General features: G+C 41.5%; 44 protein-coding genes and 1 pseudogene. 19 read left to right on the forward strand and 26 right to left on the reverse strand.

The genetic code is table 11. The annotated features are described in order from the left end of the window. Positions 1-313: 313 nt before the first annotated feature. The 4 genes from AC1DO4_RS25195 to AC1DO4_RS25210 are packed head-to-tail and all read right to left on the reverse strand — an operon-like array spanning position 314 to position 2,187. A complete protein-coding gene (locus AC1DO4_RS25195; RefSeq protein WP_477420456.1) occupies positions 314-784 on the reverse strand; it encodes an SRPBCC family protein in 471 nt (156 codons plus the stop codon). An 18-nt stretch (positions 785-802) separates the two neighbouring features. After that, on the reverse strand, positions 803-1,423 hold the full coding sequence (locus AC1DO4_RS25200; RefSeq protein WP_477420458.1) for an SRPBCC family protein: 621 nt from the start codon (positions 1,421-1,423) through the stop codon (positions 803-805). A gap of 7 nt (positions 1,424-1,430) precedes the next feature. Continuing rightward, entirely contained in the window at positions 1,431-1,754 is a 324-nt protein-coding gene (locus tag AC1DO4_RS25205) for an ArsR/SmtB family transcription factor (RefSeq protein WP_477420460.1), read from the reverse strand. After that, positions 1,735-2,187, reverse strand: coding sequence for an SRPBCC family protein (locus AC1DO4_RS25210; protein WP_477420462.1), 453 nt, complete (start codon positions 2,185-2,187; stop codon positions 1,735-1,737). The genes AC1DO4_RS25205 and AC1DO4_RS25210 overlap by 20 nt, the downstream gene beginning before the upstream one ends. Positions 2,188-2,262: 75 nt before the next feature. Between AC1DO4_RS25210 and AC1DO4_RS25215 the strand changes: the two genes are divergently transcribed. Then, the gene (locus AC1DO4_RS25215; RefSeq protein WP_477420464.1) at positions 2,263-2,436 is read left to right on the forward strand and encodes an ArsR/SmtB family transcription factor; all 174 of its coding nucleotides are present in this window, start codon (positions 2,263-2,265) and stop codon (positions 2,434-2,436) included. A 6-nt stretch (positions 2,437-2,442) separates the two neighbouring features. Here the strand turns inward: AC1DO4_RS25215 and AC1DO4_RS25220 are convergent, their stop codons facing one another. The 6 genes from AC1DO4_RS25220 to AC1DO4_RS25245 form a co-directional block, all read right to left on the reverse strand. Continuing rightward, complete coding sequence (locus tag AC1DO4_RS25220) at positions 2,443-3,357, reverse strand: slipin family protein (protein ID WP_477420466.1); 915 nt, start codon at positions 3,355-3,357, stop codon at positions 2,443-2,445. A gap of 134 nt (positions 3,358-3,491) precedes the next feature. Beyond that, positions 3,492-4,043 (reverse strand): hypothetical protein, encoded by a 552-nt coding sequence (locus AC1DO4_RS25225; protein WP_477420468.1) that lies wholly within the window; start codon positions 4,041-4,043, stop codon positions 3,492-3,494. Further along, positions 4,036-4,707, reverse strand: a complete 672-nt coding sequence (locus AC1DO4_RS25230) for a hypothetical protein (protein ID WP_477409023.1) — start codon at positions 4,705-4,707, stop codon at positions 4,036-4,038. The genes AC1DO4_RS25225 and AC1DO4_RS25230 overlap by 8 nt, the downstream gene beginning before the upstream one ends. A gap of 297 nt (positions 4,708-5,004) precedes the next feature. Next, a complete protein-coding gene (locus AC1DO4_RS25235; RefSeq protein ID WP_477420470.1) occupies positions 5,005-5,508 on the reverse strand; it encodes a hypothetical protein in 504 nt (167 codons plus the stop codon). A gap of 94 nt (positions 5,509-5,602) precedes the next feature. Beyond that, positions 5,603-7,402: an AsmA family protein gene (locus tag AC1DO4_RS25240; RefSeq protein ID WP_477420472.1), complete on the reverse strand. Its 1,800-nt coding sequence runs from the start codon at positions 7,400-7,402 to the stop codon at positions 5,603-5,605. 188 nt (positions 7,403-7,590) lie between these two features. Then, complete coding sequence (locus tag AC1DO4_RS25245; RefSeq protein WP_477408123.1) at positions 7,591-7,782, reverse strand: cold-shock protein; 192 nt, start codon at positions 7,780-7,782, stop codon at positions 7,591-7,593. 221 nt (positions 7,783-8,003) lie between these two features. On the opposite strand from AC1DO4_RS25245, the gene AC1DO4_RS25250 reads away from it, so the two are divergent. Both AC1DO4_RS25250 and AC1DO4_RS25255 read left to right on the forward strand, forming a co-directional pair. Further along, positions 8,004-8,459, forward strand: a complete 456-nt coding sequence (locus AC1DO4_RS25250; protein ID WP_477420474.1) for a GNAT family N-acetyltransferase — start codon at positions 8,004-8,006, stop codon at positions 8,457-8,459. Between the two features lie 24 nt (positions 8,460-8,483). Next, on the forward strand, positions 8,484-9,284 hold the full coding sequence (locus AC1DO4_RS25255; RefSeq protein ID WP_477420476.1) for a GNAT family N-acetyltransferase: 801 nt from the start codon (positions 8,484-8,486) through the stop codon (positions 9,282-9,284). Positions 9,285-9,376: 92 nt separating this feature from the next. Here AC1DO4_RS25255 and AC1DO4_RS25260 read toward each other — a convergent pair whose 3' ends face one another. From AC1DO4_RS25260 to AC1DO4_RS25270, 3 genes are all read right to left on the reverse strand, one after another. Then, positions 9,377-10,207 (reverse strand): energy transducer TonB, encoded by an 831-nt coding sequence (locus tag AC1DO4_RS25260; protein WP_477420478.1) that lies wholly within the window; start codon positions 10,205-10,207, stop codon positions 9,377-9,379. Positions 10,208-10,424: 217 nt separating this feature from the next. Beyond that, on the reverse strand, positions 10,425-11,246 hold the full coding sequence (locus AC1DO4_RS25265; RefSeq protein ID WP_477420479.1) for an energy transducer TonB: 822 nt from the start codon (positions 11,244-11,246) through the stop codon (positions 10,425-10,427). A gap of 281 nt (positions 11,247-11,527) precedes the next feature. Beyond that, positions 11,528-12,370 carry an energy transducer TonB gene (locus AC1DO4_RS25270; RefSeq protein WP_477420481.1) on the reverse strand — a complete coding sequence of 281 codons (843 nt, stop codon included), beginning with the start codon at positions 12,368-12,370 and terminating at the stop codon, positions 11,528-11,530. A 295-nt stretch (positions 12,371-12,665) separates the two neighbouring features. Between AC1DO4_RS25270 and AC1DO4_RS25275 the strand changes: the two genes are divergently transcribed. Then, positions 12,666-13,022 (forward strand): hypothetical protein, encoded by a 357-nt coding sequence (locus AC1DO4_RS25275; RefSeq protein WP_477420482.1) that lies wholly within the window; start codon positions 12,666-12,668, stop codon positions 13,020-13,022. 197 nt (positions 13,023-13,219) lie between these two features. Next, entirely contained in the window at positions 13,220-14,527 is a 1,308-nt protein-coding gene (locus AC1DO4_RS25280; protein WP_477420484.1) for an ammonium transporter, read from the forward strand. A 347-nt stretch (positions 14,528-14,874) separates the two neighbouring features. Here the strand turns inward: AC1DO4_RS25280 and AC1DO4_RS25285 are convergent, their stop codons facing one another. The 3 genes from AC1DO4_RS25285 to AC1DO4_RS25295 all read right to left on the reverse strand — a co-directional run bounded on the left by AC1DO4_RS25285 (position 14,875) and on the right by AC1DO4_RS25295 (position 18,457). Further along, the gene (locus AC1DO4_RS25285; RefSeq protein ID WP_477420486.1) at positions 14,875-15,468 is read right to left on the reverse strand and encodes a DUF4468 domain-containing protein; all 594 of its coding nucleotides are present in this window, start codon (positions 15,466-15,468) and stop codon (positions 14,875-14,877) included. Positions 15,469-15,604: 136 nt separating this feature from the next. Then, the gene (locus AC1DO4_RS25290) at positions 15,605-16,651 is read right to left on the reverse strand and encodes a porin (protein ID WP_477420487.1); all 1,047 of its coding nucleotides are present in this window, start codon (positions 16,649-16,651) and stop codon (positions 15,605-15,607) included. A gap of 183 nt (positions 16,652-16,834) precedes the next feature. Then, a complete protein-coding gene (locus AC1DO4_RS25295) occupies positions 16,835-18,457 on the reverse strand; it encodes an ammonium transporter (RefSeq protein ID WP_477420489.1) in 1,623 nt (540 codons plus the stop codon). A gap of 603 nt (positions 18,458-19,060) precedes the next feature. Here AC1DO4_RS25295 and AC1DO4_RS25300 point away from each other — a divergent pair. After that, entirely contained in the window at positions 19,061-21,235 is a 2,175-nt protein-coding gene (locus tag AC1DO4_RS25300; RefSeq protein ID WP_477420491.1) for a glutamine synthetase III family protein, read from the forward strand. Positions 21,236-21,360: 125 nt separating this feature from the next. Here AC1DO4_RS25300 and AC1DO4_RS25305 read toward each other — a convergent pair whose 3' ends face one another. The 3 genes from AC1DO4_RS25305 to AC1DO4_RS25315 form a co-directional block, all read right to left on the reverse strand. After that, positions 21,361-22,803, reverse strand: a complete 1,443-nt coding sequence (locus tag AC1DO4_RS25305) for an alpha/beta fold hydrolase (RefSeq protein WP_477420493.1) — start codon at positions 22,801-22,803, stop codon at positions 21,361-21,363. 65 nt (positions 22,804-22,868) lie between these two features. Next, entirely contained in the window at positions 22,869-23,678 is an 810-nt protein-coding gene (locus AC1DO4_RS25310) for an AraC family transcriptional regulator (protein WP_477420494.1), read from the reverse strand. 209 nt (positions 23,679-23,887) lie between these two features. Further along, positions 23,888-25,663 carry a chloride channel protein gene (locus AC1DO4_RS25315; protein ID WP_477420496.1) on the reverse strand — a complete coding sequence of 592 codons (1,776 nt, stop codon included), beginning with the start codon at positions 25,661-25,663 and terminating at the stop codon, positions 23,888-23,890. 270 nt (positions 25,664-25,933) lie between these two features. Between AC1DO4_RS25315 and AC1DO4_RS25320 the strand changes: the two genes are divergently transcribed. Further along, positions 25,934-27,112, forward strand: a complete 1,179-nt coding sequence (locus AC1DO4_RS25320; RefSeq protein WP_477420497.1) for an AIR synthase related protein — start codon at positions 25,934-25,936, stop codon at positions 27,110-27,112. 179 nt (positions 27,113-27,291) lie between these two features. On the opposite strand, the gene AC1DO4_RS25325 is transcribed toward AC1DO4_RS25320, so the two are convergent. Then, positions 27,292-30,627, reverse strand: coding sequence for a TonB-dependent receptor (locus AC1DO4_RS25325; RefSeq protein WP_477420499.1), 3,336 nt, complete (start codon positions 30,625-30,627; stop codon positions 27,292-27,294). A gap of 371 nt (positions 30,628-30,998) precedes the next feature. Between AC1DO4_RS25325 and lpdA the strand changes: the two genes are divergently transcribed. Beyond that, positions 30,999-32,390 carry a dihydrolipoyl dehydrogenase gene (gene lpdA / locus AC1DO4_RS25330; protein WP_477420501.1) on the forward strand — a complete coding sequence of 464 codons (1,392 nt, stop codon included), beginning with the start codon at positions 30,999-31,001 and terminating at the stop codon, positions 32,388-32,390. A 156-nt stretch (positions 32,391-32,546) separates the two neighbouring features. Then, the gene (locus tag AC1DO4_RS25335) at positions 32,547-33,386 is read left to right on the forward strand and encodes an MBL fold metallo-hydrolase (RefSeq protein ID WP_477420503.1); all 840 of its coding nucleotides are present in this window, start codon (positions 32,547-32,549) and stop codon (positions 33,384-33,386) included. An 81-nt stretch (positions 33,387-33,467) separates the two neighbouring features. Here AC1DO4_RS25335 and AC1DO4_RS25340 read toward each other — a convergent pair whose 3' ends face one another. Then, positions 33,468-33,671, reverse strand: a complete 204-nt coding sequence (locus tag AC1DO4_RS25340; protein WP_477420505.1) for a helix-turn-helix domain-containing protein — start codon at positions 33,669-33,671, stop codon at positions 33,468-33,470. A 2-nt stretch (positions 33,672-33,673) separates the two neighbouring features. Continuing rightward, entirely contained in the window at positions 33,674-33,856 is a 183-nt protein-coding gene (locus AC1DO4_RS25345; RefSeq protein WP_477420506.1) for a hypothetical protein, read from the reverse strand. Between the two features lie 224 nt (positions 33,857-34,080). Between AC1DO4_RS25345 and AC1DO4_RS25350 the strand changes: the two genes are divergently transcribed. From AC1DO4_RS25350 to smc, 7 genes are all read left to right on the forward strand, one after another. Next, positions 34,081-34,941 (forward strand): sigma-70 family RNA polymerase sigma factor, encoded by an 861-nt coding sequence (locus AC1DO4_RS25350; RefSeq protein ID WP_295719838.1) that lies wholly within the window; start codon positions 34,081-34,083, stop codon positions 34,939-34,941. Positions 34,942-35,767: 826 nt separating this feature from the next. Further along, on the forward strand, positions 35,768-36,070 hold the full coding sequence (locus AC1DO4_RS25355) for a hypothetical protein (RefSeq protein ID WP_477420508.1): 303 nt from the start codon (positions 35,768-35,770) through the stop codon (positions 36,068-36,070). 3 nt (positions 36,071-36,073) lie between these two features. After that, positions 36,074-36,739: an ATP-binding cassette domain-containing protein gene (locus AC1DO4_RS25360; protein ID WP_477420510.1), complete on the forward strand. Its 666-nt coding sequence runs from the start codon at positions 36,074-36,076 to the stop codon at positions 36,737-36,739. Between the two features lie 85 nt (positions 36,740-36,824). Beyond that, positions 36,825-37,781 carry an aspartyl protease family protein gene (locus tag AC1DO4_RS25365; protein ID WP_477420512.1) on the forward strand — a complete coding sequence of 319 codons (957 nt, stop codon included), beginning with the start codon at positions 36,825-36,827 and terminating at the stop codon, positions 37,779-37,781. 1 nt (position 37,782) lies between these two features. Further along, positions 37,783-39,219 (forward strand): hypothetical protein, encoded by a 1,437-nt coding sequence (locus AC1DO4_RS25370; protein ID WP_477420514.1) that lies wholly within the window; start codon positions 37,783-37,785, stop codon positions 39,217-39,219. Between the two features lie 143 nt (positions 39,220-39,362). Continuing rightward, positions 39,363-40,154: a PhzF family phenazine biosynthesis protein gene (locus tag AC1DO4_RS25375; protein WP_477420516.1), complete on the forward strand. Its 792-nt coding sequence runs from the start codon at positions 39,363-39,365 to the stop codon at positions 40,152-40,154. A gap of 285 nt (positions 40,155-40,439) precedes the next feature. Continuing rightward, positions 40,440-43,979 (forward strand): chromosome segregation protein SMC, encoded by a 3,540-nt coding sequence (smc, locus tag AC1DO4_RS25380; RefSeq protein WP_477420517.1) that lies wholly within the window; start codon positions 40,440-40,442, stop codon positions 43,977-43,979. A 161-nt stretch (positions 43,980-44,140) separates the two neighbouring features. Here the strand turns inward: smc and AC1DO4_RS25385 are convergent, their stop codons facing one another. The 4 genes from AC1DO4_RS25385 to AC1DO4_RS25400 all read right to left on the reverse strand — a co-directional run bounded on the left by AC1DO4_RS25385 (position 44,141) and on the right by AC1DO4_RS25400 (position 47,273). Beyond that, positions 44,141-45,649, reverse strand: coding sequence for a S41 family peptidase (locus tag AC1DO4_RS25385; protein WP_477420519.1), 1,509 nt, complete (start codon positions 45,647-45,649; stop codon positions 44,141-44,143). A gap of 62 nt (positions 45,650-45,711) precedes the next feature. After that, positions 45,712-46,320 carry an HAD family hydrolase gene (locus AC1DO4_RS25390; RefSeq protein ID WP_477420520.1) on the reverse strand — a complete coding sequence of 203 codons (609 nt, stop codon included), beginning with the start codon at positions 46,318-46,320 and terminating at the stop codon, positions 45,712-45,714. Then, entirely contained in the window at positions 46,310-46,618 is a 309-nt protein-coding gene (locus AC1DO4_RS25395) for a hypothetical protein (protein ID WP_477420522.1), read from the reverse strand. Before AC1DO4_RS25395 ends, AC1DO4_RS25390 begins: the two co-directional genes overlap by 11 nt. A 1-nt stretch (position 46,619) precedes the next feature. Next, entirely contained in the window at positions 46,620-47,273 is a 654-nt protein-coding gene (locus tag AC1DO4_RS25400; protein ID WP_477420524.1) for an ABC transporter ATP-binding protein, read from the reverse strand. Between the two features lie 178 nt (positions 47,274-47,451). On the opposite strand from AC1DO4_RS25400, the gene AC1DO4_RS25405 reads away from it, so the two are divergent. The 3 genes and pseudogenes from AC1DO4_RS25405 to AC1DO4_RS25415 all read left to right on the forward strand — a co-directional run. Beyond that, a complete protein-coding gene (locus tag AC1DO4_RS25405) occupies positions 47,452-50,556 on the forward strand; it encodes a sensor histidine kinase (protein WP_477420526.1) in 3,105 nt (1,034 codons plus the stop codon). 330 nt (positions 50,557-50,886) lie between these two features. Beyond that, positions 50,887-52,083 (forward strand): annotated as a pseudogene (gene sucC, locus AC1DO4_RS25410) (ADP-forming succinate--CoA ligase subunit beta); the annotation flags it as partial. 382 nt (positions 52,084-52,465) lie between these two features. After that, positions 52,466-52,652, forward strand: a 187-nt coding sequence (locus tag AC1DO4_RS25415) for a hypothetical protein (protein WP_477420528.1), incomplete at its 3' end; no start/stop codon positions are given.

The following is a 52,652-nucleotide window of genomic DNA, read 5'->3' on the forward strand; positions in this document are numbered from 1 at the left end:
TAGTTGGGGATTGCTTCGTCGTTCCTCCTCGCAATGACGATTTTTCATATTGATGGTCAGCAACTTACAGTCACGTCATTATAAGGCACGAAGCAATCACCACCTTACAGAGTAGCTTTGCAAATCCGATCTGCATAGTTTGGGATTGCTTCGTACCTCGCAATGACGGTCTGTTTTTTTTTATTTTTAGACAGACTCTAAGTATAAAACTTCTGTCCCTCAGGGTCTCCTCAAAAAGGAACCCGGATGCAAGCGGGGCACATTGCCACACGCGTGCCAGCAGTGGGATGGTAATACCGCGTTGGATACTTTACTAAACTTCGGTTTTTACTATTACATCGGCCTTTAGATGCGGTTGGCCCTTACCTGTAGTGATCAGATTGAGCAAGCTATGCTCCAGAAAATAATTCCAGCCTTTGAAGCAGTCTTGGTAACATTCGCTTTCAGGAACTAAACCCACATGGGTGAAATGCACCTGCGTTTTGCCTTCTTTTTTTGCGATCTCAAAGCAGATCTGGGTGCCGGTCCATTCGGTTTTATCTTCCAGGAAACTGAGGTAACTTTCGGTAACCAACCAAACAACCTTTTCGCCCGGGATCACCTCGGTTAATTTTTGTTTGGAATAGTGCATGTCTGCAAAGCGGACCTCAAATTCATCATTCAGTTTTTCGGAATAACCTTTAAAATCCTCCGACCACCAGGCGCGGATATCATTAATGGCATTAAATACTTCTTCCGGACTTTGGTTTACCAATAAGGTAGTTGTAAAATCGTGTGTTTTCATGTTTGTTTTATTGAGATGTTAATGTTTGATTTTCCACTTATCTGCCAGTTCGGCATTGAAACCGTCCTTGTCTTTCGGGTTAGGTTTTCCCTTTCCGGTAGTAATTAAACTGTAAAGGCTATTGGTAATATAGTTGCCCCAGGCATCGTAGCAAACTTTGTAGCACTCATACTCGGGCACCAGGCCTTCGTGTGTGAATTTTACTTTTGTTTTACCACTTTCTGAAGTAATATCGAAAATGAGTTTAGTGCCTATCCATTCCGTCTTATCTTTTGTAAAGCTGAACTGATTATCCAAAACCTCGTACACCAATTTTTTATCCGGGATCATTTCTATGAGTTTCATTTTACAGATATGCACGTCTTTGTAGTGATAGACGAACACCTCGCCCGGTTTATCTGTCGGGCCTTCTATTTCTTCAGACCACCAGCCGCGAAAGTTTTTGATCGCTTCGAAAGCTGTCTTTGGATCCTGCTCCACTAAAATGGAGGCGGTGTAATTTTTCTTTTCCATATGATGCTGTTTTAAATGGATCACTTTAACCGGATCTTTTATTTCTGTCAATTGCATTGGGCTATTGTTCCGGTTCGGGAACAATAATGCCGCGAGCAGGATCGTGGTGAAATTTGATGTGATCATATTGTTTTTAGTTTGGTAATTTGCTGTTTAATAAAGTTTCTAATTTCTTCAGTTTCGATGCCCAGAATTCATCAAAGTAGTTCAGCCAGGCATGCAGCTCTTCGAAGCCGTCCTTTTTCAGTGTACAGTACCGTTCTCTGCCCATATCCTGTATGGAAATAAAGCCGGCGGTTTCCAGTATTTTAACGTGTTTGGAAACAGCAGGGCGGCTCATGTCGAAATTATCTGCCAGGCTGTTAATGGTCAGGCTGTGCTCCGAGAGCAGCATCAGCATCTTCCTCCTGCTGGGATCTCCGATCACCTGGAAAGTATCAAGCGTTGGTATGGCCATGTGGCGCGGCGTTTAAAAGTTTATCGATGTTCTGGAATTTTTCCAACCAGCCGTGCATCAGGGCGTGGTACATGTCAAGGTTTTCTGCTTTGTCGAAACCGCGGTGGTCCAGGAATACTTCGGTACCGTTGTCTTTGGGTTCAAGTTGCCAGGTAACCACGGATTCCAGCGTGATGCTGCCCTGGCCGGGGCCGCAGTTCCAGGAATAGCTTAATGTTTTTAAAGGGTCTATCTCCAGCACCTTACAATAAAAGATGCCGTCAAAATTCAGGTTGGCCTTTCCGCCTGTCCGGAATTGAAATTCGTGCCCTACAACAGGCTGAAAATCATTTTTCATGAGCCACTGCCCCATGAGTTCGGAATTTGTCAGGTATTCCCAAATCGTCGCAACGGGATGGGCGAAGAAATACTGGTGTTTGATAATTTTTGCCATAATAGGTAACTTTAAGGTTACCCAAATGTATAGGTAACTTCTGAGTTACGCAAATTTATTTTAATTTTTATTCCGGTGAGCCGCCCTGCGGTATCACTGCACCTCAAAGTGCTGAAAGACGCCAAACTGATTACCCTGAAAACCGTAGGCAACAACAATATGTATGAGCTGAACCGGGAAGGTATCCCCGCGATGCGGAATTACCTGGATAAATTTTGGGAAGAAGCCTGGGGGGCATGGGTGAGTTAACTGCCTTTATTTTTTAGCGCTACCTTTGTCTTTGTTTGCTTTTTCCTGGCCTATCCCCATAGTCAGTGCCGTTAACCCTGCCATACTGCCAAGTTGCATGGTATCAATTGCCGAACTGGGTACAATTACTATAGTGGAGTTTTGTTTCAAACCTTCGTAGAGCATATTCATCGCCCTTAAATGCAATGCCACCGGGTTGTTTGCGTAGGTTAAGGCTGCTTCTCCAAACTTTTCGGCCACCTGTTTCTCAGAGTCTCCCAAAATTACCCTGGCCTGCCGTTCTCTTTCTGCCTGTGCCTGCATAGACATGGCGTTCTCCAGTGCGCCGGGGATCAAAACGTCTTTGATCTCCACAGAGTTGACATTGATACCCCATGGCTCGGTACGTTCATCAATAATCTTTTGCAGTATGCCGCTAATTTTCTCCCTTCCTTCAAGCATGTCTGATAACATGGTTTTTCCGATAACATCGCGCAATGCGGTTTGCGAGGCCCAACTAATTGCACCCATATAATCCGCTACTTCGAGGGCAGCTTTTTTCGGGTCCAGCACCTTCCAAAATAATACGGCATCCACATCAACCGGTACGGTGTCTTTGGTAAGGGTTTTTTCGGCCTTAAACGATGTGGTAATCACCCGGGTATCAATCCAGTATGGTATGGTATCCAGAATGGGGATAATGAAAAACAACCCTGGCCCCCTGAGCGATTGAAAACGACCCAGGCGCAATACTACGGCCCTTTCCCAGGGATTGGCAATCTTGATAGCAAGAGAAATTAGCAATGCAACCACAAAGGCGCTTACCACAATGATGCTGCTTGTTGCAATATTCGAAGCATCATATGCCATCCTTGCCGATACAATGCCGATACCAAGAATTAAAAAAAATATGATTACAGGAAACGAATTTTGACTTCTCATATCAAACCACCTCCTAACTGGTTGATATATTGTATAATAAAGTTAATCAAATTGTGCCGCTGATTAGTAATGGTAATCACATATTTTCCGCCCTCTCAGGGTCTCCTTGAAAAGAGACCCTGAGGGGACAAACATTATTCCCTATCAATCTCGCTAACCCGTATCGAAAGGATCCCAAATGCAAAGGTGAGCGACACGAAAACCAGTTGATATACAAATAAAAACAGCAGCATGCTATAGGTTAACATGGCCGATGATGACGCCTGGATAACCGTACGCACATCATCGCGGCCCCATTCTTTAATTAAGTTGGCTTTACTGCCTGTTTCCTGCAGCCCCTGCTTAAGTTCGCCCTGGGGCCATACCGGGAAAAACAAGGGCTTCGAGTCTTTATAGCCCACAACATATTGATTAAAAAGGAACAGGTAAAGAAACAATGTAAGCCCAAATGTTACTATTGAAACAATAGCCAAACGATTAATGGTTTTTATGGAAAGGGAGTTGAAAAAGCCGGAGTTGAACCTCAATATTAAAAGTGTAAATACTCCAAATGACTCTATAATGCCGCAAAACAGGTATTTTGAGCTATCGGGCGGTACCCCTATATTGCTTAAAAGCACCCCCAAACCAGGAATGGTTGCAAACACTCCCGAACCGGTTTTTAAAATAGTTTTCCAGCTATTCATTTTGAAAATCTGCGCTCACTTTTTGGGTTGGTTCTATATCCATGGGCCTGGTATAATGCGTACGGGTAAGAAATTTTTTACCCAATTTAAATACCACGGTATAAACGGTTTCATCAATGGTTACGGCCGTGTTTGTTTGATCACTATCAACCATGTAATCGCTTAACAACTCGATATGTTCTTTCCAGGCGGTGTTTTCAAATTTGCTTTTCCAAATTCTGCGCGGTATTAAATATACGCTGGCTTTTTGCGGCTGCGATTGAAGCGTTAGTTTTATCCTCATATTAATACCGCCATATTTAGCAACCTGCATCTCGCGGCCCCACCAAACAGCCCAGCAGGTGAGCATTTTATGCTGATCATAAATTTTTCGGGGAATGCGTACCTTAATTAAAAAACCGGCAGAATCCTTGTCAATCACCCTTACTAAATCATGATACCAGTTTATTTCGGGGGTATTATACGTAAGGGCAAAGCCTTCAAGCCTGCCTGTAGCTTTTATTTTGGTAGTAGGATTTACGTGTAAAAAGGCCGTTATAACCGAGTCTGTTTTAAGTGTGGTATCAGGATCATTAACCCATTTAGTATAAATTGAATCCAGTTGCCTGGCATAAAACCGAAGACTATCAGCTTGCGAAAAGCCCTTTAAGCTACACGTGAGCATAAAGACCAAAAGTATAGCAGCTTTTTTTAAAACACATCGAAAAGTCATACTAATAGGCTTAAGGGGCGCAGACTGTTTAATATTTTAATTACGGGGCAATTAAAATACCGGCTATTTATAATTGGTTGAATATTAAACTAATATAACTCATAAAAAGGATACTTGCAACCCGTTTTTTGATGTCGTCTCCACAGGGTCGCTCCCCGGGGCTACGATGTGTATACATCTTTTAAATTCTATCGATATTTAAAAATAATTGCCATTTCTAACGGACCCGAGTGTAATGCCCTATATTGTTTATTGACTTAATAATGCGCGCTCAAGTTTCCGTATGTTTCTGTCGACCAAATTAATATTAAGGTCCTCATAATGATCTTCGCGGTATTGGAGTAACAGGTTATAACTCTTTTCGCCGCCGTCAATAAGCTTACCTATATATTTTAATGCTCCTGCTTTGGCATGCTCCATGGTCTTTATCTGTGATAATGACCCATAATACATATGATCGTCATCTGCCAGCGAAAACGCCGGCCGTATTGCAGAATGTACACCGCATGCAGCTTTTATTTTTAAATAAGTTGATTTAAACGACTTAAAATCATTGGTGAAAACTTCTTTTACAGCAGTGTCATCCTTAAACACTTTATAAAATTTAAAACATGGTTTTTTTTCCTTTTCCTGGGATAAACCGCTACTAACTTCTGGAGCGGGTAAAGTAGTCTCCTCTATAATTGTTTGGGGCGCAAAAAAGGCAAGGTCCTCTTCGCATATAACTTCGGATAAAACAGGTAGTGTTTGCATACTTTATGGGTTGATGCCGCAAAGGTGCCGTATGTAGCTTGCCCATAAAATGATGCCCGTCATGCGCATACCCGGTAAGCGTCACTTTTCACATTTACGATTTAACCTTTTCCCTAAACTTTTTATCTTCTTTTTCTTTGTTCTCCCTGGCTTTTTTTAATGCTTCTGCCTGCTCCTTTCGTTCCTTTTGGGTGATGGGTTGGTTTTTAGTTTTTTCGTCGGCCTTGCCTATGCCTGCACAGCCTTTGATGCCGTTAAGCAGGGCAAGCCATATGGTTTTAAAGAAGGGGAAATTTTTAGGGCGTATAAATGCCACCTCGGCTACACGGGGGATTAGCTTACCTTCATCCGGGTTATCATTTTTTAGTATCACCGCGTTGGCCAGCAGCGATATTAACGATCGTTTGGCATAACCTTTTTCTTCATCGCGTTTCAGCACTTCTACCCCCAGGTTATGATACAAAAAGGTTACTTTACCTGTGGATGTTTTTTGGTTGCCGCGAATATCAAAGTCGAGGCTTTTAACCGTACCCGATGTAAACCTCACCATTCCCAGCGGCATTACCGCCGGGTTGGCGGTCCGTATATCCATAGCGCCCAGGTGCCCTTTGTAACTGTAGCTGTAAGCCGCATCGGCAAGGTTAAAGCTAAAGGTAAGGTTAAGCTTTCCCTTCCTCATAAACATGGTGCTTAGGTTAACTGTACATAAGGGTTGTTTTTGCAGTATCGCCTTATTATTGGTGATGTTAAGGAACCTGCCGGTAACGTTTTCAAACCTTACGGTACCGATTTTGCCCGATTTGTTTTTTTTGAACTCAGTTGAGCTTACATCAATGTTTTTAATATCCAGCGTATCTACCTGCAGCCCGGTTTTAAGCTGGCGGATAGCCCAGTTGGGGAAGGTGACCAGCCTGTCGGTTGTTTTAAGCGGTCCATTGGGATTGCTAAATACCCCAAAAGCTCCCTTATAAATGCTCATCCGGGAAACATACAGGTTTTGCTGCCTGCGATAGCTGCGGTAATCAAAATGATGAAAGGTAATTGCATCCAGGTGCAGGTTAAAGCGGCTGCCTTTGCTTTTGGCAAAAAAAGTTTTCGCATCCAGCGGCTGCATATCAACCCCGGCAATATCCAGCCGGGCACTGCGTGTTGATAGCTTTACCGACCTGATTTTATAGGTATACAGCCCACCCGCCGATTTGCCTGTATAATGCTTCAGTTCGGTCACTATATCACGGCAATACAAGGTGCGGGATGTATCCGTTTGCGAGGCAGAATCTATCAGCAGGTCGGTAGCCTGCAGGTCTATCTCTTTCAGCACAGATACCGATGGCTTTGGGCCGGATTTGTCACGATACGTAAAATTGACATTATCCAGTTGGATCTTACCTACATGAATAAGCCGGAAGCTTTTGGAGATTTTTTGATAAAGGGTGCGCTTATCCTGCCGTTTTTTTTCGTGCGGCTTATCGGCATACTTGCTGATATATACTTCAGGGTTGCTGAAACGGATCAGCCCGACCTCTACTTTCTTCCGCAACCATACCGACAGCGGGTGGGCATTGGAAACTTCCAGGCGTTTTACCTTAAGTTCCAGTAAATTGTTGGGGGCACGCCCGCTTTGCAGCAAGCGGTGGTATACAGCGGTATCGGGACTAAAAGTGATATCATACAACACGGCGCTGCCGCTAAACACGTGTAATTCGGCTTTACTGAAATTTACGTGGTACAGGCTGTCCGTCCCTTTAAGCACCGTTTCCTTTAATTTTGCCGAAAGCCTTGCCCTTAAAAAGCTATTTAAAAACAATACCACCAGCAATGCAATGAAGGCCAGCACTGCTAAACTGATTAATGTTATTTTTTGCCACCTGTGTTTTAAAACTGAAACTGCCATATGATCTGCCTCGGGTTAAGCGACCTGYGCGGCGGCTTTTAAACATGAGTAACAACCAAACAGCGAATTTGTTAACCTTTTAAATCGCTATTCGCGGCAGAATCTTCAACAACATTACAGTAGCAGCCGGGCATAAAAAAAGCCCTCTCCCAAAAGGAGAAGGCTTCACGAATGATTATAATAGAGTATTAAACTATTTTTACATTTACGGCATTAGGACCTTTGCGGCCTTCTTCTACGTTATAACTAACTGAATTATTCTCGCGAATGTTGTCAATTAAACCTGAAGAGTGTACGAAGATTTCGCTTCCACCATTATCTGGTGTAATAAATCCGAAACCTTTTTCGTCATTAAAAAATTTTACTGTTCCTTGTTGCATTATATTATATTTAATAAGCCGCAAAGGTACGTATAATTTAGGACATTTTTACTATTGGTAAATTTATTTAAGTTTTTGTTAAATAAATACTTTCAAGGTCCCTCTGCAAAGGGGCTCCTTGAAGAAATGTCCTTTCCATCTTTCGTCCTTTGTCTGAAAGGCCTTGTTCCTTTGTCCAAAAGCCCTTGCTCCTTGCTCCAACTTGTACTATTTTTACCTCAATGAAAAACATCCGCCTTGCCAGAACTACCAGCGACAACCTCGATTTCAGGATATTGACTAACGAGCTGGACGCTGATCTTCGTGACCGCAATGGCGACGTTATGAACCTATACGACGAGCATAATGCGATAGATAAAATTGACACGGTGGTAATCGCCTATTTAAACAACCAACCGGCAGGCTGCGGATGTTTTAAATCGTTCGATACCGAAGCGGTGGAAATTAAAAGAATGTTTGTACGCCAAAATGCACGCGGAAACGGCATCAGTACCACGATATTAAAAGAGCTGGAAAACTGGGCGCTTGAATCAGGCTATCGGTATGCCGTACTGGAAACCGGCAGCAAGCAGCTGGAAGCGCTTAGCTTGTACCCAAAAACGGGTTATGTACGTACCCCTAACTATGGTGTGTATGTTAATTTACCCGATAGCATTTGTTTCAGGAAAGCTTTGTAAATATTGATGCTTTTTAACGGGAAGATGGAAGTACAAACCCTAAATCATAATGACGTAAACCTGCTTCATACCTTACAACCAGATGGGTGGCCGGATATTACGCCCAACTTCTGCTTTTACACAGCATCACCTTTCTGCTTCCCTATAAAAATTATTATCGACGGTAAAATTGCCGGCATTGGTGCTGCAATTATTCATCATGAAATAGCCTGGCTCGGCCATATAATTGTCCACGCAGAACAAAGAGGTAAAGGAATTGGCAGCTATATTACCGAAACCCTGGTTGATATTGCAAAACAACATAATTGTCAAACTATTAATTTAATTGCAACTGACCTTGGAGCACCCGTTTACGAAAAAGCAGGCTTTACCACAGAAACCGAATACCTGTTTTTCAAAGACATTCATTTAGGAAAACAACCCTCATTTTCGCCCCATATTAAACCATACGAAAAGGCATTAAGAGAACAAATTGCCGAAACAGATCGCTTAACTTCACAGGAAGACCGGATGTTTTTCTTTGAAGAACACCTTACAAGCGGATTGCTGTATTGCAGCAATAATATTGTTGAGGGTTTTTATTTACCCACCCTTGGCGAAGGTTTGATAATTGCGAACACCGCACCGGCAGGAATTGAACTCCTGAAATTACATCTTAATACCAACGATAAAGTTGCATTCCCGAAAGACAATTTACACGCTGCTACATTTTTGCGTGAAAAAGGATTTAAAGAATTCCGCACCGCCAAACGAATGCGGTTAGGTAAAAGCAGTAACGTAATGCTATCAAATATCTATAGCAGAATAGCAGGAAATATTGGTTAAGGTAAAATAAAAAGCCCCGCATAAAGCAGGGCTAAAACCACATCACTTATCTACCATCATCACACACAAGTCTCGCAACCCGAAACATGTGCCTAATTACTATCAGCTAACTGGAAATTCATAGGTATTACATATTTAACGCGCACCGGCTGTCCGTTCTGCATACCCGGTTTCCAGGCCCTGGCCAGCTTTAACACACGTGTAGCCTCTTCATCAAATCCATATCCTGCCTCACGCTCAACCTTTATATTTGATAGTTGACCGTCCTTTTCAATAACAAAACTCATCAACACATTCCCGGATTTACCCTGCTCCTGCGCTACGGCCGGGAACCTCAGGTTTTTTTGTAAAAACTTGCTCCAGGCAGCTGCGCCTCCTATAGGCTCGGGCATAACTTCAAGTGTGCGACTATTTGCATCACGAATTACATTATCAACAGGTGCGGGACCGTCTTCACCGGTGCCTGTTTCAGGTTTAATAACATTGTCGCCGCCGGCCGGGCCTTTAACATTTTCAGGGCCGATAGCTCCTTCTATTTTGGCAATTATAGGTGGGTCAACCGGCGGATCATTCGGCACAATAGCAGGTGTGATATACCTGGTAGTTTGAGCAGGGGTTGCCGGTTTTACAGGATCAGCAGATTTTGGGGGTTCAACTTTTTTAGGCGCTGCTTTAACCGGGGGTTCAATCAATCTTGGTATAGGTATATCGTTAATAATCCTTAAGCCAGGGTCAGGCTTATGTTTAAAAACAAAACTTACCGCTATTAAAACAGCAAGCCCTGCAAAGGTTAAGGCCATGGCTTTGCTCATGGTACGGCTATAATGCTGTCTCAGTTCGTAAGCGCCGTATGCTTTGTTACGATGGTCAAATACAAGGTCGAGCCACTCGGCATTGTACAAATTAAATTTCGAAATACTCATCTCCAACAAATTAAGTTTCTTTTAAATCAAAAATACAAAATTATATTTCATAAAATCAATTATATTAAAATTTTTATTTCGAATTTTAAGAAATTTATCCCCATTAATATTGTCCGCACAAAAAAGCCCCCGCATTAGGCGGAGGCTAAAACCACATCACTTATCTACCATCATCACATGCGGATCTCGCAATCCGAAACCCGCTTTTCATTACTCACTATTGATCAGCCAACTGAAAATTCATCGGTATTACATATTTAACGCGCACCGGCTGCCCGTTTTGCATCCCCGGTTTCCAGGCTTTGGCCAGCTTTAACACACGTGTAGCCTCTTCATCAAATCCATACCCTGCACCACGCTCAACCTTTATATTTGACAATTGACCATCCTTTTCGATAACAAAACTCATAAATACCCTACCGGATACACCCTGCTCCTGTGCCACGGCCGGGAACCTCAGGTTTTTTTGTAAAAACTTACTCCAGGCAGCTGCGCCCCCCATAGGCTCGGGCATAACTTCCAGGCCGTTAAAATCATGTATGGTATTATCAACCACCGGACCTGTACCTCCACCACCGGCAGGGCCCTTATCTGCAATAACATTTCCCGGCTTATCATCCCCTTTGCTATCTACACTGCCAATAGTGCTTGCCTGTAACTCAGCCGTAGTATGCGGTTGAACTACCGGATCGGCAGCAACTACAACCGGTGGCGGGCTTGCCAGCGTTTTAACTGGTTCAACCGGTTTTGCAGGCTCTGATTTCGGGGGATCAGCTTTTTTGGGCGGTGTTACAGGCGGTTGAATGAGAACAGTAGTAAGATCAACTGGAGTTATTTTGACAATTTTTTCAGGACTGGGTTTAAACACAATACTGGCTACTATTAAAACAGCAATTCCTGCAAAGGTCAGGCCCATGGCTTTCGTCATGGTGCGGCCATAATGTTGTCTTAATGCGTAAGCACCATATTCTTTGTTACGATGGTCAAATACAAGGTCGAGCCACTCGGCATTGTACAAATTAAATTTCTCTATAAGCATGGTTTTAAAAATTAAATTTCTTCTTTAACGAATATACATACATTATATTTTATAAAATGCAAAATATAGCACTTTTTTATAAAAATAAATTTCATCAGAATTTCATCTTAAAAGGTGAGTTTATAGGTTCCGTTTCTTCAGCATAGCGCTAAAAAAGCCTGAAAAAACGGGCTTTACCTTTAACAAAAAGCCCCGCATAATGCAGGGCTAAAAAACTACTACTCATTAACACTACTTTGTATCTTTACCTTTGCTCTTTCCATTCTTGCTCCTTTATATTACTAATTACTCTGATCTGCTAACTGGAATTTAATAGGTATTACATATTTAACACGTACCGGCAGACCGTTTTGCATGCCTGCTTTCCATGGTTTGGCCAGCTTTAGTACACGCAGCGCTTCTTCATCAAACCCAAACCCGGCACCGCGCTCAACCGCTATGTTTGATAAATGGCCATCTTTTTCTACAACAAAACTCATAATTACCCTGCCAGATACACCCTGCTCCGATGCTACAACCGGATATCTTAAGTTTTTCTGTAAAAACCCGCTCCAAGCCGATACGCCGCCAACCGGTTCGGGCATAACTTCCAGGGCAGTAAAATCATGTATGGTGTTATCCACCACAGGAACAACCACCGGTACAGTACCGGTACCTCCCTTGGTTCCTGTATTATCAAGCACATTATCAACGTTTCCACTACCCGGAACCTTAATATCTACATTGCCAATAGCACCTTCAATTTTGCTGATTACAGGCGGCTCAACAGTTGGTCCTTTACTAACAATCACAGGGGTAACAAACCTTGTTGTTGTCACTCGAGGCATTGGTTTAGCCGGGGCTGCAGGTTTTGGTGGTTCAGGCGGTTTTACGGGTGCAATTGGTTCAATAAGCTGCGGCGAAAGATCTACCATTGTTATTTTGACCATTTCGGGTGGTTTGGGTCTAAAAATCACACTAAGTACTACAAACACAGCAACACCAGCCAAAGTTATGCCCAATGCTTTTGCCAAAGTACGCTTATAATGCTGCCTTAATTCGTACGCACCGTATGCTTTGTTACGGTGGTTAAATATAAAATCGAGCCACTCGACGTTATACAAATCAAATTTGGCCGAATGCATTTTATTAAGAATTAAATATTACCATATAACGATTTTACATGTATAATATTTTACAAAAACAAAAATACTCTATCAATGAGCAGATAGATCCAATAAAAAAACTTACCTTTTATAAAAATCGACCACCCTGACATTTCATCAAATAAAATGCCCTTAAATTTAATTTTAATAGGTTTTTTATTTAAATAGTAAACTTTAAAAACAAAATATGTACATATTTCCCATCTAAATGCACAAAAAGTTAAAATATTCATAAAAAAGGCATGATTATTTTATTTTTTTACTACATTTAAATATGGTTAACAGGCTTTATCAATTTACTGCCTTATTTTTTGTGCTCTTTTCGGGGTTTTCAGCCTCGGCAAGGGGTGGATTATACCATATTACCCACAAAGAAGAAAAAAAAACCTCCGTATCGGCTACAACGGCGCATCATAATCCTTATAATTATGACTACCTTTTGCATAACGTACCGGTACAACTCATCAACCTGCAGCAACACCGGGGTGCACATCCGCTGCAAGGCATTTATACAAGCCCCAATTTTTACACTATACATGTAAAGTATCTTAATTTTATTTGCGGTAGGGGCACCAGCGAGCTATCGCGTTTCCGCAAACTTATCCTTTTTCCATTTCATAATTTCTGGTAATAGCTAAACAATTTTATCTGGTTTGCGCTGATTACGCAAAGCGGATTTTATTGTTTTTTAAAAAATTTAGTTTTAATGCTGAAGGCATTTTGATTGGATGACTTCTTCAGTATTAGTTTTTGAAACTGCCCGGTATTTTGATTGGGTGCCGGGCGGTTTCTTATTAATTTTATTAACTATTCCCTAATTCCCGAAGCATGAAAAGATTCATACCATTTGGCATACTATTAATTATAATTGTATTAGCCCTCGTATTCCCATCTGTTACCTTAACAACTATTAAAGACAGTAAAATTGATACGGGCGATACCGCCTGGCTATTGGTTAGTACTGCCCTTGTATTGATCATGACACCCGGCCTTGCCTTTTTTTACGGCGGTATGGTGAGCAAAAAAAACGTACTATCAACTATGCTGCAAAGCTTTGTGTGCATGGGCGTAATTACCGTAATATGGGTTATTTTTGGTTTTAGCCTTGCATTTGGCGATACCATTGGCGGTTTCATTGGCGATCCGCGTACCTTTTTTATGATGAAAGGCACCCTGGGTAACGCTACCTGGAAACTTGCTCCTACTATCCCCCTGGTATTATTTGCCATGTTCCAGTTAAAATTCGCCGTAATTACACCCGCGCTGATCACCGGCGCTTTTGCCGAGCGTATCCGCTTTAACTCCTATGTTATTTTCCTTTGCCTGTTTATGATATTTATATACGCGCCGCTGGCCCACACAACATGGCATCCGGATGGTTTTCTGTTCGGAAAAGGCGTACTTGACTTTGCGGGTGGCACTGTAGTACACATGAGCGCGGGCTGGGCAGCACTTGCATCAGCCCTGTATTTAAAAGGACGTAACGAAGTTACACATACTCCAGCCCGCATCAGCTATGTACTGTTAGGTACCGGTTTATTGTGGTTTGGCTGGTTTGGTTTTAACGCAGGTTCGGCATTAGGTTCTGGCACACTTGCTGCAACAGCTTTGGCTACTACAACTACAGCATCTGCGGCCGCGGCAATGTCCTGGATGTTCTTTGATATCCTACGTGGTAAAAAACCAAGCGTATTAGGTGCCTGTATTGGCGCTGTAGTAGGTCTGGTGGCTATTACACCTGCTGCCGGCTTCGTAACAGTACCCCACTCATTAATTATTGGTATAGTTGCAGCCGTGGTAAGTAACCTGGTGGTAATATGGAGAACCAAAACCAGTATTGATGATACACTTGATGTATTCCCCTGCCATGGCGTAGGCGGTATGGTTGGTATGTTGTTAACCGGTGTATTTGCCCATCAAAACGTTAACTCGGCCAATACTACCGGCAACGGATTATATTATGGCGAAACMCACTTGTTTTTACTTCACCTGGTAACTTTAATTGGTGTATCGGCATTTGCATTTTTTGGTTCACTAATACTGTTAAAAATAACAGATATGATCAGCACCCTGCGTGTAACCCCTGAAGAAGAGCGTGCCGGTTTGGATCTGAGCCAACACGACGAAGGACTATAATAATTAAATATGCCAATTTGCGCGAATGAATTAATGAACTTTTGTCAATAAATCATCAAACATCAATTAACACAAAAAATTAACGTTTTTATTATTATCTCGCCAGATTAATAAAAAACTAAAGCCGTCCCATATTAAAAGGGGCGGCTTTTTTTTGGAACAAGAACTTTTGGAACAAGAACTTTTGGAGCAAAGACTTTTGGACAAAGGACAAAAGACTTTCAGACAAAGGACGGGAGAGGGGTGTAAAAAAAATAAATTAAAACAAAGCATCCGATTGTCAATTCCCCCTAATGACTAATCCCCCACGCAAAAAGACTAATGAACAAGTAAACCAATGAACCAAATCACCACTCCTTGGTTGATATCTTCCTGATCCCTTTTTCCTCTTTGGGCAGCGAAGAGGTTTTTAGCATGTATGATTTTAATACCGCACCAACCTGGCGGCTGTTTTGCAATACTTTATCAAGATAAACGGCAAGATCCGCCTTGTCTATTTTATCCTTAGCCTCTTCCAATGGTATATTAATACCAGGTACGGGCACATCCATACCATACCTGTCGCGCTGGTATGGTATATAAACAAAATTGGTAAACCAGTAACGATATTTGGCATCTTTCACTTCTATCCTGGAGGTATATGTTATTTCGCCACCCGCGCTGTTTAATATCAGTGCCTTTTTGGTAATCTTAAAACTCCCCTTGCCTGTCAACACGCCTTGTGCCTCATCGGTAACCGATAGTTTTAATTTACTTTTTATCGCTGCGGTTTTCATAAAATACAAACCCCTGCGGTACAAAGTATCCTTTATCAAACCATCCTGTACTACGGTTTGATAATAAATGTATTTATTATGCTCATCAAAAGCCAGTGAGTCCTTTTGGGCCACAGCGACTTTAGCAAACATGACGCATATAAAAGCTAAAAGTATATTTTTCATAGATTGGCATTATATTTACGTACAATAAAACCATCACAGCCTATACCTTATATTTCCTGTTGGTTTTACCCTATAAAGATAAAAAGCCCCCCGATATAATCAGGAGGCTTTTATTAAAAGATGCTATTTATTTATATTAGAAAGCATAAACAGCTGCCATTACAAATTGTGAGGCAGTTTTAGATGGATCTCCTGAATGGTTAATGAATGCCTCTTTTGATCCGTTATCAAACCTGATTTCAGGAATAAATGCCAAAGGCCCTGCTTTGATGTTAGCAGTAAATGTTATCGCAGTAACAGATTCACCTGGCGCAGGACCAAAAGTAGTTACACTTCCTGTTTTAGTTTTAAAGTATTCGCCCCTTAAACCTAAAGTTACAGCTTTTGAAACTGCAATTTGAGGATATAAAGCTACACCTGTAAAACCACCTGTTCCTACTGCTTTAGCTGCAGAAAAATCAGCTGCATTTAAACCTAATTTGAAGGCATCGGTTATTTGATAAGCAGTAGTCAAATCAACTTCGGTACCTGATAATTTTCCGGTAACTAAGTTTAAATAAGCTGTCCATCCTTTTACAGGCGCAACCATTAACTGTGCGCCGAAAGTGTTAACCTTTTTGGCAGATGTGTAAACATTCCAGGCATCATTAAATGCACCAGCCATTAAGCTCACCTTGTCGCTAAACGCATAGGTAAATTTAACTCCTGCATTCTGGAACGGGCCATTAGTGAACAAATATGAGGTAGAATAGTTAAAGTTAGCAACAGGGCTAATAACTTCATAACCTACAAATGTTGCCATAAAACCACCTGTAACGTTAAATTTGTCAGTAATATCATAACCAACATATAAGTTTTGTATATGGTATGAATCTCCGCTTGCACCAGGCACAATTGACTGCTCCTGGCCTCTTGGACCAAATGCTATTTCGCCAACAAAGGAAGCTTTACCAACTTTTTTCTTTAGGCCTATATCAACCATACCAATTGATACAGAGTTATGATCGCTGGCAAAACTGGTGGGAATTTGTGACCCTTTATCGGCAAAATCAAACTTATAATAAGTATCTACCGAACCGTAAATAATTAAAGGCGCATCCGATGTGGTTTTCACCGTATCCTGTGCTTTAACTGTAAAAGCAGCAATGCTAAAAAATGATAAAAGTAAAAGTGTTTTTTTCATGATAACGATTTAATTGATTTGAATTTGATTTGGGGTTGGATAAAACTTTCCCATTAGGCTAATGCACAACATAGCCCGAATGTAAAAGCGGTTAAAATTTAAAAGATTATTAAAATACCTGTGCGGTTGGTAAGCAGGTTGTCGGTACCAGCAACCAACCGCACAAGATATTACAGTGTTTTATTATACTGCAGATGGAGATTTTACACCTTTATCAAAAAGGCCGCTTAGGCTGATCTCATCTTCCTGGGCAGGATAAACTTCGATACCGTGATCGAATACATCGATACCACCGGCACCGGTTTCGCCTTCTTCTTCAATACGTAGTTTCCAAGGGTTAGGTAATTTGTTGATGATAAACATCATTGCAAAGGTTACTATAAACACAGCTGCTGTAATGGTGAAGCTACCAATAGCTTGTGCCTTTAGCACACCAAAACCACCACCGTAAAGTAAACCAGTAACCGGTGCTGTATTATCAGGACCAGTTGGGCCTGTAAAACCATATTGCCCTGATGCAAATAAACCTAATGATAATGTACCCCAGATACCGTTTAAACCGTGTACAGATACTGCACCAACCGGATCGTCGATACGGAACCACTCAATAAGGTAAACACCTGCAAATATGATAACACCCGCAACCGCACCTAACAGGATTGAACCCAACGGACTAACCCAGTAGCAAGGGCAGGTGATAGCAACTAAACCAGCTAAGAAACCATTGATAGTAAAAGCAAGATCAAACTTTCCTTTTGTTGGGCCAAACCACAATGCAAAAAGCATAGCAGAGAAACCACCGGCGCAGGCAGCAAGTGTAGTATTGGCAGCAACACGGCCAATACCCTGCATATCCATTGCAGATAATGTTGAACCAGGGTTAAAACCATACCATCCAAACCACAGGATAAAACCACCCACTGCAGCAACTAATAAGTTGTGGCCCGGAGGTAATCCGCCTTTTTCTTTATCGTCGCGGGCAAATATTCTGCCTAAACGTGGGCCCAACACCATTGCACCTGCCAATGAAGCAACACCACCAATAGTGTGTACCACTGTTGAACCGGCAAAATCGCGGAAAGGCTGAGCGCTTATTGACTGGAAGAAACCTGAAGTTCCCATTGTAGCAAGGAAACCATCCGGTCCCCAGGCCCAGTGACCAATTATTGGGTAAATAAAACCTGTAATACCTATACTGTATAAAATATCGCCACGGAAGCTGGTACGGCCAATCATTGCACCCGAAACGATAGTTGAGCAAGTATCAGCAAAAGCGTACTGGAATATCCAGTGTGCCAAAACAGGGATACCTGTTGAACCGTAAGTTTCCGGCGTGTTTTGAAGGAAGAACCAGTTGGTGATGGTTTTACCATCAGCGCCTAATCCGCCCCAGCCAATGAAACCGTTGCCATTGCCAAACATAAAGGCATAACCTATGGCATAAAATAACAAGCCGCAAAGGCAAGTATCAAAAATACACTCCATTAAAACGTTCACCGTTTCTCTTTTGCGGGCAAAACCTGCTTCAAGCATAACGAAACCCGCCTGCATACCAAATACTAAAAAGGCTGCAACCAGTGTCCAAACAGTGTTAACCGTATTAATTAACGATGTTTCGTGGGCCGTGTAAGTATCGGCTGCATGTGCAGATGTGCCAAAAATACCTGGCAACACCATCATTGCTGCAAATACCAGCAAAAGGCCGATCATTTTTCCTGTAAAAATGGTAGCACCCAGCGCCCATTTATCTCGTGTCAGCTGTCGGACTGAACTCAGGAGGTTTAATTTTGTAGAACTCGCTTTCATTTGTTTTTTAATTTAGTTTGATTGTTTTTTAATAGTTTAATTTAGTTTGATTGTTGTATAATATAAATTGTTTGATTAGGGGTAAATTTTAAAAAATCGATTTTTTACACACACTCTTTAGGTTTTGACCAATAAAAACTACACTTTTTTATAAAAAATATAATATTTACACGGTTTCTATAAATTATTTCATGAAATTAGGTAGATATTTTAACAATAACAAATCTTTAACAAAAAAAACATAATAAAAATCATAAAAATTATTGAAATCGTAATTTAAACTTAAAAACACAGCTAATTTTATTGAATTTTAAATTTAAAAATGTCATAAATACATACAAAGCCAATTTAAAAACAGAAATTAAGCATTTTAAAGCACAAAATGGATTTTTTTTTCATTTTTGAGCAAAAAATGTAAAAAAATCAGCACAAAAAGCAAATTTTATACATAATCAGCATTTAAAATTCACTTTCTATATTTAAACAAATTATTGATCCGGCAGGTCCGTACCACTTCCTTCTATATATTTCATTAAATTTTGATGCATATTTAAAGGATAGTTCTATTTTTGGTTTTGCCTTTATATTAAACCGCATATAATTATGTCCAACATTCGATTTCAAGCACTGCAGGATGTTCTGAACAGAACCATCCCTGAAGTTAAACCACCTGCTGCAAAAATCTCCGATTATTTTGGCGCCAATGTTTTCGATAAAAAGAAAATGAAAGAATACCTTTCAACAGAGGCGTACCAGGGTATAGTAAACTCTATTGAAAAAGGTGAACCCATCCCCCGCGACCTGGCTGAACAGATAGCATCGGCCATGAAATCATGGGCATTAGGGAAAGGGGCAACACATTATACCCACTGGTTTCAGCCCCTTACCGGAACAACCGCCGAAAAGCATGACGCTTTTTTTGAGCCTACTGCTGATGGCGGCGCAATTGAACGCTTTAGCGGCGATGCTTTATCTCAACAGGAGCCGGATGCATCCAGCTTCCCGAGCGGCGGTATCCGCAATACTTTTGAGGCCCGTGGTTATACAGCCTGGGACCCTTCTTCGCCCGCGTTTTTAATGGCGCGTACCTTATGTATCCCAACTGTATTTGTATCATACACCGGCGAGGCTCTTGATTACAAAGTGCCTTTATTAAAGGCACTAAGCGTACTGGATAAAGCGGCTGTTGATGTGTGCCATTACTTTGATAAGGGAATTGAAAAGGTTAACGCCTCATTGGGCCTGGAACAGGAATATTTTTTGGTTGATATTGCCTTATTTAACGCACGCCCCGATATGTATTTAACCGGCCGTACGCTTTTTGGTCATATATCTGCCAAAAACCAGCAATTGGAAGATCATTACTTTGGCTCGATACCTGAGCGGGTATACGCCTACATGCAGGATATGGAGGCCGAAGCTTTATTATTAGGTATCCCGTTAAAAACACGGCATAACGAGGTTGCGCCATCGCAATTTGAGTGCGCACCTATTTATGAGGAAATAAACCTGGCCATTGATCACAATCAGCTCCTGATGGATTTGATGGACCGTGTAGCCAGGCGGCATAACTTTAAGGTATTGCTGCATGAAAAACCGTATGCAGGTATTAATGGATCCGGGAAACACAACAACTGGTCGTTGATAACCAATACGGGGAAAAACCTGTTGTCGCCGGGCAAAACGCCTAAGAACAACCTGATGTTCCTTACGTTTTTTGTGAACACCATAAAAGCGGTTTATGAGCACGCCGACCTGTTGAGGGCTTCTATAGCATCGGTTAATAACGACCACCGCTTGGGTGCCAACGAGGCTCCACCTGCCATTATATCCATTTTCCTGGGCAGCCAGTTAAATGATGTTTTGGATGAGATAGAAACCTCCAGGATCAGTAAAAAAATAAAAGAGGACAACTTATTATGGCAGGGCATCCCCAAGATTCCGCAGATATTGCCCGATAATACCGACCGTAACCGCACTTCGCCTTTTGCATTTACAGGCAATAAGTTTGAGCTGAGGGCAGTTGGCTCATCGGCAAATTCGGCCAGCCCAATGACCATATTAAACCTCATTGTTGCAGATCAACTTAAAAAATTCAAGTACGATGTTGATAAGCTGATTAAAAAAGGCGAAAAGAAAGACCTTGCCCTTTTGATCGTAATAAAAAAATACATCAAGGAATCAAAAAACATACGTTTTGAGGGCAACGGCTATAGCGACGAATGGGAAAAAGAAGCGGCATCACGCGGCTTAGCCAACATAAAAACAACACCTAAAGCGCTTGATGCACTCCTGTCAGAAAAATCGGAGATCCTGTTTGCCGAAACAGGCGTGTTTACGCCCCGCGAAGCCCATGCGCGTCATGAGATCTTACTGGATAGCTTTTACAAAAAACTACAAATAGAGGCACGCGTAATCGGCGAACTGGTTTTAAACGTGATTATACCGGCAGCTGTTGGCTATCAAACCAAGCTTATTGAGAATGTAAAGGGATTAAAAGACCTTGGTCTTGCTGCATCAACCTACGAAGCTCAGCTTGATATTATCAACAAAATAGCCGAACACGTAAACTTTATTAAAACCAATGTAGAACAAATGGTTGATGAGCGCAAAAAAGCCAATGCTATCGAAGATATTCGTCAGCGCGCCATTGAATATGATGAAAAAGTAAAATCATTCTTCGCGCCCATCCGTTACCGTGTAGATAAACTGGAACAACTTGTTGACGATAGATTGTGGCCGCTACCAAAATTCAGGGAGCTGTTGTTTATTAAATAGACACGAATTTCACGAATAAAGGCGAATTTTCACGAATCAAATGGGAATGCCACTAATTTTTAGGAGTTAGTGGCATTTTTTGTTCTGATAAACCATTGTTAATAATTATCAATAAAACACTCCGCTTACTCCACAATCACATCCTTTGACTGTGAAACAAGTTTATTGTAGGGATGATCCATAAACAATTTCAAATAATCAACCCCGTCAGCATAGTAGCCCGGCGCATGTCCTTTATTATGCATTATCAATAACCGGGCATTTGGCATATAACGTTTAATCAGTCTGTTATAAAATGGCCGGCACCACGGATCAATATCCCCGGCCGATATAAGCGCCGGGATGGCAGAATATACCTGCGCTTTAACTATTCCCGGCTCTGGTTTTACTTTCCAGCAATCGCATATGGCATGGGTTACATCATTAAAAGGATAACCGGCCAGCCAGGGCAATATATCGTGCTGCTGTTTTTCTAAAGCCGGATCTGAATACATGATCTGCTCGGTACAATACACTGAATAACGCATTCCTAATGATACCGACTGATCACCGCCAAACGCGCCATCCGCTTGCTCGCGAATATAGGCCTGGTGTTTGCCGCTAATGATATCATTAATAACAACTGGTACTGCACTCACCTGGCCGCTATTTAAGCGATTGACCACAGCATCCAGCAGGTCATTTTTATTGTAGCTGATTTTTAAACTATCGTGACCACCTTTTTCCAGGTAATTAAGCGTAAACTTTTTGYCGCTAACCGTGGTAAAATACTGGTGAAAGCGCGCCTTTAGGTTTGCATAAGCAGGCTTTGCTGCCGAATCGGCTTCGCAATCGGCAAATAGCTGTTCTAATGCTTCATTGATATTTAGTAAGCCATCTTCTTCATAACGCGCAAACCCCGGTAGCGGTGAGTTAAGTATTAAGGCGCGCACACCTTCGGGATGTTTGCGCGCCGCGCTCAGCATCAATCCTCCGCTGTAGGATATCCCTATCAAATTAAGCGAATCCAGGTGCAGGGCCAGGCGCAAGTCGTTAATATCTTCTGCGCTTTCTTCTGTATTATAGGCAGAAAGATCAATGCCCTGGGCTGTGAACCTGTCATGGCAGCGCTTTATTGCTGCAAGTATCAGGCTGTCTTTATTTAGCCCCTTTCTGTAGCTTACTTTAACTGCTTCGTTAACATCCATGCAATCCAGGCAAGGCTGCGCGAGTTTAGTTCCCCGCTGGTCGAAAAAAATAAACCCACCAAACTTTAAAAACCCGGAGTTATAACCAATACTATCGCGGCCGGTAATAGTGCTATAACCAGGGCCGCCGGTTGCATAAAGGGAAATGTTTCGTTTAGCGTCCTGATCAGGTTTGCGGATAAACAAAAAAGGTATCTTTATTTTACGCCCTTGTGGTCTTTGCCGGTTTTCGGGTACAACCAGGTAGCCATATTTGGCAATTAAACGCGCGTCATATTTTATGGCAGAAACGGCCTGCTCTATAACAGGCTGATAGGTTTGACTGTTTGCACCCCGAACAAAAACGAGGGATAGCAGAAAAGCAATTGCAAGTGATTTCATTGAAAATAACAATTTACACAAAGAAATACATTACAACTACCTAAAGAAAGTAAAAAACGGACAATTTACAGTTGGTTGTCTGTTAATTTTTGCCCGGTAAATTTTATTACATCCTTATAAAAATGGCTCATATCATAATAACCATAGTCAAAAGGGATAAAGCTGTTTTTGGCTTTTATAAATTGGGTTAATGCTGCCCGCGCCCTTAGTATCGAAAAATAATTTTTCGGAGAAACACCTACAGTTCGATGAAAATACCGGTTGATAGTTTTAGAACTGATAAATAGCCGCCCGGCTACGGCCGATGTATTCAATTGCATGCCCGTAGCCTGGTACTCGCCTATTGCATCGCTCACCATACCCAGGTAATGATCTTTATGGCTGTTTTTCCTGCAGGCATTTAAAAGGTATTGCTGCATCAGGTTTATCCGTTCTTCAAAAACTATAGGCTGCCTTATTTTAGCTAATAAACTGCCGGGTAAAATTTGCGCTAAATTAATAAGCTTATCTGCCAGGGTAATTTGGTTTAAACMTAAAATCGACTCTAAACCACCCGGATAAAATTTAACGGTAAAAATATTATCTACAGGCTGATTGTGACGCTCAACCGTGTTGTTTCTTAGTATCAGAATATCCTCACCTGCCTTCACCAGGTAACGTGAATGTGCCAAATCAATATAGTAAGGCGCACCAAGATTGATATAAAAAGTAGGTGTCCAGCTGGCAAACATTTTAACAGAGAAATGTTCGTTTTGGAAATATTGCCGGGTTTTAGCTAAAGATGACTCAGAGAAAAACTCAATATAATTGGCCAATTCTTCACAAGGTGTTACAAAATCATATATTTTACGAATATTCTGAAATATCTCGACCATAGCTTAAGCCCCTACTTTGTAAGCAAAGTAAATATAAGTAATCATTCGCTAAACAGCTAAGCAACAATTTGTTTCTTAAAAACTGGCGAATATTCCGAACCTATTTAAATCAGGGGATGCCGCCGATCTCATCGAATCGTAAGATCCGATTGAATGTGACATTCGTTTTAATCCCTGAAATTCGTGCGTAACTAAATTCGTATTTATGCTTACGCAAACAGGTCACTCGCCTTATGCTGTTCAATAATTACCTGGCGATACTTATTCAGCAGCGCCGATTTAGATATAAAACCTATAAACAGGCCATCCTTTATTACAGGTAGCTGCCATACATCAATAGCATCAAAGGTTTCCATTACGGTGCTGGCTGGTTGATCATAATCAATTACGGTTGGCGCGGCAGTCATAATATCGGCAATGGTATCATCGGCAATCTCCTGGTTAAACAGGCGCCGGCGGATATCATCTATCAGCACCACTCCTTCCAGGCGCCCATCCTCCTTTAATACCGGGAATATGTTGGCATCAGTTATAGCCAGGATCTTAAAAAAATCATTAACGGTTGTTTGCTTATCAACCGCCGTGTATTTTTTGTTGATGATGCTATCCATAGCTATAGCATTTAACATGCTGTAATCCTGGCCCGGATGAATATCTTTTTCGTGAATAAGGTGCTGCCAGTAAATATTATGGGGCGATGAAAGACGCGATATGATGTATGATATAGCTGATACGATCATGAGCGGGATAAATAACACGTAGCCGCCCGTAATTTCGGCTATCAAAAATATGGCGGTAAGCGGGGCATGCATTACGCCGCTTAAAGCACCTGCCATACCAACCGCTATAAAATTACTTGTATTTAAATGTACCAATCCGGTAAGGTTTACCCCGTAGGCCACTGCTAAACCTAAAAATGCACCGGTAAACATGGTAGGCGCAAACGAGCCGCCGTTACCACCAGAACCAAGCGTGATACCGCTGGCTATAATTTTCATAAAAACCAGTGCTACAATAAATAACAGCATTAACCACTGGTTGGATAGCCAGCCGGAAAATAACGATTCATCCTTTAGCGCATCAATGTTACCATTTAAAATGTCCTGCAGGTATTGGTAACCTTCGCCAAATAACTGCGGAAATACCATGATAATAAGCCCGAGAAACAAGCCACCTAAAAGTGCCCGCACATAACGGTTTTGTTTTTTCAGGATACCGCCCTCCAGTTTACCCCCTACTTTATTAATGTATATAGCCATCCAGCCACTAAGCAGACCCAGCAAAATATAAAAAGGAATTGCAGGCACTACCCAACCTTCGGTAACCAAATGGAACAACTGCCCCGAGTATAATAATTTGGATACTACCACGCCCGTTGCCGATGCTATTAATAAAGGAATAAACGTGGGGATGGTGATCTCGCCTATTAATATCTCTAACGAAAACAGCACCCCGGCAATAGGGCTGTTAAATACCGCGGCTATCCCTGCCGATGCTCCTGCAGCCAGCAATACCGTTTTTTCATAAGGTGTGAGCTTAAAAAACCTGCCAATGTTTGAGCCTATAGCAGCACCGGTAGCTACAATAGGCGCCTCTAAGCCGGCCGAGCCGCCAAAGCCCACCGTTAATGAGCTTGTTACTATATGCGAATAAATATTATTTACTCTGATGTTCGATCTGTTCTTTTTGATATTGGCCAGGATACTGCCTATTCCCTTTTGTATTTTATCGCGGTTAACAAGATGCTGCCAGGTTACTGCCAGGAAGATACCCAGCGCGGGCAAAAAAACGTAAGCTATATGGTAATACAAGTGCGATGAAATGCGGTGGCTCACATCCTCCATAAAATGCACTAAAAACTTTAACGCGATGGCTGCCAGGCCGCCAAAAAAACCAACAAAAACACTGCAGTAAATTAAAAAGTTCCGTTGACTGTTACGTCTCAGGCGCCAGCGGTTTATTTTATCGGAGAGGGATTTAAGCATAGACACGAATTTCAATACACACGAATTTCACGAATGAGGATGAATTGACACGAATTGATTTACGCCCGAAATCACAAATTTGAATTGACACGAATAAATTTTGACAAACAATCAATGCAGGATTCCGCAAACTTACGAAGTTTAACTCGATAATATTGTTTTTGGCCTCGTTGAGGGCTTCGCCGTTTTAAAAATTAGTAAGTTTTAATTCCTCTTAGTGAAATTCGCCTCAATTCGTGCAATTCGTGTTTGATTAATTTATATTTGCCCATGATTTCTTCGCAAAGATATGATCAAAGAGGTGTATCTGCCTCCAAAGATGATGTACATAATGCTATTAAAAACATTGACAAGGGCATTTTCCCTAAAGCCTTTTGTAAAATAGTACCCGATATATTGACCAACGACGCTGAGTACTGCAATATTATGCATGCCGATGGCGCGGGCACAAAATCATCACTGGCTTATACTTACTGGAAAGAAACCGGCGATATCTCGGTATGGCGCGGTATTGCCCAGGATGCCATTATCATGAACCTCGACGATTTGCTTTGTGTAGGCGCTACTGATAATATCCTGCTATCATCAACCATTGGCCGTAATAAAAACCTGATACCGGGCGAAGTTATTGCCGCCATTATTAACGGTACCGAAGAAATTTTAAGCGAACTGCGCGATGCCGGTATTGGCATTTACTCAACCGGCGGAGAGACTGCCGATGTTGGCGACCTTGTACGCACCATTATAGTCGATTCTACAGTAACTTGCCGCATGAAGCGGGAAGATGTAATATCCAACCACCGCATTCAGCCTGGCGACGTTATAGTGGGTTTGGCGAGTTACGGACAGGCAACCTATGAAAAGGAATATAACGGCGGTATGGGCTCAAACGGGCTTACATCTGCACGCCATGACGTGTTCAATAAAACTATTGCCGATAAATATCCCGAAAGTTATGATGCGGCCATCCCTTATGACCTCATCTTCAGCGGCAGTAAAAACCTTACCGACCTGGTTGACATCGGCAACGGGAAAAGCGTAACAGCAGGCAAACTGGTATTAAGTGCCACACGCACCTATGCTCCAATTATTAAAGCCATATTAGATAAATACCGCGGCAAAATAAATGGTATGGTGCATTGCAGCGGCGGCGCGCAAACCAAAGTGCTGCACTTTATTGATGAGCTGCATATTATAAAGGATAACCTTTTCCCCGTGCCTCCCCTGTTTAAACTTATTCAGCAGGAATCAAAAACCAGCTGGCAGGAAATGTACAAGGTATTTAACATGGGGCATCGTATGGAACTGTATGTACCGGCAGAGATAGCTGAAGACCTGATCAACATTTCTAAAAGTTTTGGTGTTGATGCGCAGATCATTGGCCGGGTTGAAAAGGCCGATACTAAAAAAGTAACCGTAACATCGGAGTTTGGGGTGTTTGAGTATTAGCATCACTTTAAATCTTTTTATTAAACAAAAGAGGCCCTTATTTAAGGGTCTTTTTTGTTTAACAGCATTTAGTCAGATAACGCTAAAGGCATAATTTGCATGAAAAAACAGGAATCAATTAACCAAAAAAATCCCGGACTAATAGCCCGGGATTTTTCAATTTACGTTATCAGGAAAGATTAGTTGAAGATGTATCTAACACCAATCTGAGCCTGGAAACGAGAAAACTGGCTGATATCAGTTTTGTATGATGATGTAACAGGAATGGCGTTATTTGCATCAAGATAAGGGAATGAATAAATTGCCTTACCAGTAGTTGCATCTTTACCCATGTACCTTAACACAGTTGTTGCTCCGTTGTTAAACCCGCTATATGAAACTTGTTGTAAACCCCAGTTTCTGTTTAACAGGTTGGTAAAGTTAATTACATCAAAAGTAACTTCTAACGTATTTTTTACTTTACCTGTTTTGATAAAGAAGTCCTGGGCAAAATGCAGGTCAAGTCTTTTATAGGTAGGCAATATTGCACCATTCCTTTGAGCAAACTGACCTCTGTGCTGGCTAAGATAATTGTCCTGGTTAATAAAGTTATTTAACTGCGTCCATATCTGACCCGGTGTACGTGTATCTACTGTTCCGTTAGCAGCTGTAGGTGCCTGGGTTAATATAATGTCTCCCTGGTTTTTAGGAATAAACATCAAATCATTGGTAGCACCATCGCCGTTAGGGTCATTAGCTGTAATATAAGATATTGCTCCGTTATTAGAAGCTTCGAATATTAAACCCACAGTAGTTGCCAGGTTTTTCGCATATTGCTTACGGTAAGATACGGTAGCAATAATACGGTTTGGCTGAACATATGAGCTGTTTGACAGGTTATCGGTATTAGGATTGCCTGCAACATATCTTGTGCTCCAGATAGTACCTGCGGTTGAACCACCGTCATTCACGTCTTTAGATTTGGTGTAGGTATAAGCTACGCTTGCACCAAAACCATTTGTAAAGTTTTTTTGCAATTGACCGGTCACAAAATATGAAAATCCTTTACTGGTATTTCTCATATAATAAAGACCTGTGATTGATGGGTTGGCAGCGGTAGCTGCAGCTGCAGCAGGCGTTGTATTTTTAGCATCGTAACGTATCTGACCTTCGGGACCAGCGAATGTGCTGAAGCCATCAGAAAGTACTAAGTTTTGGTGATATATAGCGCGGATATCTTTAGTATAAGCACCTTCGATAGTTCCAATGATACCTCCAGGCAATTTTTGATCAACTGCAAGATTTGTTCTCCAGATTTTTGGATATTTCAAATTTGGATCGGCAACATCAAGCTCGTATGATGTATTAGCAGTTGCATTTTTCGGACGGTTTGCATCAATATTTGAGTTAAATATTAATTGCTGATTCGTTGGATCATTAGCTTTTGTAATTGTACGTGAACCAAATAACAAGCCATTGTTTGAAGCCTGGTTAGATATCCATACAAATGGCACAGGGCCGGTAAATAAGCCGGAACCACCACGTACCTGGGTAGAACCATCTCCATTAACATCCCAGTTAAAGCCTAAACGAGGTGAAAGCTGTACCCTGTTTTTTGGTAATTTAGAAACATCAACATGAGTACCGCCCTGGAAAGTTAAGGCAGCAGCATTACTGTTTGCCGCCAAAGTTGTAGGGAATACATCATAGTCAGCTCTTAAACCATAAGTCAATCTGAAATTATCAGTAACATGGAATTTATCCTGGATGTAAACGCTGTAAATAGAAGCTTTGATTTTTGCTAACGGTAATGAACTACCCGAAGCAGGGTAACGCAAAGTATAAGCCTGCGCAGGTAAACCGTTAATGAAATCAGAAGCAGAGTTATAAGTATATAAACCATTATAATCCGGAGCAAAACCATTGGTATAGCTCTGGATTTGATTGCTGGTACCTATTGTAAACTCGTGTTTACCGGAGTATATGGTAAAGTCATCAGCAAACTGCCATATATTAGTAGATAGCAAGTTACCTGCAGTGTATAATTCAGAACCAAAGCTGGTAGCTGTTGCTGTTGCAGCGGTTACCACATTGCCAATTGCATCTGAGGTACCGTTACCAATATCAACCATAGGTAATAAACCAGTTCCTAAAAACGAGCGGTAATCTCTCAATGCTGAATAACCTACTGTAAGCTTATTTGACATTGAATTGCTAACGCGGGTATTTAACTCAATAATACCGATGTTAAAGTTGTTATTGATAGTATAACCAGAGCCCTTAAAAGGCAAGGTATTAGGACCCGGAGCGCGTGTGGTACCATACCCTACTGCGGTTTTACCATCACTATTGCTGATGCCTGAGTTACTGGCCGGTTGATCTTTAAACGATTTTAAATAAAAATACTTAGCGCTCAAAGTATTGTTTTTGTCAATGTTCCAGTCTAATTTAGCTGTTAACTTATCGCTTGAAGTTCTGTAAACATAATCTTGATAAGGACCAGGATTATAGCCAAACTCACCAAGCTTTGTTTTAATAGCCTCAAGTGTGCCTGCCTGAACTGAGGATACGTTAGAACCGCTTAATCCCGCACCGCCTGCTACATACGTAGTTGCAGGTGGCTGGCTTACTCTTTCCTGTTCGCCCGATACAAATAAGAACAATTTGTTTTTGATGATTGGCCCGCCAACGGCAGCACCAACTGTATGGTAATCAAATGGGGTAATAGGCACATTGGTATTACCTGCATGGTAACCTGTTAACCTAACACCACGACCATAATAATAAACAGTACCTTTTACTTCGTTGGTACCTGATTTTACCACGGTATTAACACCAGCACCTGTAAAGTTACCCTGGCGAACGTCATAAGGTGCAATATCTACCTGGATCTGGTCGATCGCATCCAATGAAATAGGCTGAGAACTGGCCTGGCCACCCAAAGTACCTGATAAACCAAATGAGTTATTAAATAAAGCTCCATCAACAGTAATGTTGTTAAAGTTACTGCTGCGGCCGCCAAATGCCAATCCGTTGGCAGATGGGGTTAATTTTGTAAAGTCACTTAACGAGCGGTTTACAGTTGGCAAATTTTCAATTTGTGAACGGCTGATAGTTTCGCGGGCGCCGGTACGTGAAGAGTTGATCACTTTACCTGCAGAAGCTGTAACTTTTACTTCGCCTAAATTGGTAGTATTATCTTCAAGTTTAGCAGCGATCCTTTGATCCTGGCCGATAGATAATGTAATATTGTCCTGAACAAAATCCTTATAACCAATAAAGGTTACTTTAAAGGTGTAAGGACCACCTACCCTTAAGTTGGGGATATTGAAGCGACCGTCTGAACGGCTAACGGTTGGGTACGCAGTACCGGTAGGTACATGAGTGATGGTTACAGTTGCGCCTGGTATAGCACCTTTAGCATCGGTAACGATCCCGTTAACGCTGGCGGTGGTAACACCCTGGGCAGCTGCATTCCTGTTAATAAGGAATGTTAAACCCGTTAATAATAATAAAAGAAGTAGAGGCTTCCTCATAAATTGCTTTTTTTTAATTATATTTTTAGTTAATTAGCCGCAAAGATAAGTAATACACTGATTGTCAATGTTAAGTTTATGTTAACAATTGTTGCATATTTTTCAACATATTGTCATTATTTCACAAATAAATACAAGTAAATAGGTAGATATTATGTGATATTCGTAATTAATCTGTTATTTTATGGAAATAGAAACATGGTGCGGTAAAAATAATATTTTATGGTCCTGGCAATTTGTTCTGTTTTCTCATTTCGCCTGTTTTTACTTAGCTTTGGGCCTTTAAAAATTATAGCGCCTGCGGTAAATAATACATCCCGCTATAATCTGTGCAAAACAAAATTTAGTTATCAAAGTATATCATTAAAAATATGGACTACGATTTAATTGTTATAGGGTCAGGCCCGGGTGGTTATGTAGCAGCTATCCGCGCTTCACAACTCGGTTTAAAAACTGCCATCATTGAAAAAGAATCATTAGGTGGTATTTGTCTTAACTGGGGTTGTATCCCAACCAAAGCTTTATTAAAAAGCGCCCAGGTATTTGAATACCTTAATCACTCGCAGGATTATGGTATTAAAATTAACGGTACAGGCGAAGTTGACTTTGCAGCAGTTGTTAAACGCAGCCGCGGCGTAGCCGATGGCATGAGCAAAGGCGTACAGTTTTTAATGAAGAAAAACAAGATCGATGTAGTTAACGGTTTTGGAAAATTAAAATCGAAAGGTGTTGTTGAAGTAAAGCTGAATGATGGCTCAACCAAACAGATCACCGCTAAACATATCATACTTGCAACAGGCGGCCGCTCGCGCGAGTTACCAAGCCTTAAACAGGATGGTGTTAAAGTAGTTGGTTACCGCCAGGCCATGGTATTGCCCAAACAGCCAAAATCAATGGTAGTAGTTGGTTCGGGCGCAATAGGTATTGAGTTTGCTTATTTTTATAACTCAATTGGCACCAAGGTAACTGTAGTTGAGTTTTTAGATAACATCGTTCCGCTGGAGGATGAAGAAGTTTCAAAAGGCTTGTTCCGCATCCTTAAAAAACAGGGCATCAACATCATGACCAGTTCAAATGTTGAATCTGTAGACACCAGTGGCGAGCTTTGCAAAGTAAACATTAAAACTGCTACAGGCACAGAGGTTATTGAAGCCGAGGTTGTTTTATCGGCAGTAGGGATTTCTACCAACATTGAAGGCATAGGGCTGGAAGAGTTAGGTGTAAAAACCGAAAGAGGCAAAGTACTGGTTGATGACTACTACAAAACCAACGTTGAAGGCGTTTATGCCATAGGCGACATTGTAAAAGGCCAGGCCCTTGCGCACGTAGCATCTGCCGAAGGCATTATCTGCGTTGAAAAAATTGCAGGTCAAAACCCGCATCCTTTAGATTATAACAATATCCCGGGCTGTACTTATTGCTCGCCCGAAGTTGCATCAGTAGGTTATACCGAAAAAGCGGCTAAAGAAGCCGGATACGAGATTAAAGTTGGTAAATTCCCGTTCTCTGCATCGGGCAAGGCAAGTGCTGCCGGCGCCAAAGATGGTTTTGTAAAACTGATCTTCGATGCCAAATACGGCGAATTCCTTGGTGCGCACATGCTGGGTTTAAACGTTACCGAAATGATTGCCGAAGTTGTTACCGCCCGCAAGCTGGAAGCTACCGGTCACGAGATCATCAAATCGGTTCACCCACACCCAACCATGAGCGAAGCTGTTATGGAAGCTGCCGCAGCAGCTTATGATGAAGTAATACACTTATAAGTCAAAAATAAAAAGTCAAAAGTAAAAAGCCGGTCGTTTAGTTGCAGCCGGCTTTTCTTTTGAAGTTACATTGTAAATTAAAATAGTTTCTATTATTACCTTTAATAAACTTGCTAATCCATTTTTGAATTTTGACTTTTGAATTTGACTTAAAATATGAAACTCCACACAATAGATACCGGTTTTTTCAAATTAGATGGCGGCGCTATGTTTGGGGTGGTGCCAAAAACCATCTGGAACAAAACCAACCCGGCCGATAGCAACAACCTTTGTACCTGGGCAATGCGCTGCCTGCTGATAGAAGATGGAAAAAGACTGATATTAATTGATACAGGCATTGGTAACAAACAAAGTGAAAAGTTTTTTAGTCATTATTACCTGCATGGGGATGCTACCTTAGACAGCTCATTAGCTGCTCTTGGCTTCCACCGGGATGACATTACCGATGTGTTTTTAACCCACCTGCACTTTGATCATGTAGGCGGTGCTGTGGCAAGGGTTGATGAAAACCTTTTCCCCGCTTTTAAAAATGCCGTTTACTGGAGCAACCCTAAACACTGGGACTGGGCGGTGAATCCAAACGACCGTGAAAGGGCTTCCTTTTTAAAGGAGAACATATTACCGATACAGGAAAGCGGTCAGCTGCAATTTATCGCTACCCAAGACGGCATAGCTTTTACCGAAGATTTCAAGATCCGTTTTGTATCCGGCCATACCGAGGCCATGATGCTGCCACTGATTAACTATAAAGGCAAAACGATCCTCTACGTGGCCGATCTGCTTCCCTCCGTAGGTCATTTGCCGCTGCCTTATGTAATGGCTTATGACATGTTTCCGCTTACAACGCTTAAAGAAAAAAAGGTTTTCCTGACCGAAGCTTCGGAGAATGATTACATCCTGTTTTTTGAACACGATCCCGTGAACGAATGCTGTACCCTGCAACAAACCGAAAAGGGCATCAGGGTAAAGGACACATTTAAGTTGAACGAGCTATAGTGCTCACCATCCCAACGCTTCCTTAACGGTGAAGCAAGCATTTTTCTTGATACTTGATACTAAATACTTGATACTAACTACTTAATATCTATATTCCAAAATATCTCCCGGCTGGCAGTCAAGCACTTTGCATATAGCCTCAAGGGTTTCCAAACGTATGGCCTTTGCCTTACCTGTTTTAAGGATAGATAGGTTTGATATGGTAATGCCTACCCTATCGCTTAGTTGGTTTAATGACATTTTGCGTTTTGCCATCATTACATCCAGGTTAATGATTATCGGCATGATTAAATAGTCAGGGATCGTTCTTCCTTCAACTTTACTCTCAGGGAAAAAGCGTTGTCATTCAGGTTAATTCCATCACTATAACGCTGTTTAAAACACCCCCGTGCACCGGCAGCAACATTCTGCGGAACAAACAAGCCAAATACTATATAAACCGCCACCGGTAAACTGCGTATTTTTTTCATTACCATATCATTAAATTATATCCAAAGAAAATTATAATTCATTGCAATTCAAAACTTATTTATTGAAAAACAATAAATATTAGTCGGATATCATTTTAAGAAATTTATTTTTTTATTTAGATCACTCACTTGCCATTGTCAAATTATATGTTTTATTTTAGAACAAATTTTTAACTTTATACGTTCTATTCAGAATACAACGGATAGAAAGGTTTATTAAATAGATGAGACAACTCAAAATAACGCAATCCATTACCAATCGCGAGTCGCAATCGCTGGATAAATATCTTCACGAAATTGGTAAAGTTGATCTGATAACTGCCGAAGAAGAAGTAATATTAGCCCAAAAAATACGTGAGGGCGATCAGGCCGCATTAGAGCGTTTAACCAAGACCAATTTACGCTTCGTTGTATCTGTTGCTAAACAATATCAAAACCAGGGTTTAACACTTGGCGACTTAATTAACGAGGGTAACCTTGGTTTAATTAAAGCGGCTAAACGTTTTGACGAGACCAAGGGTTTTAAATTTATATCCTACGCCGTATGGTGGATTCGCCAGTCGATATTGCAGGCTATTGCCGAGCAATCGCGTATTGTACGTTTACCGCTAAACCAGGTAGGCTCATTAAGTAAAATAAGTAAAGCGTTTTCAAAACTGGAGCAGGAATATGAGCGTGAGCCATCGCCGGAAGAGCTTGCCGATATCCTTGAAACCACCGTTGATAAGATCTCCGATACCTTAAGCAACTCAGGCCGCCATGTATCTATGGATGCGCCGTTTGTACAGGGCGAAGAAAACACTTTGCTGGATGTATTGGAAAATCATGAACCGGATACCGATTCGATATTAATTAACGAATCATTATCCGAAGAGATCAAACGGTCGCTATCAACCTTAACCGAGCGCGAGCGCGAGATCATTATATTATTCTTTGGCTTGGGCACCAATCACCCCTTGTCTTTAGAAGAAATTGGCGAGAAATTTAACCTTACCCGTGAGCGTGTACGCCAGATAAAGGATAAAGCCCTGCAGCGTTTACGCCATACTTCGCGCAGCAAAATTTTAAAATCGTACTTAGGCTAATCAACCTCAAAAAATATTAAGAAAGCCATTGGTGAATAGCCAGTGGTTTTTTTGCTTTTATGATAATCTGTCTTTCGGGAGGCACAAATATGTACCCCTACAAAAAAAAGTAAACCTAAGAGGCTGTCTAAAAATGATTTATTAAATGTTTTTACACTTCTAATGAAGCATATATCCATGCGTCATTGCGAGGTACGAAGCAATCCCCACCTTACAGAGTAGCTTTGCAAATCCGATCTGCTTAGTTTGGGATTGCTTCGTACCTCATATGACGGTCTGTTTTTTTATTTTTAGACAGCCTCTTAAATTGAAGCTAAAATTAGCCGGATTTGTGAGATAGGCGGATGATAAGTTTCCAATTAATCCGGCTCTATATATCCCGATATAAATTGATTTTTCTTCAAAAAAGTGTATTTATAGTGAAAACAGGAACACTATATAGAAATTAACTAACAAAGAAAAAAGAAGTAAATCACTTTGCGTTTTTGCGCGAGATAAATTCAGATATCGAACTACAGTCCGTCAGCTTAATTTTAATCATAAGTTAATATTGGGGTTTATAATGTTGATTATCAACAGTATGAGTGTTCCGGTTTTTGTTGATTTTTACAAAGCTTAAGTTGTTGATAATCAGCCACAATGCGTTCCAAAGCGTTCGGGGTGTTCCACTGCACTGAAATGGAACACTTAATAAATCAAATTTAAACAGCTTCTTAGAAGTTGTTTAAAAATGGATCGTCGTTGACGGTGAGGTATAACAATTTTAACCTCATAAAATTTAAACCATCAATTCCCGTTATTTAGCTAACCTGTCATAATTAGTTAAATGATCAACTCCTTAAAAATCACCTGGTATTTTTATAAACCGATACTTGTATGGTGTTTATTGGCCACATTCACCTGTATCTACTACGTGTTTTCCGGTCAGTTAAACATTCCTTTTGCTTACCTGTGCAAATTGTTCAGTTATGCTTCTATCCTGGGTATTCAATATCTAAACTTTAATTCAACAAAAACCTACTTCTATTTCCGCAATGCGGGTTATGGCATAGGTCGCCTGTACGCTTATGTGTTTAGTATCGACCTTATTGCCTTCATTATTCTTTTATCACTATCAACAATCCGCTAAAATTTGGAACCTCTTATACTAAAAACCGACAGCGTATTACTGGAGTTCGACGGCAGAAAGATCCTGCAGGACGTTTACCTGGAATGCAAACAGGGCGAAGTATTGGGCATCCTCGGCCGTAACGGCTGCGGCAAATCGTCTTTATTGCGCATCATGTTCGGTACGCTTACTCCCGCCTATAAGCATATAAGTATCAATGGTGAATACATCAAAAAAGGTTACCGCAATATGCGCATAGCCTATCTGCCCCAGCATAGCTATCTGCCCAATGGCGTCAAAATAAAAAACCTGGCAAAAACCATTATCGACGACCGGTTTTGGGATGATTTTTCGGCACATCCGGTTTACAACAATCATTGTGAAAAAACCGCAGGTGAGCTATCAGGCGGCGAACTGAGGCAGCTGGAAACCCTGATGGTTATTTACAGCAAGGCCGATTTTATTTTGCTGGATGAACCTTTTACTCATATTTCGCCTTTGCAATCAGAAATGTTTAAAGCCATAATTAAAAAATGCGCTAAAGTGAAAGGCATCATTTTAACAGACCACCAGTATTACAACATTTTGGATGTTAGCGACAGGATCATTCTAATAACCAACGGATATACACGCCCCATAAATCATCGCGATGAGCTGGTTACTTATGGCTATGTGAGTCACATTGATTAAATATAGCCGGCTGTAACATATAACCGTTTCGCATTGTCTACTTATAAAAACAGACCCTGTGATGCCGCGGCCGTATTTATATTTGATGATATTGTTATTTTTTGCCAGCTGGCAAAAAGGCCGGTGCAGCGATAAAATATCTGTAGGCGGCATCACTTTCAAAAACGCTATCCGCGACCCCGACCCAGACCCATCCGGTAATTTCAATACACTGGTAGTCCCCATAAAAAGGGCAGGCAACCTCATTATTGTGGAAGCACAGATAGATTCTTTAGCAGGCAATTTTGTGCTGGATACCGGCGCACCCTATCTTATTTTAAACTCCACCTACTTTAGGTATCTGCCTCAGGTAACAGAGCAGGAATCGGCAGGCTTAAATGGTACGGCATCCGTCTCATTTACAACTTATGTATATAATTTTAGTATCCTTGACCTGCATTACCCCAGGCTTACTGCCGACGTTACCGATCTGTCGTCTATTGAAAACAGTCGCAATATTAAAATACTGGGGCTACTTGGTACCAGATTATTTAACAAGTTTGCCATTACTGTAGATCTGTTCAGAAACGTGATGTATATCCATAAACTTAACGAAGACGGCGATATCCCCCAGGGCGAAAAGATTTTTCATGAACCCTGGATGGTTACCCCTTTCAAATATTATAATGATGTGATATTTATTAAAGGTATAGCCAATAACAATCCATTATGGTTTGCCTTTGATACCGGCGCCGAAACCAACCTGATGGACTATGACAGGGTACGAAAACTGCTGCCCGGTATGCAAGTGCTTAACCGTACTAAAACCACCGGGATTGGCGGGTCATCGTTCGAGGTGATATACGCCCGTTTTGATACCCTTAAAATTGGCGACCGGCGATTTATCAAAAACCGGGTATTGCTAACCAGCCTGGATAAAATGGGCAAAGCTTACGGGCATACTGTTGATGGAATTTTAGGATATGATTTTTTTATCCGGGGAGTATTCAGCATCAACTTTGTGAAAAAAGAATTTGAAATGTACATTTACACTAACCAGTAGTATGAAAAAGTGCAGATCGGTCGTTATTGTTTTTTTGTTGCTCACTTGCTTCATTTTTGATGCAAAGGCGCAAAAACGCAGTTCGCTTATTTTAGGTAAAGATCATTTAATGTTGTTGATCGACCTGCGCTCATCAAAACAGGAGTTAGATAGCCTGTTCAAAGCGGCAGGCATAAAAGGTGCAAATTCAGCCGCTATTTTAAAAGGCGATTACTCGGCATTAACAAAAGATGGCTGGAATATCAGCAAACGCTCCATAAATTCAATTCGGTTTAACAGGTCGCTGTCCGATCTGAATGTTAACGCACAAAATAAACCATTCCTGATAACCACCAATCTTTCAAATAATGACGATAACCGACCCGGCTACCCTGCCGATGAGACATTTGGCATTAATAAATTCTCGCAGGTTAATGTTTATGAGCTGCCATCCGGCTTAACCCGTTTTTATTTACCCGGATTATTGAAGGCAAAACGTGTTTTACTATCGGGTAATTTCAATAACTGGAGCACCTTAAAGGGCATAATGATCAAAACGGATAGCGGCTGGGTAGCCGATGTAAAGCTTGCTCCTGGTGTATACGAATACAAATATATTATTGATGGCCGCTGGCAGCGCGACAAGAGCAATCTGCAGCAACACCCGGATGGCTTTAACGATGTAAATTCGGTTTATTACCGGTACAACCACACCTTCAGGCTTCCAGCGTTTGCCGGGGCGCATAAGATCACACTCGCAGGCAGTTTTAATAACTGGGACGCCAATGCTATCATCCTCCAAAAAAAGGGTAACAGCTGGGAAACTAAACTTTACCTGCACGATGGAATGCACACCTACCGGTACCTGGTAGATGGCCAGTGGTTTACAGATCCTGTAAACCCGGTAAAGTTAAAGGATATTGATGGCCATACCAATTCGGTAATAAACCTGGGCGAAACCATTAATTTTAAGCTTAACGGATACGCAAAGGCCCAAAAGGTATATGTGGCAGGCAGTTTTAATAACTGGAAACCCAACGAGATAGCCCTTAAAAAAACAGCAACGGGATGGGTATTACCGTTAATAATACCTGCAGGCAATTATGGCTACAAATTTATTGTTGATGGCAGCTGGATAACCGATCCGCTGAATAAGCGAACTGTTGTGGAAGGAGGAGTAACCAATTCTTTTATAACAGTTAAGCCTAACTATACTTTTAAGCTAAGGGGCTATGGCAATGCCAAAAGTGTGCATATTGCCGGTAACTTTAATGACTGGGACCCCGAAGGCCTGATTCTTGATCATAACGGTGATGAATGGGCCATCAGCCTCAACCTTAAACCTGGCAAATACCGCTATAAGTTTTGGGTCGACGGTAACTGGATCCTGGATCCCGGAAATAAATTATACGAACAAAATGAATATAATACCGGAAATTCCGTTTTATGGATTGAGTAAGAAAGGAGTCAAGAGATTCAAGAGTCAGGATGGGAAACTGTTTGAAGTTTTTATGCTTCGCGCGAGCCAGCTCCATTTTTTTTGATTCTTGATTCTTGACTCTATCTTAATAGAAGTATATTAGCTACACCAGAATAATTTTTATGACTATCCCCATATACCAGGCCGATGCCTTTACTGAAACCCTGTTTGGCGGCAACCCGGCGGCCATTTGCCCGCTTACTGATTGGTTGCCCGATGACACCATGCAAAAAATAGCCATTGAGAACAACCTGGCCGAAACTGCTTTTTTTGTAAAAACAGATACCGGCTACAAACTGCGCTGGTTTACTCCGGAATACGAAATTGATCTTTGCGGTCATGCCACGCTGGCATCGGCACATATATTATTTACCGAGCTGGGTTTCGATGGCGATGCCATCCAGTTTGAAACCGTAAAAGCCGGCACCCTGATTGTAAAACGCGACAGTGATAAATACACCATGGATTTTCCATCCAGGCCACCTATACCAATTGAACCACCAAACGGACTGGCCGAATCGCTTGGCGAAAAGGAGCCGCTGGCCTTTTTAAGATCAAGGGATTACTTCATAGTTTACGAAACCGAGCAGGACATCAGGGACCTTACTCCCGATTTTTTTGCCTTATCAAAAATGGATACCGTAGGCGTAATAGCAACCGCCCCCGGTGATAATTCCGATTTTGTTTCCCGTTTCTTTGCTCCCGGCGCCGGCATCCCCGAAGACCCGGTTACCGGGTCGGCACATTGCAACCTTATACCTTATTGGGCAAAAAGATTGGGCAAAAATAAGCTCCATGCTTACCAGATCTCCGCCCGCCGCGGCGAACTTTGGTGTGAACTAAAAGGCGACCGCGTGCTGATGAGCGGCAAAGCGGTTACTTATTTAAAGGGCGAAATTTCTATTAGTCATTAGTCATTAGTCATTAGTCATTAGTCATTAGTCATTAGTCATTAGTCATTAGTCATTAGTCATTAGTCATTAGTGTCAAGTTGCGGGGCCGCGGTGTTGTTTTAATTAATCTATTTATTTTTTTCACAACCCCTCTCCTGTCCTTTGTCCGAAAGTCCTTTGTCTGAAAGTCCYTTGTCCGAATGTCCCAAAATCCTTCCTCCTTCCTCCTCCTAAAAAAAGTTTAATAAATCATTTTTTTATGATTACTTTGAAGGTTAAATTTTTGTAAGGGATACAACAAAATAAATGCAGCTTACCCGCTTAGAAATCAAGGGCTTTAAGAGTTTTGGAGATAAGATCACCATTAATTTTAATGAGGGTGTAACTGCAATTGTAGGACCCAACGGCTGCGGAAAATCAAACGTAGTTGATGCCATCCGCTGGGTACTGGGCGAACAAAGCACCCGCATGCTGCGATCAGAGAAGATGGATAACGTGATCTTCAATGGAACCAAAAGCCGTAAATCGGCCAACCTTGCCGAAGTTTCCCTTACTTTTGATAATACCAAAAACGTACTGCCTACCGATTACTCGCAAGTTACCCTTACCCGAAAGCTTTACCGCACCGGCGAAAGTGAATACCGCCTGAACGACGTACAGTGCCGCCTGAAAGATATTACCGACCTGTTCCTGGATACCGGCATCGGCTCCGACTCCTACTCTATCATCGAGTTGCGGATGATAGACGAGATCATCACCAACAAGGAAGGTTCGCGCCGGAATTTGTTTGAGGAAGCATCGGGCATCTCTAAATACAAGCTCCGCAAAAAACAAACTTTCAGCAAACTAAAGGATACCGAAGCCGACCTGGAACGCGTGGAAGACCTGCTTTTCGAGATAGAGAAGAACCTCAAATCACTGGAGAACCAGGCTAAAAAAACCGAGCGTTATTACCGCATCAAAGAGCAATACAAATCGCTCAGCATTATGCTGGCATCGTTCAGGATTGTATCTTTCAGCGAATCGTTAAAGAAAATTGAGGACCAGGAGCAGCAGCAAAAAGCCGAAAAAGGAGGTATTGTTGCCCAGATAGATACTTTGGAAGCTGCACTGCAACAACAAAAGCTGGATAGCATCACCAAAGAAAAAAACCTATCTGTACAGCAAAAAACCACCAACGAGTTTGTAGCTAAGATTCGTGCTTATGAGAGTGAGAAAAAGATCAAGAACGAACAGCTCAAATTTCAGCAGGATAAGGAATCAAGGTTAACCGAGGAACTGGATAGGGATAAAAACCAGCTTAACCACGTACTGTATAACATTAAGCGCTTATCCGAAGAAAAAGCATTGGAGGATGAGAGCCTGCAAACCATCCAAAGCCGCTTAGCTGACCTGAAGGAGGCCGTTGATGAGCTGCGTGCACAACAAGCCGATGCCCGCAATGAACTCACAGAGATTACCGGCATCAATACCCGCCTGCAAAACCAGGTCTACAAGGCCGAGAAGGATATTGATATCCTGCAAATTCAGCAACAGGCCCTGGAGCAGGAAAGTCAGCGCAATATGGAAGATACCACCAATAAAGAGGTAGAACTTTCGCATTTTAACCAGGTGGTTGCCGAACTGCAAAACCGTAAGGAAACGCTGGATTATGATTACCAGTCGGCTTTGGATTTTGAGAATAAATTAAAAGAACAGATAGCCGAAACTGATTCGGAACTGAGTTTGGTAAAAGATACCATCATTAAAGAAAGCCGCAAGCTGGATGCCAAACAAAACGAGTACAACCTTACCAAAAGCATGGTGGATAACCTGGAAGGTTTTCCGGAGTCTATCCGCTTTTTAAAGAAAAATGCCGACTGGGCCAAAAATGCCCCCCTGTTTAGCGATGTACTGTTTTGTAAGGAAGAGTACCGGGTAGCCATTGAAAACTACCTGGAACCACTGATGAACTATTATGTGGTTGATAACTATGATGAAGCTATAAAGGCCATACAACTATTGAGTAATGCCGCCCGGGGTCGCGCACACTTCTTTATACTGGAAAACTATGAGGAAGTAATACCTGCTAACCCGGCTTTTGAAAATGCAGGCGCTGTTTCGGCCCTGAAAGTAATAGAGGTTGATAAAAGATATGCCCAGCTATGTAACCATCTGCTTAAAGATGTTTACCTGGTTGATGATGATAAAGACCAGCAGATTAACAATGCCGCCCTGCCCAATGGAGTTGTGTTGATTGGCAAAAGCGGCAAGTTCAATAAATCAAAGCATACCATGGCCGGCGGTTCGGTGGGTTTGTTTGAGGGAAAGAGGATTGGCCGGGCCAAGAATTTAGAGAACCTGGCAAAGGAGATTAAGGGTATCGAAAACCTGGTTAATGCGCAAAAAAGCAAATCGGATGAGTTGCAAAGCAAGCTTTCGGCCCTGCGTTCATCAACCAAAAGCAACGAGATTAATGAACAGCAGATGATCATTAACCGGTTGAATACCGAGCTGATAACCGTAAAGACCCGGCAGGAACAATACCAAACGTTTATTGAGAACAGCCTTAACCGTAAGGATGATATTGCCCGGAAGATTGCCGGCATCAAAGATGAAATGACGGCCCTGCACCCACAGCTTGCCGAGCTAAAAATGCAGAAGCAGATTCAGAGCGATCTGCTGGTTGATAAACAGGCCGCTTTTAACGAGTTGAATGAATATGTATCGGTACAATCAAATGCCTTTAACCAAGAGAATATCCGTTTTCACCAACAGCAAAACAAGGTATCAAGCCTAATAAAAGACCTGGAATATCGCGATACACAACAGGAAAGCCTGGAAACCCGCATCAAACAAAACAGCACCGAGCTGGAGAAAGTAAAGATTGCGATACAGGAAAATCTGAAGCAGGCCGATAACTCCGACGATGACCTGCTGGAGATGTATGAGCAAAAGGAAAACCTGGAAAAAGCCACCCAGCAAGCCGAGCAGGAATATTACCAATGGCGCGGCATTATCACCGAAAACGAAAATGAGATAACCGCGTTAAGACGTAAAAAAGACAACCACGAGGTTATAGAAAACGAACTGCGCGATGAACGTAACAATCTTAAACTGGAACTGAACGCCCTGAAAGAGCGTTTATCTGTAGAGTTTAATATCGACATCGAAGATTTGCCCGAGACCGAAACACCTGTTGAAAGTGAGCATGACCTGCGCGAAAAAGCAGATAAGCTAAAAAAACAGCTGGATGATTTTGGCGCAATTAACCCGATGGCGGTTGAGGCTTATAACGAAATGAACGAGCGTTATACCTTTATCCAGGCGCAAAAGAAAGATCTGAGCGAGGCGAAAGCATCCTTATTAGCCACCATACAGGAGATTGATGATACCGCTAAAGAAAAGTTCATGCACGCCTTTATCATGGTGCGCGAGAATTTTATCAAAGTGTTCCGATCCCTGTTTAATGAGGAAGATTCCTGCGACCTGATCCTGACCGATCCCAACCATCCGCTGGAATCGGATATTGATATCATCGCCAAGCCAAAAGGCAAACGCCCCCTATCCATTAACCAGCTATCGGGGGGCGAAAAAACGCTTACAGCCACCGCGATCCTCTTTTCGCTTTACCTGCTTAAACCAGCGCCATTCTGTATTTTTGATGAGGTAGATGCCCCGCTTGATGACACCAATATTGATAAGTTCAATAATATTATCCGCACCTTTTCCAAGGATTCACAATTCATCATCGTATCGCATAACAAACGCACTATTGCCAGTACCGATGTAATTTATGGTGTAACCATGGTTGAGCAGGGCATTTCGCGTGTGGTACCCGTTGATTTGCGTGAACTTGCAGATTAATTCTCCTGCTCTTTCCGGAACGACTGTGTTGCTGATAAAACATGATTATGTTTTCTGCGTGCCGAGGTATGCTACATATACCAAAGAAAACGGGGCAAAAGACGATCATCTTTTGCCCCGTTTTCACAAATGGCTTTTGGCCTTATGCTTTCAGCTTATTCTTATTTATGGCGGAACTCTTTTTTACCCACCATCCCTTTAAATTTACGCTCATCCAGCTTAAGTGTCATATCTGAAACCTGCTGTGCCGACATGGTTTTAGCTTTTGCTAAACTTTGAACCTTCGGACCAGACACATCATAAACACCTGTGCTAATATAGTTTAAGGCGTGTTGCAGTAATACTTCTGTACTATCGCCAAAATCCTTTGTTACATCGTCATAATCAAGTTTACCCGGATAGTCTGTTGAGCCTGGCGTCATTCCCGAATAATAACCACCCTGGTTGGCCGAGTTTTTGGTTTCAAATTGCGGCACATATAATTGATATTTATTAATATCTATAGCAAAAAAGCCTACCGGCTTGCCATAACTGGTACGACCTATAAGGTTAACTTCCATTTCGGGGCGCAGGTTATTAATAGTTAGCTCACTTGCTGATGCGGTTGAACCAGTTACTATAAAAAACACCTTACTTATATTTAACGAACCATTTTTGGCAAAGTTAATCCGGTTATTAGCAGGTAAAAAATCCCCTTTATTAATATCGTATATAGCGCTTAACAGCGGGTGGTTATCAGCCTGCAGCTTATTATTATAGTAATAGGTAAACATCTGGGTGCCGCTTTTTGCAGCAGGTACAATCAGGTTATCCAGGTATTCGGCTGTTTCAACACTTCCACCGCCATTATAGCGCAGGTCGACAACCAGGTCTGTAATGCCCGCAGTGCTAAAGGCATTAACAGCTTTTAATAACTGAGGGCGGGCGTTTGCTATTACGGTAAAAGTATTAAAAACAATATATCCTATTTTTTTATCACCCATAGTAAAAACCTTGTATTTTAAAACCGGGTTAATGGTATATTCAGCTACGGTTAACGACACATCGACGTTAGTATTATCCGCCTTCTTAAGCGTCATTGTAATTGGGTCGGTGCCAAAAACTGCATTTACTACAAAGTTTACATTGGTGCCGTTATCATAATCCAAACTGGTACGGTTATTAAGTTTTACAATTTGGTCTCCCCTTTTAATACCTGCGTTATCAGCAGGCGAACCCGGATATACATATTTTACGCGCAGGTCGTTGGCTTCCTGGTACAACACCGAAAATCCAAAATCGCCGCTTACGCCGCCCAACTCTGCAGAAACAGACCCATCATCAATAAACGAGTATTTAGCCGAACCCGGATCGGCAGCGTAATACTCGTACGGAAACCCCGTTGCCGGGTTAATTTTATATTGCGAAAGTTTATCTACCTCGCTGGTAAGTGCGGCCAATTCATTAGCGCCTGTGAATGAGCGGGGAGCAAAGGTTTTATAATCGGGTAAGGCATCATACCATAAATAAGTCTCCTTGGTATACAGGTAAACCGAATCCTTGATCAGGTTGGATGTTTCCAACTTGATTGCTGTGGAATCAGTAGTGTTAACGATTATTTTTTTATCCTTATGGCATGCTGATAACAAACCAGCGGTAAGGATGATTACTGAGTAAAATATTTTTCTCATATATAAATGAATTATAATATAAATGTGTTAACGCTATAAAAATAAGTATGTTACAACAAGCGCTATAAAAATTTGCCGGCGCTTATATAATCTATTCCCACAGTCTCGGCACATAAACTGTCGGTTTCCGAATTTCCTATCATCAAAATATCCCTGCGCTGCAGGTTATGTTCCTGCATCAATAAATGTACCACATCGGGTTCGGGCTTGGGCATTGTTTCTTCGGCAAAATAGCAAATAAGGTAGGGTTCCAGTTTATGCCATTCCACCTGCTTTATTTTGTTTACCTGCTCCGATACATTTCCGTTTGTAACAATGAACAGTTTTTTACGATCAACTACAATTTCCTGTAGCAAAGTAAGCATATTTTGATATAAAAGCAATTTCAAAGGAAGCTTGGCTGTCAGCATAAGGTTGTCAAACTTATCCCTGTACTGTTCGGCAACCGGAAACGCATTGGCAACTTTATCAAAAACAGCATCCGCTCCTTCCTTTAAATACGTAGCGGTCATCAAATTGGTTGTCTCTTTAGCATCAACCAGCTCAACATATTCCAGCATGTTGGCAAAAAGGTAATAAACCTGGTATGTGTAATCTTTAGCTGGATATAAAACATCGTCAAGTTCCAAAATGAACGCTGTTTTGCGCTTATCAATATCTTTATACTTCATTGTCCCCGGCAAGGATTGTTATATTATACTCATTAAATAATACTCCGGCTTGTTGCAGCAAGGCTATTTCCGGTGCACGGAAAAGGTAAACAACCTCAACACCCAGATCGAGGCATAAAGTTAACATTTCGTGTGTATAACTGGCTGATTGTGGATCGGGAAGGCGGACAAGCTGTCCTGGTTTCAGCATAAAAGCGGGCAACTCAAGGTGATCGCCCATAATAATGTCGTCGCCATTCAGTTTGTTTTTTAGCTTATAGGCCGGCGCGGAATTAGCTGCTGTTATTAATATCTTCAATTTATTGTACAATTAAACCATCCTTCATCATCACCGTCCGATCCGACAGGTTGGCAAGATCTTCATTATGAGTAACAATTACAAAGGTTTGGTTAAATTCCTTACGCAACTTAATGAAAAGTTCATGCAGCTCAAGCGCATTTACCGAATCGAGGTTCCCCGAAGGCTCATCGGCAAAAATAAGCGCCGGGTTATTAATTAGCGCGCGTGCCACGGCTACCCTTTGCTGTTCGCCGCCCGATAATTCATTTGGCTTATGGCTCATCCTTTCACCTAAACCCAGCAATACAAGCAGTTCTTTGGCTTTCCTTTCAGCTTCAGATTTTGATACACCTGCAATAAAGGCCGGGATACAAACATTTTCAATCGCGGTAAACTCGGCCAATAAATGGTGAAACTGGAAAATAAAGCCAATTTTACGGTTCCTAAAATCACTTAGATGCTTGTTATTGAGCTTACTTAGTTCAATATCATTAATATACAACTGACCAGAATCGGGCCTGTCCAGCGTACCCAAAATATTAAGCAGGGAGCTTTTGCCTGCGCCCGATGCACCAACAATGGTAACAATTTCGCCACGCTGAACATCCAGATCAACCCCTTTTAATATTTGTAGCTGCCCGTACGATTTAAAGATAGATTTGGCTTTAAGCATAGCGCAAAGTTAGTGTTTTGGTTGATTTTATTGGGAGACCCCAAATGGATTAAAACTGTGAAAGAAATTTAAAGGGCGGAAGGTAAAAAAGAAAACAAAACGTTGCGTGAGTCGTATACAAATAAGTAAATTTAAACTCAAAAGAAATAAGCCTTATTACAGCCATCCTGATTTTTATATGATTAAACACCTTCAATTAATTTGTTGCATACTTCTTTTCGACCTATCGTTTATAAGCGCGCAACAGCTATTTGTTGAAAAATACCCGGTGAATATTTACGGCGGCGCTATACAAAGCTGGACCATGGCGCAGGACAAGGAAGGAGTATTGTATATTGCCAATAATGATGGTGTGCTTAGATACGATGGCCTAAAGTGGGACCTAACAACTATTACCGACCAGAATTATGTTTTTTCGCTGGGGCTTAACTCAAAAAACGATATTTTTATAGGCTCATATAACGAATTAGGATACCTCCGTAAAGATAGCGCCGCTAATTATAAATATCACTCCTTATTACCCCTTGTCCCCAAACAGTATAAAAGCTTAAATGATGTAGTACAAACCATCGTTTTTAACGATGAGGTAATCTTCAACAACAAAAAAAATATTTTCCTGTATAAAAACGGGAGGATTAAAGTGCTTGCCATTAAAAACGCCTGGTTATTTAAATTAAAAAAACAGTTATTTTCTACAAACAGCGAGGGTTTATGGATTTATAAAAACGGCGAATTTGAGGATGCAGGATTTGGTAAAGAACTGGAACTGGCCGGCATCCATTTAAAACGCATTGCAGATTATGAAAACGGTCAATACCTTTTGCTTGATGACAATAACCGGGTATGGGTATTAAATCCCCTTGGAACAAATAGCGGTAAAAGGTTGCGCCTAATTACCCCCAATCCCGTCACCCATTCAAAAACTGCCGAAATAAGAGGTATCCTCTACCTTGATAATAGCAAAATATGCGTGTTTACAGCAGAAGGGATTGTTTTTTTAAATAAAGAAGGTAAAACGGTAAACTTTATTTCAAAAGATGTGCTGGGGTTAAATCTCAATTCAGGATTTATCTTCCAGGATATGAATCATAATACCTGGCTGGGTACAGATTCATTTATTTCGCAAATCATTACAAGCTCGCCCTTATCTATATACAATAAACAAAATGGCCTTGAGGGAAATCTATTATCCTTTGGAAAAAAAGACCAGCATTTATATGTGGGTACAGACAAAGGACTTTTTTATAGAGATGAAAATGCAACCTTTTCTCTTGTACCAGGAACTGCCGGAGAGAACTGGAATATGTTCAATTTTAATCAGAAATTATATTTAGCACACCGCGACGGCGTTTTTGAAATAGAGGGAAAGAAAGCCACACTGCTGGTAAATCATTTGTTTATACAAACCATAGGCGAGGTACGCAACAGGCCCGATTGCATGATCATGGGCACTTATAACACAGGCATCTGGCTGCTGGAAAAACGAGGCAATGCCTGGCATCAAAAAAAAATAAAAGGCTTTGAAGAGGAAACCAGGTTTATACAGCAGGATGATGAGGGCGATTTATGGATAAGTCATTACAACAAGGGGATCTTTAAACTGCGGTTAAATGCGCAAATGGATTCGGTAACGGGTACCACTTTTTATAATACGGCAAACGGCTTGCCCTCAAACCTAAATAACCGTATCTACCGGTTAAAAAACGGTAAAATAATTGTAACCACTACCGATGGTATTTATAATTATAACAAAATTAAAAACAGGTTTGAGCCCGATGCCATATTCCGAAAAGCAACCGGTAAAGGCTTTTGCATTTATACCCTTGCCGAAAACGCAAATGGCGATATTTACTTTTGGGGGGCTCCATCAAAAAAAACACAAACCGCAGGCGCCCTTATTAAGCAGCCTGGTGGCTCATTTAAGTTATTTTTAACCCCATTCAGCAAAATATCAACAAACACGCACGGTTTGCTGCGTATTGATGTAGATGCGCCATTACTTATTGCCGGCCCCGATGAAGTATGGATTGGTAATGTGGATAAAATTATCAGTTACAATCGTGCTCAAAAAACTTATTATAACAAGCCCTTTAAATTATCAATTAAAGCTGTATTGGCGGCCGATTCAACAATCTTTACAAGCGGCGGCAAACTACCTCAAAACGAGCTTGCATTTAGTCAGAATAAATTAAAATTCATTTTTGCAAGCTCATTTTATGAGGATGCCGATAAAATTGAATACCAGTATAAGTTAAAAGGTTTTGAAAATAAATGGTCTACCTGGAACAAGGAAAAAGAAGCTTTGTTCACCAACCTGGCCAACGGCAATTATACTTTTTTTGTACGGGCCAAAAACATTTACGGGCAAATAACCGCGCCTGTTTCTTATTCCTTTCATATCAACGCCCCATGGTATAAAACCTGGTGGGCTTACTTACTTTATTTGTTGTTGGCTTTGCTGGCCTTTTACCTGGTTAATATATTTAATACCAGCCGTATAAGAAGGCAAAAACTGGTGCTGGAACGTAAAGTAAATGAAAAAACCATTGAGCTAAGCGGCAAAAACGATGAAATTTTAGCACAAAGCAAGGCGTTGCAAGAGCTGAATTTAACCAAAGACAAACTCTTTTCTATTATCTCGCACGATTTGAGGGGACCTATAGGCCAATTAAAACAAACCCTTGATCTGGTAAAATCGGGAGACTTAAGCCTGGAAGAACTTGAAACACTGATACCCGAGCTTGATGACAATATTGGCTCAACATTTAGTCTTACAGATAATTTACTTTATTGGGCACAAAGCCAGATGGAAGGAATCCAGGTAAAGCCTGCCTGGTTTAATGCGATAGATATTGCCGAAGAAAACTATAACTTATTTAAACTTAACGCCGATGCTAAAAACATCCGCATTATAAATAACATCAACAAAAACATTTCCATTTTCGGCGATATGGATATGATAAGGCTGGTATTGCGCAACCTCATCAATAATGCCATTAAATTTACCCCTTGCGATGGCACCATAGTTTTAGGCTATAGCACCCAACCGGGATTTGTTGAAGTTTATGTACAGGATACCGGCAACGGAATGTCTGAAACGGAAATTGACGCCATACTAAAAAAGGAAAACTTTCATAAAGACGGTACTTCGGGCGAAAAAGGATCGGGGCTTGGGCTGATGCTTTGCCAGGATTTTATTGCAAAAAATAACGGAAAACTAACCATCGAAAGCAAATTGGGTGTAGGCAGTAAAATTTCCTTTTGGTTAAAAGGCGAGAATTAATCTTTCTAATAAAATAAAATTGTCATTTCGATTGAGCAAGGGAAGGAACGAGCGTGGCGCGAAAGAGAAATCTTTTACGACATGCAAGGTTTGCCATGCAAGGGTCGATCTGCATAGTGGGAATAGCCTGTCGTATAAGATTTCTCACTCGTTCCTCGTTTCGAAATGACAATATTTTTTTAATATGTAATGTGAATAAAGAGAGATATGCGCACAACGTAGCGCATATCGGTGGGTAATTAAAAAAACTCCAAACACCGATGAAATAAACTCCACAAACCTCCCCTACCTTTAAAACAAAATTGTAGATTTACCGCAAATTCTTCAAAAAACATGAATATTCACGAATATCAGGGCAAAGCCATATTAAAGAGCTTTGGCGTTAGAGTTCAGGAAGGCATTGTTGCCGATACTGTTGAGCAGGCTGCAGAGGCTGCCCAAAAATTGAAAGAAGACCTGGGATCAAGCTGGGTAGTGATAAAAGCACAGATCCATGCCGGTGGCCGTGGTAAAGGCGGCGGCGTAAAGCTGGCTAAAAACCTTGACCAGGTTAAAGAGATTGCAGGCAAAATTATTGGCATGCAGCTGGTTACCCCGCAAACCGGACCTGAAGGTAAAAAAGTAAAAAAGGTTTTAGTAGCTCAGGATGTTTACTACCCGGGCGAAAGCGAAACCAAAGAGTTTTATATGAGCGTATTGCTCGATCGTGCTAAGGGCCGTAACATTATCATGTACAGCACCGAAGGCGGTATGGATATTGAGGAAGTTGCACACTCAACTCCCGAATTAATATTTAAAGAAGAAATTGACCCTAAAGTTGGTCTGCAAGGTTTCCAAACCCGCAAAATAGCTTTCAACTTAGGTTTATCGGGCGAGGCTTTTAAAGATATGACTAAATTCATAGCTGCCCTGTACAAAGCTTACGAAGCAACCGACTCATCACAATTCGAGATTAACCCGGTATTAAAAACATCTGATAACAAAATTTTAGCTGTTGATGCCAAGGTTAATATTGATGACAATGCGTTATACCGTCACCCTGATTATGCCGCTATGCGCGATACCGACGAGGAAGACCCTACCGAAGTTGAAGCAAGTAAATCAAACCTTAACTATGTAAAGCTTGATGGTAACGTAGGCTGTATGGTTAACGGCGCCGGTTTAGCTATGGCAACTATGGATATCATTAAAATTGCCGGTGGCGAGCCTGCCAACTTCCTTGATGTTGGTGGTACTGCCAATGCCGAAACCGTTAAAGCAGGTTTTAACATCATCCTTTCCGACCCTAACGTTAAAGCAATCCTCATCAACATCTTTGGTGGTATTGTTCGTTGCGACCGTGTTGCCCAGGGTGTTATTGATGCCTACAAAGAAATTGGCAACATCCCTGTACCAATCATCGTTCGTTTACAAGGCACCAACGCTACCGAAGCAAAAGAACTGATAGATAACTCAGGTTTAAAAGTATACTCGGCCATTTTGCTTAAAGAAGCAGCCGAAAGAGTAAAAGAAGTATTGGCTTTGTAATTGCCAGTCACCACTGTATTGAAAAGGGGCCTGGTGCCCCTTTTTTGGTTTAAAATCATCTACAATAAAAAATGTCATTGCGAGTACTAAAATCCGGGGACTCTGAAGGGAAAATGACGTTTTAATAGATTTGTCATCCTGAACGCAGTGAAGGATCTATTCGCAGACTGTACAGGGCGAAAAAGCATGGCGAATAATAGATGCTTCACACCGTTCAGCATGACAAAAGGCCTTTTTTGCAAACACGTCATGGGTAGCGCAGCGCGGCAACCGCGAACTGTACAGAGCCGCTATTTGGGTACTAACTTTACTTTGTGCTAACCGATAACATCGGCCCGCTCTTGGCCGCGGGAGGGCCAGACACTTTTGTCTTGATACAAAAGTGTCCAAAAAATCAAGTCAGCAGAAATGCTTCTTTGCCGCACGGGCCTTTGCCCTGCAAAACGGGCAAAACCTGGGCTGGAATTATTTTGCCCTTATCCGCCAGGCTCCCACACATGCAAAAACTTCCTATGCCCTGCAGCCGCACAGCCCCGCATTGTTTTGCCCGTTTTCGCCCGAAGCTGTTC

Source organism: Mucilaginibacter sp. P5_A6, assembly GCF_056400585.1.

Bases quoted from the DNA above. Each gene is read 5' to 3' on its own strand.
- AC1DO4_RS25195 (WP_477420456.1), bottom strand. From the start codon at position 784: ATGAAAACACACGATTTTACAACTACCTTATTGGTAAACCAAAGTCCG.
- AC1DO4_RS25200 (WP_477420458.1), bottom strand. From the start codon at position 1,423: ATGATCACATCAAATTTCACCACGATCCTGCTCGCGGCATTATTGTTC.
- AC1DO4_RS25205 (WP_477420460.1), bottom strand. From the start codon at position 1,754: ATGGCCATACCAACGCTTGATACTTTCCAGGTGATCGGAGATCCCAGC.
- AC1DO4_RS25210 (WP_477420462.1), bottom strand. From the start codon at position 2,187: ATGGCAAAAATTATCAAACACCAGTATTTCTTCGCCCATCCCGTTGCG.
- AC1DO4_RS25220 (WP_477420466.1), bottom strand. From the start codon at position 3,357: ATGAGAAGTCAAAATTCGTTTCCTGTAATCATATTTTTTTTAATTCTT.
- AC1DO4_RS25225 (WP_477420468.1), bottom strand. From the start codon at position 4,043: ATGAATAGCTGGAAAACTATTTTAAAAACCGGTTCGGGAGTGTTTGCA.
- AC1DO4_RS25230 (WP_477409023.1), bottom strand. From the start codon at position 4,707: ATGCTCACGTGTAGCTTAAAGGGCTTTTCGCAAGCTGATAGTCTTCGG.
- AC1DO4_RS25235 (WP_477420470.1), bottom strand. From the start codon at position 5,508: ATGCAAACACTACCTGTTTTATCCGAAGTTATATGCGAAGAGGACCTT.
- AC1DO4_RS25240 (WP_477420472.1), bottom strand. From the start codon at position 7,402: ATGGCAGTTTCAGTTTTAAAACACAGGTGGCAAAAAATAACATTAATC.
- AC1DO4_RS25245 (WP_477408123.1), bottom strand. From the start codon at position 7,782: ATGCAACAAGGAACAGTAAAATTTTTTAATGACGAAAAAGGTTTCGGA.
- AC1DO4_RS25250 (WP_477420474.1), top strand. From the start codon at position 8,004: ATGAAAAACATCCGCCTTGCCAGAACTACCAGCGACAACCTCGATTTC.
- AC1DO4_RS25255 (WP_477420476.1), top strand. From the start codon at position 8,484: ATGGAAGTACAAACCCTAAATCATAATGACGTAAACCTGCTTCATACC.
- AC1DO4_RS25260 (WP_477420478.1), bottom strand. From the start codon at position 10,207: ATGAGTATTTCGAAATTTAATTTGTACAATGCCGAGTGGCTCGACCTT.
- AC1DO4_RS25265 (WP_477420479.1), bottom strand. From the start codon at position 11,246: ATGCTTATAGAGAAATTTAATTTGTACAATGCCGAGTGGCTCGACCTT.
- AC1DO4_RS25270 (WP_477420481.1), bottom strand. From the start codon at position 12,370: ATGCATTCGGCCAAATTTGATTTGTATAACGTCGAGTGGCTCGATTTT.
- AC1DO4_RS25275 (WP_477420482.1), top strand. From the start codon at position 12,666: ATGGTTAACAGGCTTTATCAATTTACTGCCTTATTTTTTGTGCTCTTT.
- AC1DO4_RS25285 (WP_477420486.1), bottom strand. From the start codon at position 15,468: ATGAAAAATATACTTTTAGCTTTTATATGCGTCATGTTTGCTAAAGTC.
- AC1DO4_RS25290 (WP_477420487.1), bottom strand. From the start codon at position 16,651: ATGAAAAAAACACTTTTACTTTTATCATTTTTTAGCATTGCTGCTTTT.
- AC1DO4_RS25295 (WP_477420489.1), bottom strand. From the start codon at position 18,457: ATGAAAGCGAGTTCTACAAAATTAAACCTCCTGAGTTCAGTCCGACAG.
- AC1DO4_RS25300 (WP_477420491.1), top strand. From the start codon at position 19,061: ATGTCCAACATTCGATTTCAAGCACTGCAGGATGTTCTGAACAGAACC.
- AC1DO4_RS25315 (WP_477420496.1), bottom strand. From the start codon at position 25,663: ATGCTTAAATCCCTCTCCGATAAAATAAACCGCTGGCGCCTGAGACGT.
- AC1DO4_RS25320 (WP_477420497.1), top strand. From the start codon at position 25,934: ATGATTTCTTCGCAAAGATATGATCAAAGAGGTGTATCTGCCTCCAAA.
- AC1DO4_RS25325 (WP_477420499.1), bottom strand. From the start codon at position 30,627: ATGAGGAAGCCTCTACTTCTTTTATTATTATTAACGGGTTTAACATTC.
- lpdA (WP_477420501.1), top strand. From the start codon at position 30,999: ATGGACTACGATTTAATTGTTATAGGGTCAGGCCCGGGTGGTTATGTA.
- AC1DO4_RS25335 (WP_477420503.1), top strand. From the start codon at position 32,547: ATGAAACTCCACACAATAGATACCGGTTTTTTCAAATTAGATGGCGGC.
- AC1DO4_RS25340 (WP_477420505.1), bottom strand. From the start codon at position 33,671: ATGCCGATAATCATTAACCTGGATGTAATGATGGCAAAACGCAAAATG.
- AC1DO4_RS25345 (WP_477420506.1), bottom strand. From the start codon at position 33,856: ATGAAAAAAATACGCAGTTTACCGGTGGCGGTTTATATAGTATTTGGC.
- AC1DO4_RS25350 (WP_295719838.1), top strand. From the start codon at position 34,081: ATGAGACAACTCAAAATAACGCAATCCATTACCAATCGCGAGTCGCAA.
- AC1DO4_RS25355 (WP_477420508.1), top strand. From the start codon at position 35,768: ATGATCAACTCCTTAAAAATCACCTGGTATTTTTATAAACCGATACTT.
- AC1DO4_RS25365 (WP_477420512.1), top strand. From the start codon at position 36,825: ATGATATTGTTATTTTTTGCCAGCTGGCAAAAAGGCCGGTGCAGCGAT.
- AC1DO4_RS25370 (WP_477420514.1), top strand. From the start codon at position 37,783: ATGAAAAAGTGCAGATCGGTCGTTATTGTTTTTTTGTTGCTCACTTGC.
- AC1DO4_RS25375 (WP_477420516.1), top strand. From the start codon at position 39,363: ATGACTATCCCCATATACCAGGCCGATGCCTTTACTGAAACCCTGTTT.
- smc (WP_477420517.1), top strand. From the start codon at position 40,440: ATGCAGCTTACCCGCTTAGAAATCAAGGGCTTTAAGAGTTTTGGAGAT.
- AC1DO4_RS25385 (WP_477420519.1), bottom strand. From the start codon at position 45,649: ATGAGAAAAATATTTTACTCAGTAATCATCCTTACCGCTGGTTTGTTA.
- AC1DO4_RS25390 (WP_477420520.1), bottom strand. From the start codon at position 46,320: ATGAAGTATAAAGATATTGATAAGCGCAAAACAGCGTTCATTTTGGAA.
- AC1DO4_RS25400 (WP_477420524.1), bottom strand. From the start codon at position 47,273: ATGCTTAAAGCCAAATCTATCTTTAAATCGTACGGGCAGCTACAAATA.
- AC1DO4_RS25405 (WP_477420526.1), top strand. From the start codon at position 47,452: ATGATTAAACACCTTCAATTAATTTGTTGCATACTTCTTTTCGACCTA.